Below are 57,671 nucleotides of genomic sequence, written 5' to 3'. Positions count from 1 at the left end.
GCAGGCAATGACCTGCCTGACCGTCTTGTAACGGGTATTGCTCATATGGCCGGAATTGCTCAAATAAAGGTCCAATCTAAGGAAGATCCTTCTAAGCTTCAGTCTGAGGTATTCAAATCTATGGCGGAAGCTGATATATCAGTTGATTTTATTAATATATCACCAAGCGGTGTCAGCTATACAATCGACAGTAAATACACGGATAAAGCCGTTTCTATCTTAAAGGATATTGGTTATGATCCTGAACTTAGGGAAGGCTGTGCGAAGGTATCAACAGTTGGAGCCGGAATTACTGGAGTTCCGGGTGTAACAGCTAAAATTGTGCAGACACTAATAGAACGTGGTGTGCAAATCTTACAATCAGCGGACTCTCATACGACGATTTGGATACTAGTGAAAGACGAAGATTTAATTCAAGCAGTCAATGCCCTCCATGAGATATTTGAGCTGAATGTAGAAAGATGAAAGGGGAAATAGGGCGTGGATTTCGGTAAAGTGTTAACTGCTATGGTTACCCCTTTTGATAGCCATGGCAACTTAGACCTTAATAAAACCTCCGCGTTAGTGGAGTATTTATTCGAACATGGTACAGATGGGTTAGTCATTGCAGGAACAACAGGAGAGTCACCGACTTTAACTACAGAAGAAAAAGTAGCCCTGTGGGAGCATGTTGTGAAAATTGTTAACGGTCGTGTTCCGGTTATTGCCGGAACAGGAAGTAATAATACACAAAGTTCCATTGCGCTATCCAAAAAAGCAGTAGACACGGGTGTAGACGCTGTTATGCTCGTTACCCCTTATTATAATAAACCAAACCAACGTGGACTATATGAACACTTTAAGACCATTGCTGATTCCGTTACGGTTCCTGTTATGCTTTATAATATCCCTGGTCGATCAGCAGTTCGGATCGATGTTGATACGATTGTGGAATTATCTAAAGTGTCTAACATCGTTTCGGTTAAAGAGGCGACGGGTGATTTAGACAGTATGGCTAGAATTATTGAAGAAACGGGGGAAGACTTTAGTTTATATAGCGGCGATGATAACTTAACACTGCCGGTGTATGCTATCGGAGGCGATGGTATTATTTCTGTATCTTCCCATATTGTTGGTAATGAAATGCAAGAAATGCTCCGTTTATATGATGAAGGTAAAGGAAGAGAAGCTGCGGCTTTACATCGTAAACTACTTCCGATTTTAAAAGGGATGTTCATGGCTCCTTCCCCAACGCCGGTAAAAACTGCGCTTCAAATTAAAGGTCTGGACACAGGCGGTGTTCGGTTGCCTTTAGTGCCTTTAACAGCAGAAGAACGAGCGCATATTCATCACTTAGTTGACCAACTGTAAACAGCAAAGCTTTTGCTTTGCTGTTTTTTTGTATGAATCGATTGTTCTTCCTCATACTAAGAGCAAAGTATGAAAGGGGAACGATAGTAATGAAGGAGCATCAAAATAATGATCAAAATGAGCCAAAGAAGGACGATTCTAAAGAACAGTCCTCTATCGTAGACAAAATTCAGCAGCTTGGTCAGTCCAATGTACCAAACGCTGGAGATTCGAATATTCACGTTTTGCCAATTATTGGGCAAGTAGAAGGCCACGTCCAGCTGCCTGCTCAAAATAAAACGACGAAATATGAGCATTTAATTCCTCAGCTGATAGCCATTGAGCAAAATCCTAAAATAGAAGGGCTAGTGGTACTTTTAAATACCGTAGGAGGAGATGTTGAAGCGGGGTTAGCTATTTCTGAAATGATCGCTTCAATTTCCAAACCGTCTGTATCGATTGTGCTAGGAGGCGGCCATTCTATAGGTGTCCCTATTGCTGTCGCTGCGGATTATTCATTTATTGCGGAAACAGCGACGATGACCATCCACCCTATCCGACTAAACGGGTTAGTTATTGGTGTTCCACAAACTTTTGAGTATATGGATAAAATGCAAGATCGAGTTGTTAATTTTGTAACAAGACATTCAAATGTGTCGGAGGAAAAATTTAAAGAGTTAATGTTTGAAAAAGGTAATTTATCACGAGATATAGGAACTAATGTGGTAGGGCAAAAAGCAGTAGACGTTGGTTTAATCGACGCTGTAGGTGGAGTAAAAGAAGCGATGAGTAAGCTGAATGAATTCATTGATCAACAAAAAGGAAATGAAGAGAAGGTGGTTCAATGACGATTCTCTATACGCCGCTTAGCGAATACGATGTTTTTCCGCAAAGTGATGCTGAACAGTCCATTGTTTATGAAACGGTGAATAATAAACAAGTGAAATGTTATGACCATGGCAATGGAAAAAAACAAATTATTCAACTAATGTCTACGGATCCACAAGACTATATGGATCCATCTTTCCAACCAGGACAATGGCTGGGCTACTAACAGCGCCGGGCCTGTGGTATAATAAAAAGAGAAAATGGGGATGTCGTAGCTGAGATTCAGCAGACGACATCCTATTCTTTTCATCATGATCGGAGGTGTCTCCAAATGGCAAGAAAGAAAAAAACAAAATCACGGAAGAAAAAATCATCTTTAAAACAGCATGTGAAATTTGAACTAACAGGTGTGCTTTTCCTGTTTATAGCTGTTTTTGGAAGCGGCGCCTCAATGATAAGTGAAGGAGCTATTCCTGGCGGGTTAGAACGTATATGGCAAGTGATGTTTGGAGTATGGTACTTTGTCGCTTCGCTCTTCTTTTTAATTGTAGGGTTATATTTGATGATAAAAAGAAAATGGCCTGATTTTTTACATAAACGATTAATTGGTATTTACATTATGCTCGCTGCGTTACTGCTTTTTACTCACGTGCAAACTCTTGCATCTGATTTAAACAATAACCAAGGAGGAGTTTTCAGTCTGACTTGGGATCGATTAATAAGTATGATGCGAGGGGACATTCCAACTACAAGTATTGGTGGAGGAATGACAGGCGCATTTTTATTGTTAATCACGTATTATTTATTTTCTGCAACAGGCTCCATTATTTTTTCGTTATTTCTATTTTTAATTGGTGCGATGTTTATTACTGAGCGTTCGATCGGGGAAGTGTTAGCCTACTTCGTTGAAAAATTTAAATCCGCTTATGAAAATACTAAAGAAAAGCAGCAAATGAAGAAAGAAGATAAACGAAAGCGCAGTAAGGAGAAAGAAGATAGAACGATTGAAGAAGTTCCTATTGTAGAGCCGGAGCAAGCGTCTACAACAGACACAGATGAAGACTATGAACCTATTATTCAGGATTTTACAGAGCAGGCTTACCAAAAGCCGCCAGCTAAAGAAGAAAGTTCTGAGAAATCAGGTGAAACAGAAGATTTAGATAAAACAATGACGACAGCTGAAGTAGAAAATCCAGATTACAGGCTTCCAGGATTTGACCTGTTGGATGAACCAACTTCAAGTCCTCAAAGTCAGGGCCGTTCCCATATTCAAGCGACGGTGAAGAAGTTAGAACAAACATTTCATAGTTTCGGAGTAAAAGCAAAAGTAACTAAAGTCCATGTCGGTCCTTCGGTAACAAAATATGAAGTTTATCCCGATGTAGGAGTGAAAGTCAGCAAGATTGTTAATTTAAATGATGACCTTGCTTTAGCATTGGCAGCAAAAGATATTCGGATTGAAGCTCCAATCCCTGGTAAGTCGGCAGTAGGAATAGAAGTACCTAATCAAGAAGTAGCAACGGTATCTTTAAGAGAAGTATTAGAGCAAGGAAAAGCCCACCCAGATGCCAAGCTAAGTTTTGCATTAGGCCGCGACATTTCTGGCGAAGCCGTTATGGCAGAGCTAAATAAAATGCCTCACCTTCTTGTTGCAGGTGCTACAGGAAGCGGTAAAAGTGTATGTATCAATGGGATAATTACAAGCGTATTAATGAGGGCAAAACCACACGAAGTTAAAATGATGATGATTGATCCAAAAAAAGTAGAGCTTAACGTTTATAATGGCATTCCGCATTTGTTAGCACCTGTTGTCACAGATCCTAAAAAAGCCTCTCGAGCTCTTATGAAAGTAGTTTCAGAAATGGAAAGACGTTACGACTTATTTTCTGATTCAGGAACAAGGAATATTGAAGGATATAATGAATATATCAAGAGACACAACCGTGAGCACGAAGACGATCAGCCCTTCCTGCCATACATTATTGTATTGGTCGATGAGTTAGCTGATTTAATGATGGTAGCCTCAAACGATGTAGAGGATGCGATTACTCGCTTAGCTCAAATGGCACGAGCGGCAGGTATTCACTTGATTATTGCTACTCAAAGACCTTCTGTTGATGTCATTACTGGTGTCATTAAAGCGAATATTCCTTCTCGTATTGCTTTTAGTGTCTCCTCTTCGACAGACTCTAGAACTATACTTGATACAGGCGGTGCTGAAAAACTTTTAGGACGAGGGGATATGCTATTTACTCCGGTAGGTTCGAACAAACCAACGCGAGTGCAAGGCGCCTTTTTATCAGATGATGAAGTAGAACGGATCGTTAACTTCTGTGTCGAACAGCAAAAAGCTCAATATCAGGAAGAGATGATTCCAGACGAAGAGAGTGAAACGACAACTGAAGTAGATGATGATTTATATCCGGAAGCTGTGCAAATGGTCATTGAAATGCAAAGTGCTAGCGTTTCTATGATTCAAAGAAGATTTCGGGTAGGCTATACGCGAGCAGCTAGATTAATAGATGCTATGGAAGATAACGGAATAGTTGGGCCTTATGAAGGAAGTAAGCCTAGAACTGTTCTCGTATCAGATACGGTTGAAGAAAGTTGAACTGACGCTGTTTCAGCGTCAGTTTTTTATTTAATTATTAATAATTAAATATTCTGATTTAACAAACATGTGTACTAAATCGATAAAAATGTCCTAATTCTATTTATTTATTTGTAGAAAAGTGTTATATTAATTTCGAATATGATGTGTCGAACGTCAGATGTCAGATCTCTTACCTATAGGCAAATAGATTTGGAGTGAAGGGTTATGTCCATTAGACAAGATACTCGTCACTTGTATTTACAAGTGATCGAACAAATTAAGCGTGATATTGAGAACGGCGTTTATCTTGAAAAAGAGAAACTTCCGTCAGAGTTTCAGTTGTCTAAATCTCTTGGTGTTTCAAGAGCAACTTTACGTGAGGCGCTAAGAATACTAGAGGAAGAAAGTATTGTAACTAGAAGACATGGAGTAGGTACATTTGTAAATCCTAAACCTGTATTTACTTCTGGCATTGAGGAATTAGATAGTGTAACAGGAATGATTACTAAATCAGGTATGGTGCCCGGATCACAGTATTTATCAGCAGAATTAATCGAACCCACCGAAGATGAACGTCAGCGTTTTTCCCCCGTCGAGATACATAATTTAGCCAAAGTTGAACGTGTGAGAACAGCTGATCAGCAACCCGTTGTTTATTGTAAAGACCGGATTCCAGAAGGCCTAATTCCAATTGACCAAGTTCGGGAAGCCGATTCCTTATTTGGAATACTGGAACGTTTTACAGGAAAGACAATCAGTTATGCTGTTACAGATATTGAACCAATAGGTTATCACGAAAGAATTTCCCCCATTTTAAATTGCGAACCCGACCAAGCGTTATTATTACTCAAACAAATGCATTACACGAAAGATGACGAACCAATTCTCTTATCTTCCAATTACTTTAGAGCTGACAAGTTTAGTTTCCATGTTTTAAGAAGAAGGGTGTAATAGACTTACTTAAAAATTGAGGAGGTGAGGCTTGCCGGGGAGACGTGTAAAAAATTTTAGTTGTTTGAATTTTTTTAATACTTAACAAATTTAGGGGGTAATCGTTTTGAAAAACCGTCGTTTTTTATTGATTTTGGCCTTACTGTTATCTATTGGTTTAGTATTAGCGGCCTGTGGTTCTTCTGATGAAGGAGAAGCAGGCGGTGAGGGTGGAGATTCTAACGAGAGCGGTGGCGAAGGGGAAGCCAGCGATGATTTCTCAGTAGCTATGGTTACGGATGTAGGTGGAGTGGATGATAAATCATTTAACCAATCATCTTGGGAAGGTCTTCAAGCTTTTGGCGATGAAAATGGCTTAGAAGAAGGGGAAGGTTATGATTACGCTCAGTCTGATAGTGAGGGTGACTATACCACGAACTTAAGCCGCCTGGTCCGTCAAGATTTTAACTTAATTTATGGAATTGGATACTTACTGCAGCCAGCTCTTGAAGAAGTAGCTGAGCAAAACCCGGACACTAACTTTGGTCTAGTAGATTCCGTTGCTGAAGGTGATAACATAGTCAGCATTACATTTAAAGAACACGAAGGTTCTTTCCTGGCAGGTGTAGCTGCGGCTCTAAAAACAGAAACAGATAAGATTGGATTTGTTGGTGGAGAAGATGGAGACTTAATTAGAAAATTTGAATCAGGATATGTAGCAGGAGCAAAATCTATTAATCCTGATATCGAAATTGATATTCAGTACGCAGAAAGCTTTGCTGCCGCTGATAAAGGTAAGCTGATTGCATCAAACATGTACAACAATGACATAGATGTAATTTACCATGCTTCGGGAGCAACTGGTAACGGTGTATTTGCTCAGGCAAAAGACATTAAGCAAAACAATCCAGATGAAAACGTCTGGGTAATCGGAGTTGACCGTGATCAGCATGAAGAGGGTGAAATTGAAGGCCAAAATGTAACATTAACTTCAATGGTAAAACGTGTAGACATCGCCGTTAATGAAGTGGCCACTCTAACTATGGACGGTGACTTCCCTGGTGGAGAAGTGATGGAATATGGTCTTGAAGATGATGCAATTAGTATTGCGACGACGAACGAAGATGCTATGACTGAAGATATTGTATCAGAAGTTGAAGACTGGAAAGAAAAAATTGCTAATGGTGAGGTAGAAGTTCCTAGTACAGATGAAGAACTAGAAGAATTTGAAAGCTCACTTTAATTAAACTAGGATACATAGGACGTAGTAGTCCTATGTATCTATGAAAATCATCAAATGAAGAGAACTTTTCCGGAGCTCTTCATTTGGTGATTTTTTAGGGCAATACGAGGAGACGAAGGTCGCATATAAAGGGGTGTATGGGAGAAATGGATTACGTAATCGAGATGTTGAATATCCGAAAAGAGTTCCCCGGAATCGTTGCTAATAACAATATTAATTTACAAGTAGAGCAAGGTGAAATTCACGCTTTACTCGGTGAAAATGGAGCAGGTAAATCAACCTTAATGAACGTGTTATTCGGACTTTATCAGCCGGAAAAAGGTGAAATTAAAGTTCGAGGCGAGAAAGTCAATATCTCCGATCCTAACGTTGCCAATCGATTAGGAATTGGAATGGTGCACCAACACTTTATGCTTGTTGATACATTTTCTGTAACTGAGAATATCGTTCTCGGCAGCGAACCTAAGAAAGGCGTCACCGTTGATATAAAGAAAGCAGAAAAAGAAGTGTTGGAGCTATCACAAAGATATGGTTTAAATGTTGATCCAAAAGCAAAGGTTCGTGATATTTCTGTGGGAATGCAGCAGCGTGTAGAGATTTTAAAAACCTTATATAGAGGTGCTGATATATTAATATTTGATGAACCTACAGCTGTACTGACCCCTCAAGAAATAAAAGAGCTTATCGTCATTATGCAGAGTCTTGTTAAAGAAGGGAAATCGATCATACTTATCACTCACAAACTTAAAGAAATTATAGAAGTTTGTGATCGTTGTACTGTTATTCGTAAAGGCGAAGGGATTGGTACTGTAAATGTCAGTCAAACCAACCCTAATGAACTTGCTTCCTTAATGGTAGGGAGAGAAGTCAGTTTTAAAACGGAAAAAATACCAGCTGAACCCAAAGACACTTACTTATCGATAAAGGACCTTTATGTTAAAGATTTTAGGAATGTCCATATGGTAAAAGGGTTAAACCTTGAAGTTAGAGCCGGTGAAATCGTAGGTATAGCCGGCATTGACGGAAATGGTCAGACTGAATTAATAGAAGCCATAACTGGGCTGAGAAAGTCAGAATCAGGGAAAATCTCTTTGCATGATAAAGTTATTAGTAATTTATCGACGCGTAAAGTTACACAAGCTGGTATCTCTCATATTCCTCAAGACCGGCACAAGTACGGTTTGGTACTTGATTTTCCGATTGGAGATAATATGGTTCTTCAGACGTACTATCAAAAACCCTTTTCGAAAACAGGGGTTATGAATTTTAAAAAAATCTATGAAAAAGCAAAATCTCTTATCAAAGAATATGATGTGCGTACACCGAATGAAATGACAAAGGCTCGAGCTCTTTCAGGTGGAAACCAGCAAAAAGCGATTATAGGACGAGAGATAGACCGGTCTCCTGATTTAATCATTGCGGCTCAGCCTACTCGTGGATTAGATGTAGGCGCTATCGAATTTATTCATAAAAAATTAATTGAAGAAAGAGATAAAGGAAGAGCTGTTCTTCTTTTATCATTCGAACTCGACGAAATCTTAAACTTGAGTGATCGTATTGCGGTTATTTTTGACGGGCAGGTAATCGCTGAGGTGAAGCCGGAAGAAACTAATGAACAAGAGCTTGGATTATTAATGGCTGGGAACACGACCGAGAAAGCGGGTGCTGAGTAATGTTTACTAATCGTATGATCAATATATTAATACCTGTCATTTCTGTTTTTCTCGGCCTGTTAGTCGGCGCCATCATTATGGTTGTATTTGGATACAATCCAGTTCTAGGCTATGGAGCTTTATGGGAAGGTGCGTTTGGGGATAGTTACTTCTTTGGTGAAACCGTACGTATGGTTACGCCTTATATATTATCTGGGTTGGCTGTAGCATTTGCTCTGCGTACTGGTTTACTTAACATCGGTGTCGAAGGCCAAGTATTTGTAGGCTGGTTAGCTTCTGTCTGGATTGGAGTAGCTTTTGAATTACCTATGTTTATTCACTTGCCCCTTGCTATTTTAGCGGCCGCTGCTGCCGGCGCTTTCTGGGGGTTCATCCCTGGAATTTTAAAAGCAAAGCTGGGGGTTCATGAAGTTATCGTTACAATTATGATGAACTACATAGCTCTCTATTCTACAAATGCTATTGTGCGTCATGTGATTACAGATGGTGAAGATCAAACAGAAAGAATTGCCGGATCTGCTTCACTCGCTTCAGAGTGGATTGCAGAAATGACGTTTTATTCAAGAATGCATTACGGTATTTTAATTGCTTTTTTAATGGCATTAATTATGTGGTTTATTCTTAATAAAACAACGAGAGGTTTTGAGTTGCGCTCTGTGGGCTATAACCCTCACGCTTCAAATTATGCTGGAATGAGTGTAGGGAAAAACATTGTTCTCGCCATGATGATTTCCGGCGCTTTTGCAGGGTTAGCTGGAGCGATGGAGGGGCTTGGCACATATGGGTATTTGGCAACAAAATCAGGATTTACCAATATAGGCTTTGAAGGAATTGCCGTCGCTCTGTTAGGAGCCAACACAGCATTAGGCGTAGTACTAGCTGCTTTCCTATTTGGTACGTTAAAAATTGGAGCACTGAATATGCCGACCGTAGCTGGAGTTCCAACTGAATTAGTCGAAATTGTTATCGCACTTATTATTTTCTTCGTTGCTTCAAGTTATATGATTCGATGGATTATTCTTCGTTTTAAGAAGGAGGGGAAATAAATGAATTTCATTGATGTTTTACAATCAATCATTCCGCAGGCATTATTCTTTGCGGCCCCTCTTATTTTTACTGCACTCGGCGGGGTAATGAGTGAACGTTCAGGTATCATCAATATTGGTTTAGAAGGGCTTATGGTCATGGGGGCATTTGTCGGCATTGTGTTCAACCTCACGTTCGCGGATACTTTTGGTTCCGCAACACCGTGGTTATCTATCTTAGCTGCTATGGTGGTTTCTGCTATTTTTGCTTTAACTCATGCTGTCGCTTCGATAACCTTTCGAGCGGATCAAGTAGTCAGCGGTGTTGCAATTAACTTCTTAGCTTTAGGCATTGGAGTATTTTTAACGAAGCAATGGTACGATAAAGGGCAGACAGATATGGTATCTCGTCCTTTTTATACGAAAGATGTTTGGATATTAAGTGATATACCAATCTTAGGCGGTCTATTCTTCTCTAATATGTACATCACTTCGTACGTGGCCATTATACTAGCGTTTGTCGTTTGGTTTGTATTATTTAAGACGCCTTTTGGTTTACGCTTACGTTCCGTCGGTGAACATCCAATGGCTGCAGATACAAACGGTATCAACGTGTATGGGATGAGGTACGTTGCCGTTATGCTTTCAGGTGCTTTTGGAGGTCTGGGAGGTGCCGTATTTGCCTTAACTATTGCAATGAATTTCTCTCAGTCAACAATTGTAGGACAAGGCTTTATGGCGCTGGCGGCTGTGATTTTCGGTAAATGGCATCCCCTGGGAGCAATGGGCGCAGCCATTTTCTTTGGGTTTGCTCAAAGCTTAAGCGTAGTAAGTTCCGGCATTCCGCTTTTAGCAGACGTTCCGCAAGTATTCCTTTTAATTGCACCATATGTATTAACTATCCTTGCATTAGCAGGATTTATAGGGAGAGCGGAAGCCCCTAAATCTTTAGGTGAAGCGTATATTAAAGGTAATCGATAATAAAATTTAGTCCGGTGTAAAAGTACCGGGCTTTATTTTTTTACTTTTTTATTTATTTACCGTAGCATAATAATTAGTTTAACAGGGATGAATAAGCGAATAACTGCTTATAATAATAGACAAAAATGGAGGAGGATTCTAATGAAAATATCAAAAGAATCGGTTCACGATAAACAAGGGTACAGATTACATATACTGCCTAGCAAAAAATACAAAACAGTTTCTATTGTGGCTAAGTTAAAAGCTCCCTTACAAAGAGAAGGGATAACGGAGAGAGCCCTGCTGCCCCATGTGCTGCAAAAAGCGACGAGCAGCCACCCTAATGTCAGAGCATTACAATCAGCTCTAGAAAACTTATATGGTACCGGCTTTTCCAGCGACGGAACAAAAAAAGGAGAAAACCACATTCTATCTTTCAGAATGGAAGTTGTGAATGAAGCTTACTTAAACGATCACGAACCTATATTAGAAAAAGCAATGCAAATCTTCAGCGAGGTATTATTTGATCCGAAGGTCGAGCAAGGAGGATTTGATGATACAATTGTGAAGCGAGAGAAGCAAACACTGGAACAAAAGATCAAATCCATTAAAGATGATCGAATGAGCTATGCCAACATGAGGTTGATTGATCACATGTGTGATAATGAACCATACGCTCTTCACGTGCATGGTTACTTAGAAGATTTTGAAAAAATAAATGCGAAATCATTATATGAGTATTACCAAACAATGATTAATCGTGATTTACTGGATCTATACATTATTGGTGATGTAGATAAAGCTGAAATTGAAACATTAGCTGATAAATACTTTTCACGCTCAGCCAGTGCAAATAATGATGCTCACCAGGAATCGCTGGCTAGTGAAAAACGTGAGATTAATGAAGTTATCGAAAGAGAAGATGTAAACCAAGGAAAGCTTCATATTGGTTATCGTACAAACATTAAATTCGGTGATGATGATTACTTTGCCCTGCAGGTATTTAATGGGATTTTTGGAGGTTTTCCTAGTTCTAAATTATTTATGAATGTACGGGAAAAACACAGTTTAGCTTATTACGCAGCCTCAAGGTTTGAAAGCCATAAAGGATTATTGCTCGTATTTAGCGGAGTTGATCCAAAAGATTATGACCAAGCGAAAAATATAATTAATGAACAAATGGAAGCCATGAAGTCAGGGGATTTTACAACAGATCAAGTTAGTGAAGCATCAGAGCAAGTGATAAATCAACTGCAGGAAACGATGGATCATGCAAATGGATTAATTGAAGTGCTGTATCATCAAACGCTGTCCGGGGTTTCCATTCCCGCAAAGGAAATCATCGAACATGTTCGTAAAGTGGAGAAAGAAGATGTAGTTAAAGTGGCTAATAAAATTGAACTTGACACCATCTATTTCTTAACCAGTCAAGAGGGAGGGGAAGAATAATGGAAGAACTCGTATATAAACAGCTAAATGAGTCAGTTTACCAGGAAACAATGGATAATGGATTAAAAGTATTTTTACTTTCTAAACCTGAAATGGCTAAAACGTACGGAATATTTACTACGAATTATGGGTCTATTGATCAAACGTTTACCCCCATTGGTAAAAATGAAAAAGTAACGGTGCCTGAGGGGATTGCCCATTTTCTAGAGCATAAATTGTTTGAAAAAGAAGATCGTGATGTTTTTCAAGACTTCACGAAATTAGGGGCTTCAGCAAATGCTTTTACTTCTTTTACAAAAACAGCTTATTTATTTTCTGCTACGAGTCAAATTGAGAAAAATGTCGAGACCTTATTAGACTTTGTACAAGATCCATATTTCTCTAAAGAATCAGTAGATAAAGAAAAAGGAATTATCGCCCAAGAAATTCGAATGTATGATGATCAGCCAGACTGGAGATCATTCTTTGGGACGATTCAAAGTATGTATGAAAAGCACCCAGTGAAAGTGGACATTGCAGGGACGGTTGATTCCATCCAGGAAATAACAAAGGATGACCTATACACTTGTTATGAAACCTTTTACCATCCGTCCAATATGGTATTGTTTATTGCCGGTAATATTAAGCCTGAAGAAATGATGGAGCAAATCCGTTCGAATCAAACTAAAAAAGATTTTAAAGAAATGCCGGAAATAGAACGCTTTTATCCTGAAGAATCTCCATCTGTTGCGAAATCAGAAGACTCTATTAAAATGCCAGTCACTACGGCTAAAACGATGGTAGGAGTAAAAGAAGACGTCAGTTCTTTAAACGGGAAAGATTTACTGCGCGCAGAATTATTGTCAGGAATGATTTTAGACTTTTATTTCTCAAGAAGTGGTGAATTTTATGAAGAGCTGTATAAAGACGATTTAATTGATGACAGCTTCCAATTTGAGACCGAACTTGATCGTCAATTTGGATTCACCATCTTAGGAGGGGACACAAGAAAACCTGATGAATTAGCTGAACGAGTTAAAAAAATGCTGCATCGCTTACGTGAAAAGAGAATTTCTGATGAAGATTTCACCCGGATGAAGCGTAAAAAAATCGGGCAGTTTATGCGGGCCCTAAATTCACTGGAGTTCATAGCTAATCAGTTTACTCATTATCACACGTTAGGAGTCGACTTGTTTAATGTACTGCCGGTCATTGAGTCGTTAACGACTAAAGATGCTGATCAATATGTTGAACACTGGATAAAAGAAGACCGTATCTCAGTGTTCAAAGTACTCCCTCAAGAATAATGAAAAAGGGCTTAATTATTGGAGGAAGCGGTGAAATCGGTTCCCAGATTGCTAAGTCAATGGCAGATGCGGGGATAAACGTCGGCGTTCAATATCACAAGAATGCAGATGTAGTGCAAGAACTGAAAGCAGACGTCCCTGAAGGTCAATGGGCGGGGTCTTTCTTCGGTGACTTATCTACACAGGAAGGGATTGAACGTTTTTTAGCATCTATTTCTAAAGAGTGGGAGATGCTCGTATTTGCACCTGGAAATCATTCAGCGAAGCTTATACAGGATGTTAGTTTTGAAGAAATGGATCATTATTATCACATTCACGTCAAAGCTCTATGGATGATTTCTCAAGCATTAATTCCTTCTATGGTTAGAGAACAGCAAGGCAGTATTGTGGTTATCTCTTCTGTGTGGGGAGAGGAAGGGGCTAGTACTGAGGCTATTTACAGTTCTGTAAAAGGAGCCCAAATCAGCTATGTTAAAGCCTTAGCTAAAGAGCTTGCCCCTAGTAAAATTCGAGTAAACACTGTTACACCTGGATTTATTTCAACCAAAATGAACGCACAGCTTTCCGAAGAAGAACATCTTAATATTTACAACGAAATTCCGTTAGGACGTCCCGGCACCAGCAGGGAGGTAGCTGAAGGCGTTGTATTTTTACTGAAGCAGCAATCGAGTTACATTACAGGGCACACGTTACGTATAAATGGGGGATGGTTTTAAAAAGAATTCATGCATAATATCAATTCTCCTGCCTCATACTAATGATGAAAAAATCATCTTGAGGAGGTACACGAAATGTCTGTACTTGACAATTTTGAGTCATGGAAAGATTTCTTGGGTGACCGTTTGCATCAAGCGGAAGGACAAGGAATGAACGATCGATCTGTTTCAGAATTAGCTTACGAAATCGGCGGCTATTTAGCTACTGAAGTGGAAGCTAAGAATGACCAAGAGGCTGTTCTACGCGAACTGTGGAATGTGGCAGATGAAAAAGAACAACATGCAATAGCTAACATGATGGTGAAACTTGTACAAAGCGAAGGGACACAATCATAAAAAGTACTTAAAACCGTGCGGGGTTTTCCTGTGCGGTTTTTTTACTAAATCTGTTTGTAGTCTTTCTTATTAGGGTAAAATCATTTATGATATATAAAGGAACATTTCAATCTATTTTTTATACAAACTTCGACATTTTCCAGAGGAGATGGATCATGGAAAAAAAAGAATGGTATTTAGAATATGAGATCCAGTACAATCGGCCGGGCCTCCTTGGGGATATATCATCTTTGTTAGGGATGATGTCCATTAATATCGTAACGATAAATGGGGTGGAGAACTCCCATAGAGGAATGCTCCTGCTTTGTAAAAGCGAAGAACAAATCATGCGATTGCGCTCAATTTTAAATACAATGGATACAATTAAAATTACTAAATTACGGAGACCCAAGTTAAGGGACCGATTAGCTGTTAGGCATGGACGTTACATACATAGTGATATTGACGATAAAAAAACGTTTCGTTTTAACCGTGAAGACCTTGGCGTGCTCGTTGATTTTATGGCTGAGTTATTTATGAAAGAGGGACACAAGCTCATTGGTATTCGTGGAATGCCGCGTGTTGGTAAAACAGAATCGATTGTAGCAGCAAGCGTATGTGCTAATAAGCGCTGGTTGTTCGTATCAAGTACGTTATTAAAGCAAACGGTTCGTAATCAATTAATTGATGAAGAATACAATGAAGACTATTTATACATTATAGACGGAATTGTTTCTGCCAGAAGAGCTAGTGAGAGGCACTGGCAATTAGTAAGGGAAGTTATGCGTCTTCCGGCTACGAAAGTAATTGAGCATCCTGATATTTTTGTACAAGAGACGGAATATAAAATGAGTGATTTTGATTACATCATTGAACTTCGTAATAATGAGGACGAAGAGATCACTTACGAAACTGTAGAAAAAGAGGCAAAAACTAATGATGGATTCTCAATGTTTGATTTTTAAATAATGGAAGGTGTTAGTTATGGAAATAGGCTCACGCCTAAAAGAAGCAAGAGAGGAAAAAGGTTTAACGCTTGAAGAAGTGCAGCGTACGACAAAGATTCAAAAAAGATATCTTCAAGCCATAGAAAAAAATGAGTTTGATGTGCTTCCAGGCAAGTTTTATACGAGAGCCTTTATCAGGGAGTATGCTTCCGCTGTTGGGTTAGATCCTGAACAAGTAATGGAGGAGCATAAAAGCGAACTTCCATCAAATGAAGAAGAACAGGAGATCACTTATAGTCGTGTTCAAAAATCAAAAAGCGAGAATCGTCCAATTATGGGAGGCGGAATGTCGAAAGCATTCCCAACGATTTTAACTGTAGTCTTAATCGTAGGTTTACTCTTTGTCGCCTGGTACTTTATTTTGCAAGTATCAAATCCTAATGATAGTGCAAGTGATGAGAACAGCAGTGAAGATCAAGTAAACGTTTCTAATCCAACAGAGGATGAGGACGAAAGCGATAACCAGGATTCAACTGGTAACGACTCAGATTCCGATGAAGGAGAAGGGAACGAAGAAGGAAGCGGTGAATCAGAGTCTGACGATGGTTCTAATTCACAAGACGATGCTGAAGAGGAAGAAGAGATGGACGTTTCTCTTGAGGAAACAGGTTCAGGAGGATTTCCGGAACATATTTATGAAATTTCTAACGCCGGCGAAAGAGAATTAACAATAGAATTCGATGGGGAAACGTATTTGGAAGTAAGTGCACCTAAAGATGGAGAAAGTCTGGCGGACGCAAGAAATTATAGCGAAGATGATGAAGACCTTAATGTGGACCTTAATGAATTTGATGAAGTCTACATAAAAACAGGATCAGCCCCTGGAATTACTGTAAAAGTAAATGATGAAGAAATCGAATTTCCAGCTGACAACCTAACACAAAAGTTATTAATAAGGTTTGAATAATCTGAGTTAAAAGCGAAGCTGTCCTTGAAGTGAAAGAAGAACAACCACTTCTTTTATGAGGGACAGCTTTATGTTTTATTTTAAGGAGGGTGTATTAGAATGAATTTACCTAACAAAATTACGTTATCAAGAATATTTTTAATCCCAGTTTTTATTATTTTAATGAGTGTTCCCTTTAATTGGGGAGAAATCCAAATGGGCGAACGAGAACTTCCTGTGGCTCATTTAGCAGGAGCGCTCTTATTTATTATAGCTTCCACGACAGACTGGATTGATGGGTATATTGCTAGAAAATATAACCTTGTGACAAACTTAGGAAAGTTCCTTGATCCTTTAGCTGACAAATTACTTGTAAGTGCTGCGCTGATTTTACTCGTGGAAATTGGTTTGGCTCCAGCCTGGATTGTCATCTTAATTATAAGCAGAGAGTTTGCCGTTACTGGACTTCGGTTAGTGGCAGCAGGTGATGGCACTGTTCTTGCTGCCAGTCAAATGGGGAAACTCAAGACTTGGATTCAAATCATTTCCATTTCCCTTCTTCTTTTGCATAACTGGCCCTTTGCGTTTGTCGGCTTTCCATTAGGACTTATTAGTTTATATGCCGCCTTAATCATTACGGTGTATTCTGGCTATGATTATTTCGCTAAAAACTGGCATGTGATGAGAGATTCAAAATGAGAATAGAAATAATTGCTGTCGGAACAGAACTATTATTAGGTCAGATCGCAAATACAAATGCTCAATGGATTTCTAAAGAATTAGCTCACTACGGAGCCAATATTTACCACCACAGTGTTGTAGGTGACAATCTCCCGAGAGTAGTTGAGGCATTTGAACAAAGTAGAAAGCGCTCAGACGTGGTCATCGTTTCAGGAGGGCTGGGTCCTACTGAAGATGATTTAACAAGAGAAGCTGCTTGTGAGGTATTTGAAGATGAATTACTAGAGCACTCCCCAACCATGAACAAGATTATAGATTTCTTCAAGAAAAATAATCGGCAGATGACGATGAATAACCGTAAACAATCTCATGTGTTAAAGACGGCGATGGTGCTGGAAAATAGTGAAGGTATGGCGCCTGGCCAAATTGTTGAAGCGGATGATTCTACGTTTATTTTTCTGCCTGGAGTGCCAGCAGAAATGAAAAGTTTAATGAATGACTTCGTTTTTAAATATTTAACTGAGAAATATCAGTTAGAAACAAAGATTAAGTCAGAAATGCTTCGCTTTATCGGAATAGGAGAATCTACTTTAGAGGAAAAACTTAAAGATTTAATTTCTAAGCAAACGAATCCTACCATTGCTCCTTTAGCAGGAGAAGGAGATGTCGCCATTAGATTAACAGCTTCAGGTAAGAACCCAGAACGTGAAATTGCAGATATGAAAACTTCTATTTTGGAACGGGTGGGTCATTATTACTTTGGCAGTGACAGCATCACTATTGAAGAAGCGGTTCAAGACTTATTAGTACAAAAATCACTAACCGTCGGTTCCGCAGAAAGCTTAACGGGCGGGAAGTTTATTGAACGGATTATTCAATTAACCGGTGCTTCCTCTATATGTCAAGGCGGTTTAGTCGCCTATACCCCTGAAGCCAAACAGCGTGTGATCCGAGTTCCTAAAGAGATTATTACAAGGCATGGAACCATAAGCTCTAAGTGTGCAGAAGAAATGGCGGTTCAAGCTCAAAAACTGCTACATGTCGATATTGCCATTAGCTTTACGGGTGTAGCAGGACCTTCTTCAAGTGAAGGTCATGAACCGGGACTTGTGTACATTGGAATAAAGGTCAAAGATGCTCCTGCTGAAGTTTTTCATTATTACTTTGATGGAAGCCGGGATAAAATTCGCCAGCGAACAGTTAACAAAGGTTTTGAATTATTATTTCATAAATTAAAATGATAATTCATCAATTATATCCGCTTAATAAATTCAATTTTTCATCTATGTAAACTTAAATTTTGTCAACACATGATCAGCAGAAAAAAAGGGAACATTTATTCGCTTTTTAGTTGGCAAAACATTAAAAAGGAGTTATGATAGGGATAGTAATTTTGAAAGGGGAATATTATGAGTGATCGTAAGCAAGCGTTAGATATGGCTTTAAGACAAATTGAAAAACAGTTCGGAAAAGGATCCATTATGAAACTTGGAGAGCAGGCGGAACAGAAGATAAACACTGTTTCAAGTGGGTCTCTCGCTCTTGATGTAGCTTTAGGGGTGGGTGGATATCCTCGTGGAAGAATTGTAGAAATATATGGACCGGAATCTTCTGGTAAAACAACTGTAGCACTGCATGCTATTGCAGAAGCTCAAAGACAGGGTGGACAAGCAGCATTTATTGATGCCGAACATGCTCTGGATCCAGTGTACGCTCGTGCTTTAGGAGTCAACATTGAAGAGCTTTTACTATCCCAGCCTGACACCGGTGAACAGGCATTAGAAATAGCCGAAGCATTAGTACGAAGCGGTGCTGTAGACATGGTAGTAATTGACTCTGTAGCAGCTCTAGTACCAAAGGCTGAAATCGAAGGTGAAATGGGTGACTCCCACGTAGGCTTGCAGGCTCGTTTAATGTCTCAGGCGTTAAGAAAGTTATCAGGTGCTATTAATAAGTCGAAGACAACAGCGATCTTTATTAACCAAATTCGTGAAAAAGTCGGCGTCATGTTCGGTAATCCTGAAACTACCCCTGGTGGACGCGCATTAAAATTCTATTCTTCTGTTAGACTAGAAGTTCGTCGTGCGGAAACTCTTAAACAAGGAAATGAAATGGTTGGTAATAAAACGAGATTAAAAGTTGTTAAAAACAAGGTTGCTCCCCCATTTAAGCAGGCAGAAGTGGATATTATGTACGGTGAAGGAATTTCCCGTGAAGGTGAACTTCTTGATATTGCTTCTGATCTGGATTTAGTGCAAAAGAGCGGTTCATGGTACTCTTATAATAACGATCGGATGGGACAAGGCCGTGAAAATGCCAAGCAGTTCTTAAAAGAAAATGAGGAAGTTTACCAAGAGATTAAGGCCACTGTTCGTGAGCATTATGGTATGGATGATGTTCCTTTACACAACGAAGGTAAAGCAGAGAGCCAGGAATCATTAGACGTATAATTAAAATGATTAATGCAGCGATGTCTATTAGATGTCGCTGTTTTTTGTTGGAATTGAGCAACTTTTTTGAAATTTTGAAACGAAACAGCTTTTAGGTTGGGAGGTTTCCTTGACATTACCATTCTGCAAGCATAAAATGAATGTGTATCATTTTCATATTTATACCTTTTTACCTAAATGAAATGTAACTGAAAATGAATCGTTTGTACACGCCGACAAACGGACCAAGTTTATAGCAAGAGGAGGTGAAACTATGGATATGTTATCCATCATCTTCATTTTGCTTGCCCTTATCGTCGGTTCTGTTGTTGGTTATCTCATTCGGAAATCTATTGCGGAAGCGAAAATATCTAGCGCTGAAGAACTTGCAAAACAAATTGTAGAAGAAGGCCGTCGTAATGCCGAATCTGCAAAAAAAGAAGCGCTATTGGAAGCGAAGGAAGAAAATCAGAAATTCCGTCAAGAAGCTGAAAGCGATATTCGCGAACGCCGCATGGAACTGCAGAAAACCGAAAACCGTCTAACACAGAAAGAAGAGAATCTTGATCGTAAGAGTGGAACACTTGATCAACGTGATTTATCACTCGAAAAGAAAGAGGGGACTCTTGCCGAAAGACAACAACAAATTGAAGAAATGGAAAGCAAAGTGGAAGCTATGCTTCAAGAGCAGCAAACTGAACTTGAACGCATTTCCGGCTTAACTGCTGACCAGGCTAAACAAGTAATTCTTGAACGAGTCGAACAAGAAGTATCTCATGAATCAGCTCTAATGATCAAAGAAGCTGAAAATCGTGCCAAAGAGGAAGCGGATAAGAAAGCCAAGAACATTCTTTCACTTGCCCTTCAACGTTGTGCAGCTGATCACGTCGCAGAGACTACTGTTTCTGTTGTGAACTTGCCTAACGATGAAATGAAAGGTCGTATCATCGGACGTGAAGGACGTAATATCCGTACGTTAGAAACGTTAACCGGTATTGATCTAATAATTGATGATACCCCTGAAGCAGTTATTTTATCTGGCTTTGACCCAATTCGACGAGAGACAGCTCGAATGGCTTTAGAGAAACTAGTTCAGGACGGCCGTATTCACCCTGCTAGAATTGAGGAAATGGTTGATAAATCAAGACGAGAAGTCGATGATTACATTCGGGAAGTTGGGGAGGAAACCACTTTTGAAATTGGTGTCCACAACCTGCATCCAGACCTTGTGAAGATTCTAGGACGATTAAAATATCGTACAAGCTACGGTCAAAACGTCTTAAAGCATTCGACAGAAGTTGCCTATTTATCCGGGTTATTAGCTGCCGAGTTAGGAGAAGATGAAACGCTCGCTCGCAGAGCTGGACTTCTTCACGACATTGGAAAAGCGATTGACCACGAAGTGGAAGGCAGTCACGTAGAAATTGGGAAAGAACTGGCTACGAAGTACAAAGAGAACGAAGTTGTGATAAACGCTATCGCTTCTCACCACGGAGACGAAGAACCTACCTCCATAATTGCTGTACTTGTAGCAGCTGCTGATGCGTTATCTGCTGCTCGTCCAGGAGCGCGAAGCGAGACGTTAGAAAATTACATTAAACGTCTTGAAAAACTTGAAGAAATTTCTGAATCCTATGATGGAGTTGAAAAGTCCTTTGCGATCCAAGCAGGACGTGAAGTTCGAATTATGGTTCGCCCTGATGAAATTGATGACCTTACCGCTACGAGTCTAGCGCGAGATATTCGAAATCGAATCGAAGATGAACTTGATTATCCAGGTCACATTAAAGTTACGGTTATTCGTGAAACACGTTCAGTGGAATATGCGAAATAAGAAATGGAGCGGTCAAATTAAATTGGCCGCTTCATTTTCATTTTAAACGCTACTAATAAAGGAGATCATACTATGAAGATAATGTTTATAGGAGATGTGGTAGGCTCCCCGGGCCGTGACATGGTTGAAGAATATTTACCAAAGCTTAAACAAAAATACCAGCCAACGGTAACCATTATTAATGGAGAAAATGCAGCATCCGGTAAAGGAATTACTGAAAAAATTTACCGCAGGTTCTTAGAATGCGGCGCTCAAGCTGTAACATTAGGAAACCATGCATGGGATAAAAAAGAAATCTTTGATTTTATTGATGATGCAGAGTATATGGTACGTCCTGCTAACTTTCCTGAAGGAACTCCTGGGAAGGGATTAACGTTTATTAAAACACCAAAAACTGAAGTAGCCGTCATAAATTTACAGGGGCGTACTTTTTTAACGCCAAACGATGATCCTTTTCGTAAAGTTGATGAACTTATACAATCAGCTAAAAAGAGAACGTCGATCATATTTTTAGATTTTCATGCAGAAGCGACCAGCGAAAAGCAAGCAATGGGCTGGTACGTGGACGGACGCCTTAGTGTGAATGTGGGCACCCATACCCACGTACAAACATCAGACGAACGAATTCTGCCTGGAGGCACCGCTTATATTACTGATGTTGGGATGACAGGCCCTTACGATGGAATTCTCGGGATGGAACGAGAAGCCGTAATGAAACGATTTCTAACAAATTTACCCGTACGTTTTGAAGTACCAAAATCGGGAAGAACACAATTAAGTGGTGTTCTTGTAGATGTAGATGAGCAAACGGGCAAAGCAAAAAGTGTAAAGCGGATTCAAATTAACGACGATCACCCGTTCTTCAGCTGATTATTTGAATTTTGCGAAAAGTTCCTGCATAATGAAAAGGGAATATTCTACAACTCCAAGAATATAGTGGTTATGGAACAACTATAGTGAATGAAGGAGGAGCTAGTAATGGAAGTATTAAAAGTATCAGCTAAATCCGTACCTAATTCAGTAGCAGGAGCCTTGGCAAACGTAGTAAGAGAACGGGGGACAGCAGAAATTCAAGCCATTGGAGCCGGTGCTTTAAATCAGGCAGTAAAAGCTGTAGCCATTGCCAGAGGATTTGTAGCACCTAGTGGAATAGACCTAATATGTATTCCAGCTTTTACCGATATTATGATTGATGAGGAGGAACGTACAGCCATCAAGCTGATTATCGAGCCTCGTTAATAATAATTTTAAAATTTTAAAAAAGCCGCCGTATTCTTTTCCCTACAAGGATACGGCTTTATTTATGTTCAAATGTATTTTTGGAGTGGACAAACATGGTTGCGTATTTTATTAAACGTGATAATATGTAAAATGAATGCGGTTATAATCATGTTTTTTAAATAAAGAGGTGTTCACTGTGAACGGAAAAATGAAAGCTATAATTAAACATCAGCGAGGACCGGGTGCTGAAATTCAAAAAGTAGACATACCAACTATTCAAAACGATGAGGTGCTGATTAAAGTTAAAGCTACCTCTATTTGTGGTACAGATGTACATATATACAATTGGGACGATTGGTCCGCCAGCAGGGTACATCCTCCTTACGTCTTTGGTCATGAATTCTCTGGTGAAATTGTAGAAGTAGGAGAAAAAGTACTTAATTTCAAAATGGGTGACTACGTCAGTGCAGAAACCCACCTTGTCTGTGGTCACTGCCCTCAATGTTTAACAGGACAGTATCATATTTGTGAACATACTAAAATCATAGGTGTAGATACTCAAGGCTGTTTTGCTGAGTATGTAGCCATCCCAGCCACCAATCTTTGGAGAAATCCAGACCGAATGCCGGCAGATATTGCTTCGATTCAAGAACCTATGGGAAATGCTGTACACACCGTATTAAACGGGGACGTAGCTGGTAAAAGTGTAGCTGTTATAGGGTGTGGACCTATTGGCTTAATGGCGGTTGGTGTAGCGAAGGCGGCAGGAGCTTCTCACGTTTTTGCCTTTGATTTAAACGAGTATCGCTTGAATTTAGCTAAACAAATGGGAGCAACAACTGTTGTAAATTCTGGTACAGAAAATCCAGTAGAGGTAGCTAAACAACTTACAAACGACCATGGAGTCGATGTCGTATGTGAAATGAGCGGTCACCCCGTAGCAATGGATCAAGGATTTAAAATGATCACTAATGGAGGGCGTGTTTCGATATTAAGTCTGCCGACAAGCCCGGTATCCATTGACATTACTAACGACATTGTATTTAAGGGGCTTCAAGTACAAGGCATTACGGGAAGAAAAATGTATGAAACGTGGCAGCAAGTATCGCGTCTGTTAAACTCAGGTCAAGTGGACGTATCACCTTTAATTACTCACCATTTCCCACTTGAAGACTTTGAAAAGGGATTTCAATTAATGAATAAAGGTACATGCGGGAAAGTTGTATTACACCCATAATAAAGGAGGATTTTTATGAAAGGCTTTGAGTATTTACAAGAACAATTAGAAGAAATGAAACAAGAAGGGACGTATCGAGAATTAGTTCCGTTAGAATCCGCGCAAGGTTCGAAAGTTCAAATTAAAGGAAAAGAAGTCATTCAGCTTTCCTCTAATAACTATTTAGGGTTAACTTCTCATCCTAAAATGAAAGAAGCCGCAGATCAAGCGAATAAAGAATTTGGTGTTGGAACCGGATCGGTCCGTACGATTGCAGGAACCTTAAAAATGCATGAAAACTTTGAAGAAAAACTTGCAAAATTTAAACATACAGAAGCTTCTCTCGTATTTCAATCCGGGTTTACAACGAATCAGGGCATTTTATCATCCATTTTAACTGAAAATGATGTGGTTATATCTGATGAATTAAACCATGCTTCTATTATCGATGGTATTCGTTTAACCAAAGCAGGACGTAAAATCTATAAGCATGTGGATATGGAATCGCTAGAGCAAGCTTTAAAAGAAAGTTCAGAGTACCGCACACGTCTAGTCGTAACGGATGGAGTTTTCTCTATGGATGGAAATATAGCTCCATTACCCGAAATTGTGGACCTTGCAGAGAAATATGATGCACTTATTATGGTAGACGATGCGCATGCTAGCGGGGTTCTTGGAGATAACGGACGCGGCACGGTAAATCATTTTAACTTAGACGGCCGTGTTCATATTCAAGTAGGAACATTAAGTAAAGCTATCGGCGTATTAGGTGGATATGCGGCGAGTACAAAGATCCTTAGAGAATATTTAATTCATAAAGGACGCCCCTTCTTATTTAGTACATCTCACCCACCTGCAGTAACGGCAGCAAATGACGCTGCGATCGATGTACTGCTTGATGAACCTGAATTGATTGATAAGTTATGGGATAACACTAAATTCTTTAAAAAAGGATTGAAAGATCTAGGATTTGATACGGGAATCAGCGAAACACCAATTACTCCTGTAATGATCGGTGATGATGCGCTCACACATAAGTTCTCAGATGAATTATTTGAAGAAGGGGTATTTGCCCAAGGAATTGTATTCCCGACCGTACAACGCGGGAAGGGCAGGATTCGCACGATTGTAACTGCGGAGCATTCAAAAGAAGAATTACAGGCAGCCCTCCATGCTTTTGAAAAGGTCGCGAAAAAATTAAATGTTTTATAATTGATAAGTAGAGCCACAATGATGATAAAGTACATTGTGGCTTTTTTTGAGACAATTTTTGCATTGCTCTTAAAAAATAAGGCGAAAGTTGATATAATAATACAGTTACAATGCTCTCATTGAAAGGAGATCGCTATGAACGAACAGCAGCGAAAAGAAATGTCGCTTATTCACCAGGGGGAGCCAGCGGACGTAAAATCCGATCAGGACAACCTGGAGCGGCTAAAAGATAAAAGCAGCGAAGATTTCATGAAATATTTTGAAACAACATATCAGCCTCCTTCTTTAAGAAAGGCACAGAGGCGGCGTAAAGAGGATGTCCAAATTCATTACGACTTCAAAATTCCTGAAGATATGGAAGATGCAGGAAATGGCCGCAAATACATGATCCGTACGTACGGCTGTCAGATGAACGAGCATGACACAGAGGTCATGGCCGGTATATTTGAAGAGATGGGTTATGAGTCTACTACCGATACGAAAGAAGCCGATATCATATTATTAAACACTTGTGCGATCAGGGAAAATGCTGAAAACAAAGTGTTTGGAGAAATTGGTCACTTAAAACCATTAAAGCTGGAAAATCCGGATTTAATTATCGGGATCTGCGGCTGTATGTCTCAGGAAGAATCGGTCGTAAACCGTATTCTAAAAAAACATCCTTTCATCGATTTAATTTTTGGAACTCATAACATCCACCGTTTACCACAACTCGTGAAAGAAGCGATGTTTGGTAAAGAAATGGTGATTGACGTATGGTCTAAAGAAGGGGATATTATTGAGAACCTTCCGAGATCACGCAAAGGAAAAATAAAAGGCTGGGTCAACATTATGTACGGATGTGATAAATTCTGTACTTACTGTATCGTTCCATACACTCGAGGAAAAGAACGCAGTCGATTACCTGAAGACATTATTCAAGAAGTCCGTCATCTGGCAGCTCAAGGCTATAAAGAAGTAACATTGCTCGGTCAGAACGTCAATGCCTATGGAAAAGATCTCGAAATAAATTATGGTTTAGGCGATCTTATGGATGAACTTCGATCGATTGATATTCCGAGGGTGCGTTTTACTACTTCCCACCCAAGAGATTTTGATGAGCGCTTAATAGAAGTACTAGCTAAAGGCGGGAATATGCTTGATCATATTCACTTGCCTGTACAATCCGGTAACTCAGATATTTTAAAAATTATGGGGCGTAAATATTCGCGTGAGGAATATTTAGAGCTTGTAAGAAAGATTCGCACAGCGATGCCAGGCGCGACTTTAACAACAGATATTATCGTAGGCTTCCCTAATGAAACTGAAGAACAGTTCGAAGATACGTTATCATTAGTTGAAGAGGTAGGTTTTGAAGCAGCCTATACGTTTATATACTCTCCAAGGGACGGCACACCTGCTGCTCGAATGCAGGACAACGTTTCAATGGACGTGAAGAAAAACCGCCTGCACCGTTTAAATGAAATTGTTAACCGACAGGCGGCTGAATCAATGAAAAAATATGAAGGCGAAATCGTTGAGGTTCTTGTTGAAGGGGAGAGTAAGAAAAACAAAGATGTTCTTGCTGGATACACGAAACGAAATAAAATGGTGAACTTTAGAGGGCCGCGTTCTTCCATCGGCCATCTTGTTAAGGTACGAATTACAGAAACTAAAACATGGTCTCTTAACGGAGAAATGGTTGAAGAAACGGCAGAGGTGAAATAAATGGCTCAATATACAAGAAAACAAGTGGTTGATGAAGCCCATAGACTAGCTAAAATGATCGCAGACATCGAAGAGATTGACCGGTTTAAGCAAATTGAAGCGAAACTGAACGAAAATCAAAAAGTTCAATCCCATATTAAAAAAATTAAAGCATTGCAAAAGCAAGCTGTAAACTTTCAAGCGTATGGAAAGTCGGAAGCCTTGGAACGAATTGAAAAAGAAATTGATCGTCTTCAAGATGAGCTGGATGCGATTCCGGTCGTTGCGGAATTTAAAGAAACACAGATGGTTATTAACGATATTTTACAAATGATTTCGAGTACCATCTCTCGTGAAGTGACTAACGAAGTTATCCGCTCTACTGGTGGAGATGTGCTCAGCGGAGAGACAGGAACAAAAAAAGAAAACAGCTCTTGCAGCCATTAAATACACGGATCCGTTAGATAAACTTTTATCTAACGGATTTTTTTGTACAATTTTATAGGCTAGTGCATAGAATGAAATACAAACGTCCTTAAGTCATCGAGAATTTTGTTCACCATTTGCCCAATTCCGCATAGGATGAGTGGTAGAATAAGGAGGAGTGTTTCCTATGTCATTTTTCGAACGCGAATACAGAGAAATTATTACGAAGGCGGTTTGTGGAAAAGGAAAAAAATTCGTTGAAGCTACCCACACTATCAGTCCTTCGCATCGGCCGACCAGCATACTTGGTTGTTGGGTAATTAATCATATTTACAATGCCAAGAAAAAGGGGGAGCATGTAGAAGTTTCTGGAAGTTATGACATTAACGTCTGGTATTCGTATAATGATAATACGAAAACAGAAGTTGTCACAGAACGTGTAAACTACTGCGATAGTGTTCCCCTCGTTGTCAAAGATGAAAATTGTATTAATGACCACGTAGAAGTTATCGCAAAAGCCGTTCAGCAGCCCAACTGCCTGGAGTGTAAAATTGCAGCTCAAGGTCAAAAAATTGTAGTGGAAGTAGAAAGAGAGTTTTTAGTGGACGTTATCGGGGAAACGAAACTATGTGTTCGTGTAGATCCGGACGGCTGCGATGATGATTGTGATTTTGACCTTGAGCTATCATCTGATGATTTTTCAGGAATAGAAACTGATTTCTTGCCGAGCAGCAGCAGTAGTAGCAGCCATCATAAAGATTAATATTCATGTCCTTGCTGATTCAGCGGGGCATTTTTTTTTGAATTTTTAAACGTTAAGTTCTTAAGTGACTTGATTCATAGAGGTTGAACCAGTGTGATATAATGTTTCTATCTGATGTCAGAACTCATGGAGGGGGCATCAATTTACGTTCGGTTTTGGAGGATTTAATATGGTTCAATACACACCAATGATGCAGCAATATTTAAAGATAAAGTCACAACAAAAAGATGCTTTTTTATTTTTTAGATTGGGAGATTTTTATGAAATGTTCTTTGATGATGCCCTTAAAGCATCACAAGAACTGGAAATAACATTAACGAGTAGAGATGGAGGGGGAGAAGACCGTATTCCGATGTGCGGTGTTCCTTATCATTCCGCTGAAAATTACATAAAGCAGTTAATTGAAAAAGGTTTCAAAGTTGCGATTTGTGAACAAGTCGAAGATCCTAAGACTGCAAAAGGCGTCGTGAAACGTGAAGTCGTCCAGCTTATTACCCCTGGCACTGTAATGGAAGGAAGTATGCTGGATGAAAAAGAAAATAATTATTTAGCTTCAGTTAGTGAATTCGAAGATGGAACGTACACAGTGAGTTACAATGATTTAACTACTGGAGAAAATAGTGTGGCTGTTTTGTCAGAAGGTTTCGATGCTGTTTTAAGTGAATTATTTAATCGACCTGTAAAGGAAGTAGTCGTAGACGAAACGTTGGATGAAGCGAGGCAGCAAATGTTTATCGATCGCCTTGGGCTCACTATATCTTTTAGTAATGAAACAACCATTCAAGAATCTTTTCAAAGTTTAGTTGATGATATTCAAGATGATAAATGCAGGGAAGGATTCGGTCGCTTACTCAATTATATTGTGCATACTCAAAAGCGTTCACTCGATCATCTGCGTCCTGTTAAAATGATCGAATTGAAAAAATACATGTCCTTAGATATGTATTCCAAACGCAATTTAGAGCTGCTGGAAACGATGAGGAAACAAGGAAAGAAAGGGAGCTTATTAGCCGTTTTGGACCAGTCTATGACAGCTATGGGGTCTCGGACATTAAAGAAATGGCTGGAAAGGCCTTTGCTTTCAATCGATGAAATAACACTTAGACACGAACAAGTGGAAGGACTGCTGGATCAATTCTTTGAAAGAGAAACATTACGTGACCAATTGAAATCAGTGTACGATCTAGAACGGCTAGCGGGCCGGGTAGCCTATGGAAATGTAAACGCCCGGGACTTAATCCAATTAAAGCAATCGCTGATGGCTGTGCCCCAATTGTTAGACACGCTGCACCAATTTAATCATAAAGCCGTGAAGCATCTCTATGAGGCCATTGATCCATTAACTGATTTAAAGAATTTGTTGGAAGATAGTTTATTGGATGACCCACCTATCCATATTAGTGAAGGCGGTATGATTCAGGACGGCTATCACCCCCGGCTTGATGAATATCGGGACGCTTCTAAGAATGGGAAACAGTGGATAGCAGAATTAGAGGCAAAGGAACGGCAAGAAACGGGGATTAAATCGCTGAAGATTGGCTATAATCGTGTGTTTGGTTATTATATTGAGGTCACAAAGGCAAACATTCAACACTTACCTGAAGGTAGATATGAAAGAAAACAAACCTTGACCAATGCAGAACGTTATATTACCCCGGAGCTTAAAGAAAAAGAAACGTTAATACTTGAAGCCCAAGAGAAAAGTGTGGAGTTAGAATATCATTTATTTACCGAACTTAGAGAGAAGGTAAAACAATATGTAGGGAAGCTGCAAATTTTAGCTGAGAAAATTAGTCGAATCGACGTGCTCCAAGGATTCGCTCAGCTTGCTGATCAATACGGCTACCATCGTCCAGCGTTTAATAATCATCGAGTAGTCGACGTAAAACAAGGAAGGCACCCTGTCGTTGAACAAGTGATGGAAGGGGAATCATTTGTTCCTAACGACATTTTTATGGATGAATCTAAAGATGTATTGTTGATTACAGGGCCTAATATGTCAGGTAAAAGTACGTATATGCGTCAGCTGGCTTTAACTTCGATAATGGCTCAGATGGGAAGCTTTGTACCGTGTGAACAAGCTAATCTTCCTGTATTCGACCAAATTTTCACGAGAATAGGAGCCGCTGATGATTTAGTTTCAGGACAGAGTACATTTATGGTAGAAATGCTTGAAGCAAACCACGCGCTTACTCATGCCACTGAAAACAGCTTAATTCTACTTGATGAAATCGGGAGAGGGACAAGTACTTATGATGGAATGGCTTTAGCGCAAGCCATTGTTGAACACATTCATGAAAGTATTCGTGCTAAGACCCTATTTTCTACCCATTATCATGAGCTGACGAGTTTAGAAGAAGAGTTAGACCGGTTAAAGAATATTCACGTGAAAGCTGAAGAGTATGAAGGCAGCGTTATATTCCTCCATCAAATTCAAGAAGGAGCAGCCGATGAAAGTTACGGTATTCATGTAGCCAAGCTAGCTGAATTGCCTGATACACTGATTAATCGAGCAACTACGCTGCTTCATGAATTAGAAAGCACTCGTCGTGAAGAATCTGGTGAAGAACAGCTCAGCTTATTTGTAGAAGAAGAAAAAATAACATCAAAACCGCAGCCTTCAAAAATAGAGTCTCGATTGCAAAATTTAAACCTAATGGAACTCACTCCGATGGATGCGATGAATGAGCTTTATCAAATGCAAAAACATTTAAAAAAGAAATAATTCTTTGAGCAGGGAAGAAGGGAGGATCACATATTGACGGCTATTCAATTAATGCCAGATCACTTAGCGAACAAAATTGCTGCAGGGGAAGTCGTGGAACGACCTTCCTCTGTAGTTAAAGAGTTAGTGGAAAATTGCATTGATGCTAATAGCACGTGGATTGAGATTGAACTTGTCGAAGCGGGCTTACAGCGAATTCGAGTCACGGATAACGGCGACGGCATGGATGAGGAAAATACGAAGCGAGCTTTCTATAGGCACGCTACGAGTAAAATCCAAAGTGAACACGACCTGTTTCACGTGCGGACTCTTGGTTTTAGGGGGGAAGCTTTAGCAAGTATTGCAGCAGTCAGCCGGCTAACTATTCAAACCTCTCAAGGTCATGAAGCGGGAACAAAATTAGAAATAGCAGGTGGAGAGGTGCGAACAGAAGGCAAGTGCGATGCACGTAAAGGCACAGACATTACAGTAGATGAACTGTTCTATAATACACCTGCGAGATTAAAATATATGAAGACGATTCATACTGAACTTGGTCATATCACTGATGTTTTAAATCGGATGGCTTTAGCTCACCCGGAAATTAAATTCACATGTAAGCATAATGACAAGGAATTATTTCGTACAAATGGACGAGGAGATGTTTTACAAGTTGCGGCTCAAATTTATGGTATGAATGTAGCGCGAAAAATGATTCCGATCCAGGCCGAAACGAAAGACTTTCGTATCAATGGTTATATTGCCAAACCTGAAGTGTACCGTGCTTCTAGAAGTTATATTTCAACCATAATTAATGGTCGTTACATTCGTAATATTGTTCTAAATAAAGCCATTTTAGAAGGTTATCATACATTATTACCCACCGGTAAAAGCCCGATTGTTGTATTGAATATAGAAATGGATCCTATTCTGGTTGATGTAAACGTCCACCCGGCAAAACTCGAAGTAAGATTTAGTAAAGAAAAAGAAATTTATGATTTACTGGAGCAAACCATTCGGGAAGCTTTTCGCCGGCAGACGCTTATCCCTGAAGTTGAAAATAAACCGGTGAAGAAAGAAAAGTCTTATCAAAAGCAAGAGAGTTTTCCACTTTATGAACCTGCTCCAGAGCGTATTAAAGAAAATGCGGCAAATACTTTTTTTTCCGCTTCACCCTTACTCAATGAAAAAGAGAAAAAAGCTAATGCATCGACATCAACTGTCTCTGTTGAAAATAAGAAGAATAATGATTTTATCTTAAATCAGGAAGAAGAATCACCACCATGTAAGCCGGAGGATCAAAAACGCGAAGCACCTTCGGACAAGCGTGTACCTGTTATGCATCCAATTGGGCAATTGCACGGCACTTACATCCTCGCGCAAAACGAAGAAGGAATGTACATCGTTGACCAGCACGCAGCGCAAGAACGCATTAAATATGAATTTTTTAAAGAAAAAATTGCGGAAGTTGATCACGAAGTACAAGAACTCTTGGTGCCTATGACATTCAATTTTCAAAGACATGAAGCATTGAAAATTGAAGAATATCAAAGTGAGTTTGAAAAAGTGGGGCTGTTCTTTGAAACATTTGGCGGCAATAGTTATATTGTCCGATCCCACCCGCAATGGTTTCCGAAGGGATTTGAGGAAGAAGTTATTCAAGATATAGTTGATCAATTAATGAGAGAAAACAAAATTGATATAGCCAAGTTAAGAGAAGAAGCAGCGATACTCATGTCGTGTAAGCGATCCATCAAAGCAAACCATTATTTAAATCATAATGACATGTTCCGGCTCCTGGAAGAGCTCCGAAATTCAACTGATCCATTTACGTGTCCTCACGGGAGACCAATTATTGTTTTCTTCTCAGAATATGAAATGGAAAAAATGTTTAAACGTGTGATGTAAGGTAAATAACGAAAAAGCGCGGCTCTAAAATGAGCCGCGCTTTTTTTGTTTACATAATAATATTATGATGGATGATTCTGCTGCAAAAGAAATTTAAAATAATTTTCAATCTGGTTAATCTCTTCCGGTTGAACCTTTAGCCAAGATTGTTTATCGAAAATCACCGAACGATCAAACCCTTTATCTTCAAGAAATTGTTTGATTTCCCTCATCTCATCTTCCATTTCATCACTTAATCCAAGTAAGTAGTCTGCTGTCGTATGAAGGGCGTGGGCAATTTTGGATAAATCCTCTAAGTCAGGGGAGGTATACTGACGCTCCCAATTCGAAACAACTTGCGCGGAGACACCAACTTTATCGGCCAACATCGTTTGCGTTAGACGGCGTTTCTTACGTAAGGAACGAATTCGCTGATTAACCACTTCATACTCCTCCTTTTCTATATATTATCACAAAACTAACGAATGTCGATACATAAACTAACGAATTCTTTTAGTTACACTAACGAATTTCGTTAGTAGTAGTAACGAAATTCGTTAGTATTAGCCGTGAGGTAGCATTGTAGAGCGATTCATGTATAATGGAGTTGGAATGAAAAAGGAGTGAATAATTTGAAGCCGCAAGTGATTAGTATTGTAGGTCCAACAGCGGTTGGAAAATCAGAGTTAGCTGTACAGATTGCCCATCAATTTAATGGTGAAGTGATAAGTGGGGATTCTATGCAAATCTATAAATCGATGGATATAGGAACGGCTAAAGTTACGGAAGAAGAGACAGAAGGTATTCCTCACCACATGATTAATATTAAAGAACCGAATGAATCTTTTTCCGTAGCAGAATTTCAAGAAAGAGTCAGCTTGTTAATTAGTGAAATTACTTCACGGCAGCGTCTTCCTGTAATTGTTGGTGGAACAGGATTATACATACAGGCTGTATTGTATGACTTTAATTTTTCAAGTGAAAAAAGAAATCCTGACATCGTAGAAAAATTAGAACAAGAAGCTGCTGAGCAAGGGATTGAAAGTTTATATAATAGGCTCAAAACCATTGATCCAGCCCAGGCAGCGAAAGTGCACCCGAATAACGAAAGAAGAGTGATAAGAGCTCTTGAGGTCTATGAAACCACTGGACAAACTTTGAGTCATAATCACGACGACCAGAGTCAAAACTCACCCTACATCCCTCATATAATAGGTCTTGAAATGGAAAGAACCGCTTTATATGACCGCATAAATACCAGGGTAGATGAAATGCTTGACCAAGGATTGGAGGAAGAGGTCCGCTCCCTTTATGACCAAGGGTTTGAGAACTGTCAATCAATGAAAGCAATTGGTTATAAGGAATTTATTCCATACTTTAAAGGTGAATATAGTTACGAGCGTGCTGTAGAGCTCTTAAAGCGAAATTCCAGGCGGTATGCAAAAAGGCAGTTTACCTACTTTAAAAATAAGCTCAACGTCCAATGGTATAGTGTAAATCCACTGAAAAAAAATGATAAAAATGAAAAAATTTTGATGGATTTAGCAGGAATGCTCGAAGAAACCTAGAATGGTAATAATATAGATAGAAAAGAGGAGGAAGATGTATGGCACAGTCAGTAAATATTCAAGACAATTACTTAAATCAATTAAGAAAAGAGCGGGTTCAAGTTACCGTTTTTCTACTTAATGGCTTTCAACTAAGGGGTGTTATTAAAGCTTTTGATAATTTCACCGTGATGCTCGAAACAGACGGTAAACAGCAGCTTATCTTCAAGCATGCGATTTCCACGTTTGCCCCTGCGAAAAATATTGCCCTCGATAAAGAGCAATAAATACAAACCGCTGCTACGACCATCGGTTTATCGTATATACTAAAAAACGAGCGCTTGTCCAGCGCTCGTTTTTCTATGGGTGAATGGGCATTTGTCACGAATTTTCTTTTCTAGCGTATGATACATGGAAGCTAGGAGGGATCTGCATGAGTCAACAAGCGAAATTAGGGAGTCAAAATAAAATTAATATTGTACTTAAGCAAGATTATAGAACAAATGAAGCTGCCGGGCAGCCTTCGATACAAAAGGTTAATCCCCCTTATTTTCGTTTTATCGAGAACTACTTTTCATCAATCGTTGGGTTACATGATCTTAAGCATCAAATTAAGGAAATCTATGCTCAAGTATTAATCGAACAGAAACGTAAGGAAAGCGGACTTAAAACCAATCATCAAGTATGGCATATGATCTTTAAAGGGAATCCCGGCACAGGAAAAACAACAGTGGCAAGAAAAGTAGCCCAGTTATTTCAAGAAATGAACGTATTAGAAAGTGGTCATCTAATAGAAGCTGACAGGGGTGAATTAGTCGGTGAGTATATTGGTCATACGGCTCAAAAAACAAAAGATTTAATAACAAAATCTCTCGGAGGCATCTTATTTATAGATGAAGCTTATTCGTTAGCTCGAGGCGGAGAGAAGGATTTTGGTAAAGAAGCAATTGATACGCTTGTTAAATGTATGGAAGATTACCATGACCAGCTTATTATAATATTGGCTGGCTATCCTATTGAAATGGAAGACTTTCTAAATATGAATCCTGGATTAGCTTCGCGATTTCCACTCCAGCTGAATTTTCATGATTATTCCGCTAATGAATTGTCTGCCATTGCTAAAGTTATGCTAAAAGAGAAAGACTACGCACTAACCCATCAAGCTGAAAGAAAGTTATATGATCATTTAGCAGAAGTGAGCTATTATCCTCCTCGAAACTTTGCCAATGCAAGGTATGTGAGAAATCTTATTGAGGATGCGATTCGAAAACATGCTTATCGATTGGCAAATCGGGTAGACTGGAATAAAAAAGATTTAATGATGTTAGAGCCATCTGACTTCCATTTCGATTAGTTGTATTAGATAGAGCATCCAATCTGCTAAAAAAGGTGGTAGAAAACTTGGAAAAAGAAAAAGTAGTATTAGTTGCAAGAAAAGCCCCACGACAAGATGAAGAACGGTTTCATTCTTCGTTAGAAGAATTACAATCCTTAACAGAAACAGCTGGCGGGGAGGTATGTGAAGTCATAGTTCAAAACCGTGAGCACATCCACCCCGCTACTTATTTAGGGGAGGGTAAGCTGGAAGAAATAAAATTCTCGGCGGATGAAACAGAAGCCGAGATTGTTATATTTAATGATGAACTTTCGCCTGGTCAGCTGCGGAACATAAGTGATCGAGTAGAGCGCAGGGTAATTGATCGAAGTCAGCTCATTTTAGATATTTTTGCAAGTCGTGCCCGAACGAAAGAAGGGAAGCTGCAAGTGGAACTCGCTCAGCTGCAGTATTTACTGCCACGCCTTTCCGGGCAGGGAACGGAACTTTCTCGCCTTGGTGGTGGAATCGGAACAAGAGGACCAGGGGAAACAAAACTGGAAACTGATCGACGCCACATCCAGCGTAGAATTGATGATATAAAAAGAAGACTAAAAACGGTTGTAAAACAACGAGAGCAGTATCGTAAACGCCGGGATGAGAATTATGCATTTCAAATTGCCATCGTCGGGTATACAAACGCCGGCAAGTCCACCTTCTTTAACCGGCTCACGTCTAGTGATTCTTTTGAGGAAAACTTGTTATTTGCCACCTTGGATCCGCTCACAAGACAGATTAGTCTTCCGTCAGGTTTTCAAGCATTGCTCTCTGACACTGTAGGTTTTATTCAAGATCTTCCTACCACATTGATTGCTGCGTTTCGGTCCACACTAGAGGAAGTCACGGAAGCGGATTTTATCTTGCATCTTGTTGATGCTTCACACCCAGACCATGTGGAGCAGGAAAAAACGGTAAATCGTCTGCTTGACGATTTAGAAGCCTCTCATTTACCTAAGCTTACGGTTTATAATAAGATGGACCTTATCTCGGACGTGTTTATCCCGTCTGTGCACCCTTCGATCAAAGCAAGTGTAAAAGATCCCATTGACATCAAGCGGATTACGAATAAAATTGAATCCGTACTAACAGAGGAATGGGAGCATTATCACGCTTTTATCGAAGCTTCTTCAGGTAAACAATTACAGCAGCTTAAAAACCACAGTATAGTGACCCGGATTCGATTTATGGAAGACCAGGAAGGGTACGCAGTTGAAGGATATATTCATCCAGAGCACCCTTTAAAGTCAAGTTTATTAAGATAGGAAGATGGAATAATGGAGGAACTCGTTCAAAAAGTTGAAGAAACCATTCAACCACAGCACAAACATGTACAAACTATCGTAGATAATAATCAGGAAAAGGTTTTGCAGGCATTTCAAAATTTAAGAGTATCCGATTCGCACTTTAGTCCGACTACAGGGTATGGTTATGACGACTTTGGGCGAGACACACTTGAAGCGCTCTATGCTGAAATTTTTAAAGCGGAAGACGCAATTGTTCGCCCTCAATTAATTTCAGGTACTCACGCGATTACAACGGCCCTCTTTGGAGTATTACGTCCTGGAGACGAGCTGTTATATATCACAGGTGCTCCTTACGATACATTAGAGGAAGTAATCGGCAAACCAAACCAAAAGGATAGTGGCTCTCTTCGTGATTTTGGGATTACATATAACTCATTGCCTCTAAAAGAAAATGGGGAAGTGGATGAACATGAGGTTCGCAAGGCAATTAATAATAAGACAAAAGTTGTTGCGATTCAACGGTCTAAAGGCTATGCTGATCGACCTTCATTTCCTATCTCTGAGATAGAGCGTATGATTGAGGTCGTTCGTTCGATGAATCGTGAACTTATAGTATTTGTGGACAACTGCTATGGCGAGTTTGTTGAAACGAGAGAACCTGTTGAGGTTGGTGCAGACTTAATGGCCGGTTCTTTAATTAAGAACCCCGGTGGAGGAATAGCAAGGATTGGAGGCTACATCGCCGGGAGGTCTGACTTAATTGAACAATGCAGCTATCGATTGACAGCTCCTGGCTTAGGTAAAGAAACAGGTCCCAGTTTAAATACTCTTCAAGAAATGTATCAAGGAATCTTTTTAGCCCCGCACGTAGTCGGAGAAGCGTTAAAAGGAGCAATATTTACTTCAAAGCTGCTAGAAACAAAAGGTTTCCAAACTTCTCCTGCCTATGATGAATACCGAACAGATTTAATCCAGTCTGTGAACTTTGAGACAGCTGACCAGATGATCGCTTTTTGCCAATCGATTCAATCTGCCTCTCCTATAAATTCTCACGTGACGCCTCATCCCAGTGCTATGCCTGGTTATGAGAGTGATGTTATTATGGCGGCTGGCACATTCATTCAAGGGGCAAGTTTAGAACTCACCGCTGATGGTCCTATTCGACCTCCTTATATGGCATTTGTACAAGGAGGCTTAACCTATTCACATGTAAAAATTGCTGTTGTAAAAGCTTTGAAAAATGCGGAAGCTAGAAAAAAGAACAGATAAGCTTAAGAACCCTGCCATAATTTTTCGAAAATTTCGATGTGAACTTTCGTCACATATGTTGACATATTATGACCTTAACGTATAATGAAGGTAGAATTTCTATTTGGGGGGTGGCACATCGATGAGTGACGAAATTCGTCGTTCTATGCCGTTGTTCCCGATGGGGATTGTACAATCACTAACTGATCTTTCAGCCCGGCAAATCAGGTATTATGAACAACATCAGCTTGTAAATCCAGCTAGATCTGACGGCAACCGCCGGCTTTTCTCGTTTAATGATGTTGATCGTTTACTTGAGATCAAATCCTTAATTGAAAAAGGCGTAAATATGGCTGGAATAAAACAAGTGTTGTCAATTACTCATCAGCCGGAGAATGAACCGTATGATGAAAAAGAAGTCGAAGAGGTTCACAATGAACTTACCGACAAAGAGCTTCGTCGTATGCTGCAACAGGAACTTTTCACCGCAGGGAGACAGGGAAAAATGAGTTTAAGACAGGGAGAAATGTCAAGATTCTTCCACTAATTGTCGTACTAGGAGGAGTAAGATGGGTTTAACTAGAGAAGAAATTTACAAAAAGATTGATGAAGAAAATGTAAAATTTATCCGCCTTCAATTTACGGATATGTTAGGGACAATAAAAAATGTTGAAATCCCTTTCAGCCAATTAGATAAGGCTTTAGACGGCATGATGATGTTTGATGGTTCTTCCATCGAAGGATTTGTTCGTATTGAAGAATCTGATATGTACTTAGTACCTGACCTTGATACGTTCGTTGTATTCCCATGGTCATCTGAAAAAGGGAAGGTAGCACGTTTTATTTGTGATATTTATAATCCAGATAAAACTCCTTTTGAAGGCTGCCCTCGTTATAACTTAAAGCGTAACCTTAAGAAAATGGAAGAGTTAGGTTTCTCTGCGTTTAATATTGGAACAGAACCAGAATTCTTCTTATTTAAACTAGATGAAAACAATGAGCCGACGTTAGAATTGAACGATAAAGGCGGATATTTTGATTTAGCACCAACAGATTTAGGTGAGAACTGCCGTCGTGACATCGTCTTAGAATTAGAAGAAATGGGCTTTGAAATTGAAGCTTCTCACCACGAAGTAGCCCCGGGTCAACATGAGATTGACTTTAAATATTCTGATGCAGTTAAACACTGTGATGACATTCAGACGTTTAAACTTGCTGTTAAAACAATCGCCCGCCAGCACGGTCTTCATGCTACTTTCATGCCGAAGCCGTTGTTTGGTGTAAACGGTTCAGGAATGCACGCTAACATGTCTCTATTTAACGAGGACGGCAATGCTTTCTTTGATGAAGGTGGAAAAGAGCAGCTTTCCGAAGTGGCTTACCAGTTTACAGCGGGTATTATTAAGCACGCAACGAACTTTACAGCTGTTACGAATCCAACAGTTAACTCTTATAAGCGTCTTGTGCCTGGTTACGAAGCTCCTTGTTACGTAGCTTGGTCTGGACAAAACCGCAGTCCATTGGTACGAGTACCTACTTCACGTGGGTTAAGTACACGTATAGAAGTACGTAGCGTGGATCCGGCAGCAAACCCGTATATGGCAATGTCTGTATTGCTTGCTGCAGGTCTTGATGGTGTAGAAAACAAACTGGAAGCTCCATCTCCTGTCGATCGTAACATCTATGTTATGAACAAAAAAGAACGCGAAGCACATGGTGTACAGGATCTTCCTGCTACATTGTATGATGCATTAGAAGAGCTTCAAAAAGATGAAATCATGATGAAAGCTCTAGGTGAGCACTTATTTGAGCACTTTATTGAAGCGAAAGAAATTGAATGGGACATGTTCCGTACGCAAGTACACCCATGGGAAAGAGAACAGTATTTACAAACTTATTAATAATGAAACCTCTTAACGTTTAATGCGTTAAGAGGTTTTTTATGTACAAGCAAGACGTACTTTGGAATAACTTAATCTGCACTCACAAATATATGAAACGTGAAGAAAAATTGAAAGTGATTTTTTGTGGTGGCTTTTAAAAGAATGTTCATATGAGGAAATGGCTCAACAAAATCAACATATTAGTCTTTTCCCTACGCGGGACAACGGAAAGGTTTATGCGCGCTGTGCTAAATTATACATTAACGAAAAGAGTCAATCTTATCACTTAAAACATCGTTTATCAGAGAAAATAAAACTTGTTCTTTAATCTCTATATAATCCGTATTCATTTTAATGCGATGACTGCGGAATAGAAAAGCATCATGTAAATAAAAAATTCGTGGTGTAGCCTGCCAAGTGTGTTCATTAATAAGGCCCCATAGATATTCCTCAAAATCTTTCGTGCAGTTCAATTGTTCACAACATATTTGAATATCTTTCTTTTTCACTTCTATTGCACCTTCGAATAAGTTCTTGCGTACAAGTTCCCACCACATTTCAGATCGTACGAATTCTCGATAATCTTCATTTTTCACAACATTTGTTGTGTTATTTTTTATTAAAGATGTCTCTGGTACGCGATCTTTAATAAACCCCCATAAATCTGATTCATTAATTTTCCATCCTTTTTTTCTAGAGGTCGGTGGGATGCCTTTTAGCGTCCCGTTTCGCAGCCAACGACGTAGGCTTTCTTTGTTCTTTGTTATTTTATATTGTTTCAATTTTTCTAATGCTTGTTCGACATTATATTGTATCATATGCGCTCCTTAATAAAACAATTGTTGTAATAAAATATACAATAATTGTTTTAATTTATCAAAACCTTTAGAAAAATATTTTCTGCCGGCGGTTACAAACTTATTTTGTCGATTTTTTTAAACTGCTTCATTTCTATACGTCGCCATTGTTCTTCTTTATTTGCAGGCTGCTATAAGTATATTAGCATTGGAATGCTGAACAGGTTTTAGTTTCTAGTAATTAAAGAATTTTGTGTATGAAGCTAAATAATTAGGAAGGATTGCAGGATTTAAACGGATATACATGGAAAGTAATTTAGGATGAATTCTTTTTACGGAATGATTGAGATGAGAGTCTATATTTTAATGGAAGGAAAAATTATGAAGGAGGAAATAATAATGAACATCAAAACTGCTGATATATGTGATCGTGTGCCAGAAAAGGTAAGAATTGTTGAACCTTCATTTTTAAGTTTAGGGAAAAAGGAAAGGTTTTTTGGACCTATTTTCACTGTTAAGGTGAAAGACGATAATGTTCTTGTTAAGAAGGCGCTGGAAACAATCCCTTCAGGCAGCGTGCTAGTTGTCGATGGAGCAGCTTCTAAAAATTGTGCATTATTAGGAGGGAACTTAGCAGAAATAGCTGCCAAAAAAGGCTTAGCAGGAATTATCATTAATGGGTATATTAGAGATCGTATAGAACTCCGCGAAGCTGAAACAGGGGTCATCGCGTTAGGAAGCCTCCCTCTAAAAAGCCGAAAAGAAGGAAAAGGAGAAGAAAATATAGCTCTAGAGTTTGGTAATGTTGTTTGGAATCCAAACGATTATGTTTATGTAGATGAAGATGGTATTCTGGTAGCCTCTGAAAATTTACATGATTAATACGACAGCCTGCCAGGATTATTAAAGTGTACTACTTCAGGTTATTCGCAAATATAGGGTATTTTCTGAAATAATGAGCCTTTAGAGCTTCTCCCTAGTACTATATAAGAGAAAGAATAAAAAATCAGCTGACCAAATTGAAGTCAGCTGATTTTTTATGCGCGGGGATTCTATTGCCCCAAGTTAAAAAATTAGTGTACCGTTCGATATAATCCTACTACTCGGCCCAGGATAGACACATCATTTAAAATAATCGGCTCCATCGTGGCGTTTTCCGGCTGTAAGCGAATGTGGTTGCTTTCTTTAAAGAATCTTTTCACAGTAGCTTCTTCGTCATCTGTCATTGCTACCACAATATCACCATTATTAGCTGTCGTCTGCTGCCTGACGATGACCATGTCGCCATCTAGTATTCCTGCTTCTATCATACTTTCCCCTTGTACGACAAGCACGAACGTGTTGTCATCTCCCCCGGCTAAAGAGTCAGGGAGAGGCACATACTCTTCAATGTTTTCTATGGCCGTAATGGGAGATCCTGCCGTTACTTTACCAATAACAGGGGCGTATGCAGCTTCTGTACGAGGTATACTTGAATCTTCCTCTAATTCAATAACTTCGATTGCTCTCGGCTTAGTAGGATCTCTGCGGATAAAACCTTTCTTTTCCAGCCTTGACAGGTGGCCGTGAACAGTAGAACTTGAAGCTAGCCCGACAGATTGGCCTATCTCTCTTACAGATGGTGGATAACCTTTTAATAGTACTTGTTCTTTAATATAGTCTAGTATTTCTTGCTGTCTTTTTGAAAGTTTACTCATATTTAAACACCTCGAACATAGGATTATAGTAGTTTCATTCTATCATGTGCTGTCCAAAAACACAAACAAGCGTTCGAAAAAAATGTTTGACAAGAACGGACGTTCGTATATAATGAAATTAACAAATGAGAACAGATGTTTTCGGGAACGCTTGTTCTTAATGGGGAGAGTGTTTAATATGTTTAACAAACTTTCAAAACTGGACGTCACTTATATTCTATTATTTGCAGCAAGCCTGGCTTTCTTATACTATTCCATGGTAACGAGTGTTTAATGAAATAGGCCAGAGAAGGGGTTACTGTAAATGAAAGCTATTTTATATTGTCGAGTAAGTACGGAAAAAGAAGAGCAAGTAAGTTCATTAGCTAGACAAAAAGCGGAATTAACAGCATTGGCCGAAAATAGATCTATAGAAATTATAGAATGCATTGAGGAACAGGCCAGCGGATATGAAATAGAACGAGATGGTGTGTTTCGGATGCTTGATTTGTTTTCAACTGAGCAAGCTGATGTGCTGTTTATACAAGATGAAACAAGGCTGGGACGTGGTAATACAAAGATAGCTTTGTTTCATCAACTTCAAAAATTAAATGTTAAAATCTATTCATTGACTGAGCAAGGTGAATTCACAATGTCAGAATCTGATTCAATGGTGTTGCAAATCGTAGGTATAGTTGAAGAATATCAGCGAAAGATTCATAATATGAAAATTCGCAGAGGAATGAGAAAAGCAGTAGAAAATGGATATAACCCTCAAAAGAACTTATCCAACCAACACCTAGCACCAGGAAGAGAAAGAGTGGAGTTTCCAATTGAAGAAGTCGTTAGACTGAGAGATAATAAGCTTACTTTTAATGAAATTGCAGCTACCCTTCGGGGATTAGGGTTTGATGTTTCAAAAGCTACTGTACATAGAAGATACAGAGAGTTTGTCTCACTTGAAAAACTAAATGAAGAGCGTTAATATAGTGAAAAGACAAGTGTCGAATCGACTCTTGTCTTTTCTTTAGATCCTCACATTAAAGGAGAATTTTAAATGATTTCTAACGAAAAGTTAAATCGTATAAATGAGCTTTCTCATAAGTCCAAGGAAGAAGGACTTACGGATAAAGAAAAAGAAGAACAACAGGAACTACGTCAAGAATATTTAAAAAACGTTCGAAAGTCTTTTAAAAACCAGCTGAAAGGCATGAAAGTAGTTGATCCCGAAGGTAACGACGTCACTCCTGAGAAGCTGAAGAGAATGCAAGAAAATGAGAAAAAGCATTAATAACCGCACGCACATGATGTGCGGTTTTTTGTTTATTTTTTAAGGGTCGGGGGAAATTAAATGAGTGACTCCTGAAGAAAATCCGTTGTGAAACTTGTCACGTACTTCATTTCATTATACGATAATACATGTTACATACGCGCTAGAAGAAAGGGGAAATTATTTTGGCAAACAGTATTGAACAAACTTCCATTAATACAATACGTACACTAACTATTGATGCAGTTGAAAAAGCAAGCTCGGGCCATCCGGGAATGCCTATGGGGGCTGCGCCTATGGCGTATACGTTATGGACACAATTTATGAATCATAACCCTAATAATTCAGATTGGTTCAATAGAGACCGATTTGTTTTATCAGCCGGTCACGGATCTATGCTTTTATATAGCCTGCTTCACCTTTCCGGCTATAAAGTAACCATTGATGATTTAAAAGAATTCCGTCAGTGGGACTCCAAAACACCTGGTCATCCAGAATATGGACACACAGACGGTGTGGAAGCAACCACAGGACCGCTAGGTCAAGGATTAGCCATGGCAACTGGAATGGCAATGGCAGAAGCGCATTTAAGCGCGAAATATAATAGAGATCAATACAATGTTGTTGATCACTATACATTTGCTATTTGTGGTGATGGGGACCTGATGGAAGGTGTTTCTCAAGAATCAGCTTCGCTTGCCGGTCATTTAGGACTTGGAAAGTTAGTCGTACTATACGATTCTAATGATATCTCACTTGATGGAGATTTGAACCGTTCATTTAGTGAAAGTGTTGAAAAGCGTTATGAAGCTTATGGATGGCAAGTAATCCGTGTAGAAAATGGTACAGATACTGAAGAAATAGCTAATGCTATTGAGAAAGCGAAACAAAACACAGACCAACCTACAATGATTGAAGTTAAAACGGTTATTGGTTATGGGTCACCTAACAAATCAGGAAAATCTGATTCTCACGGCGCGCCATTAGGCGAAGAGGAAGTCACAGCAACGAAAGAATATTACAAGTGGGGGCACGAACCATTTCATGTACCTGACGAAGTGTATGAAGACTTCAGCAACAAAGTGAAAGATAATGGTGCGAAAAAAGAATCGGAATGGAATGACATATTTAATGAATACAAACAGAAATATCCTGAATTAGCTGAAGAATTTGAATTAGCTAAAGAAGGTAAGCTGCCAGAAGGGTGGGAAGAGAATCTTCCAAGCTTTGAACCAGGTGAAGATAACCTGGCTACTCGTGCAGCTTCTGGTGAAGTAATTAATTCTTTATCAAAAGCGATTCCTTACTTCTTCGGCGGAAGTGCTGATTTAGCTGGTTCAAACAAAACAGCTGTTAAAGAGGAAGAAGATTTTTCACGACATAATTATGCAGGCCGAAATATTTGGTTCGGAGTACGCGAATTTGCGATGGCTGCTGCGTTAAACGGCATGGCGCTTCACGGTGGTTTGAAAGTGTATGCTGGAACGTTCTTCGTATTCAGCGATTACTTGCGTCCGGCCCTTCGTTTATCTGCGCTTATGAACTTGCCTGTTAATTATGTATTAACGCATGATTCTGTTGCAGTAGGAGAAGACGGTCCAACTCACGAACCAATTGAACAGCTTTCTTCTTTAAGGGCTGTACCTAATCTGTCAGTTGTTCGACCGGCTGATGGGAACGAAACTAGTGCGGCCTGGAGAATTGCTTTAGAATCAAATACAACACCAAATGCTCTTGTTCTTACGCGACAAGGTCTTCCGACTCTTGATGGGACAAAAGAGAAAGCGTACGAAGGTGTAAAACGAGGCGCATATGTGCTTGTTGATTCTGACAAAGAAACACCTGATGGCATTCTTTTAGCTTCTGGTTCAGAAGTCCAGCTTGCTGTTAAAGCGCAAGAAGAACTGAAAACTAAAGGGTATGATGTTCGCGTTGTCAGCGTTCCTTCCTTTGATCGTTTCCAAGCTCAAAACGACGATTATAAAGAAAGTGTACTGCCTAACAATGTAAGACAACGTCTTGCTGTTGAAATGGGTGCATCCTTTGGCTGGGAGCGCTATGTAGGGCTTGATGGAGTCGTTATCGGTATCGACCGTTTTGGAGCGTCTGCACCAGGTAACACCATTATTGAGAAATTTGGTTTTACCGTAGACAATGTTGTGAAGCATGCTGAAAACCTAATGAGTAATTAAGTAAAAAACTACTGCACACTTTCAAGTGTGCAGTAGTTAGCTTTACATAAAGAAAATTTGACAAAAGTATCTTCGAGCAGCTGACATAATGTGACAAACTAATTCTACCTTGATCGATATAATACTTTCAAGGAGGGATGGTCGCATGCAATTTGCGGTATACGCTGTAAAACGTGAAGTTACTGAAAAATATTATTATAAAGTAGACTTGCTGAAGCGTTTTTTCGAAGAATGCCATAATTTTTCAAATTCCCCTATTTACATGAATCAATTAGATTATATTACGACTCATTTCTCTTTCTATGATTGGTTGAAAAAAATTCATGGAAACCATAGAGATTTGGAAGAGAGATTATTCGATTGTGAAATAAATTATGATATACTAGATGGTAAGAATTGCTGTTGTCTATTTCAGTGTGACAGCCTCTGGCAAGCAGAACGGGTTTTATTTCAACCGCTAAGAATGTGTGATCAAACGTTTTTTATTATTGAAGAAAGCGGAGAACATTACGGATGGATTTCCCCTCTTATAAGTCAGCGTCTGTTATCGTAAAATGCTCTATTGTATTCATCTGATCATTTTACTATACTGTTATGGGAGACAACACGAAGGAGGAAGACGTTGATATGACTTTGGGCATCGTATGGGTAATCATCATTGCTCTTTTAGCTCTAGTTGGTGGCGTAGCTTTAGGCTTCTTCATTGCTAGAAGATACATGATGAACTATTTAAAGAAAAACCCGCCGATTAATGAGCAAATGCTGCGTACATTGATGATGCAAATGGGCCAGAAGCCTTCGCAGAAGAAGATCAATCAGATGATGCGAGCTATGAACAATCAGCAGACCAAATAAAAAAGCTAAAGCCTTCACTTCTATTATATGGGAGTGAAGGCTTTTTTATAATTTAGGAAGCTTTGTTTCATAATATGTTCACACTTCCATTATCGTTTTTTTAGTATCCGTCTGATACAATAAAGGGCGAGTATGTTGATGGGGGACGTGTAACTATGACAGATGTAAATGTATTTCTTGCTTTTGGAGCTGGGTTTCTTTCTTTTATTTCACCTTGTGTCCTCCCTTTGTATCCAGCTTTTCTATCGTACATAACAGGTATGAGTGTCAGTGAACTAAGGGACGAAAATGGTATGCTGACGAGACGCAGTATACTCCATACTGTGTTGTTCTTGCTGGGTTTTTCCACCATATTTTTACTTCTAGGATTTTCCGGCTCTTTCTTTGCTCAACTGTTGATTCAAAATGAAGATTTAATTCGACGCTTAGGCGCTGTATTAATCATCTTCTTCGGGTTTGTTATTATTGGAGTATTTAATTTTCAATTCCTTATGAAGGATCGTAAAATTACTTTTAAAAATCGTCCAGCTGGTTATATTGGTTCTTTTATAATTGGTTTAACATTCTCTTTAGGGTGGACACCTTGCACAGGTCCTATTCTTTCAGCTGTCTTAGTATTAGGGGCAGATCAACCCGATTTATTCTTAGTGATGATGGTAGCTTATTCTTTAGGCTTCTCGTTACCGTTTTTAATTCTGTCGTTTTTCATTGGAAAAATGGGATGGATTAAGCGTTACAGCAGCCGTATTGTGAAGGTCGGCGGTTATATTATGATTTTTATGGGCGTTGCGCTGTATTTTGACTGGATGACGCGGCTTACCTCTTACCTGGCTGGATTATTTGGATTTCAAGGATTCTAAAGCATGGATTTTGTAGAAAAAATGTATTATCATTAGAGAAGTATGGATGTTGATAGAAAGGGTTTTTATATGACTAGAGCGAACGATTTAATTTTACGAACGACGACGTCGTTAATTGCCTTTATTTTACTGGGGTTTTCAGTGTACTTGTTTTTTGCTGGACATAATAAACCCGGTGGAGGATTTATTGGGGGATTAATGGCTGCAGCAGCACTAGTTCTCATGTATATGGCTTATGGATTAAATGCTATTAGAAAAGTTATTCGGGTGAATTACTTGTACATGATTTTTACAGGATTAATTATAGCTGTTGGTACTGGTGTTGGTGCCTTTTTATTTAACGCACCATTCTTAACACAGAACTTCGGCTATTTTCAGCTTCCTATTCTGGGGCGTACTGAACTGGCTACGGCTTTACTATTTGACCTTGGTGTGTACTTAACCGTCATCGGAGTTACCATGACGATCATATTAACGGTAGCGGATGATCGAGAAGAAAGCTAATTACAGTGAACGGATGAAAGAGTGAACGTTATGTTTTGGATAATTTCTAGTTCCATAATGGCTGCAGCTATGGCGGTCGTAATGATTTTTGTGCGCTTACGTGCAGCCAAAAGGCCTGCGAGCGTAAAAAAGATTATTCTGCCTCCGTTTATGATGAGTACGGGGGCACTAATGTTTTTATTTCCAATGTTTCGTGTCGAATGGACACAAGTCCTAGAAGCCGTGTTTATTGGAGCCGTATTTTCTATATTCCTTATTCGATCCTCAAAGTTTGAGGTGCGTGAAGGGAATATTTACTTAAAGCCTTCCAGAGCTTTTGTGTTCATTCTTTTTGGATTATTAATTCTACGAATTGTATTGAAGATTATTATTGGTTCTTCGATATCTTTTGGTGAAACGAGCGGAATGTTTTTCCTTTTGGCTCTTGGAATGATATTAACTTGGCGGATTGCTATGCTCAAACAATTTCTTAGACTTGAAAAAACACTGCCGTCTTAAAAAGATCGTGCTCTTTAATAGAGCACGATTTTTAACTTGTAGAGAAACCTTAAAGAGTGTAGAATTCCTTGCTTTAGAGATGTAAAGGAACGACTTCCTTTCCGCGGGAAAATGGTGTGCCTCCTCGGGCTTTATCAGCCTCCAGGGTCACACCTGATTCCCATTTCCTTCAGGAGTCTCGCCGTTTCCTCAAACCCTTTTTAGAGATAGATCTAAGGCGTTCACATTACGAAGGTTTCAACATTACATTTTGGTCAAAGGAACGGAAAAAGTGCCGACTTCTGCGGGACGAGCAGTCAAGAGAAGCCCTGCAGGTACTAGACGTCACACCAGGAAACATTCATGATTCCAAGCCTTATTTACAACGTTTAGACCGTCAGATCGAGCGATTCGAATTTGATATTGAAGCTGTTGGTTTATATGCGGATACTTGACTAACCCCATTTGTCACGGCCTCGCTCAAAGAGATGTATTTGGAGTTATTGCCCGCTGCCGATTCCAAACGAGGAAAAGGGAAGGGGCTTTCGCTCCTGCCGGCAAGAAAAAAAGCTTGCTGAGAAACTGGGGTTTCTCCACAAGCTGAAGATTGTGCTCTTTAATAGAGTACGATCTTTTTTATTGTTCAAATAATGGTTGGTAGGGAGTAATATCAATCTGTTTTTCTTCAAGTTTCTTAATAAGAAATTTATGATCTCTTTTAGGGGTTGCTAAAATATACCCTTCAATAATAATATCTTCGGTAATCTCTCGACTATTTTTTTCCAGTGCTACTTGTCCGATACGGCCTGCAATTTTTTGCTTTGCCACGTCGCGAAATAATTCAGGGACAGGGGAAACAAGTTCTTCAAGCAATGCTTTTTGCTCGTTCGACCACATATGAATGGTCTGATCTACATAATATTCTTCCCAATCCATTGTTGATTTTCCATCTTCTTTCGGCATTCTCTTTAAAAACTTCCGAAACATAAAAAAGCCGCCAATGCTCATAAGGCCGATCATTAAAACTATCCACCCTATGATAAACAGGGCAAAACCGCCTGACATAAAACATCACCTGTTTCATTTAATAAGTATTATCATTTATTATAAAACCATATGATTCGAAAGACAAGCTACTTTCCAACTGTGTCGAAATCATAAAAAATTTGCGTAAATATTTTACTTATAAATCGTTTTCATATACAATAAAGGATGCATATTTGTGGACTTTTCAGAAAAAGAAAGCAAATGACACATTGGGGAATGGCAATACCGATCAAGGAATATGCCATTTAATTATTGAAGAGGGGGTAAAAGGAATTATGGCTAGCAATGCATTTAATGCTCGCAAACAATTTGATTTGAATGGCCAAACGTACAACTATTACGAACTAAAAGCCTTAGAAGATGCGGGACATGGCAAGATTTCTCGTCTGCCTTTTTCGATCCGTATTCTACTTGAATCTCTGCTTCGTCAACATGATGGTCGTGTTATTAAAGATGAACATGTAGAGAGTTTAGCAAACTGGGGAACTAGTAATTCTAAAGGGGAGGATGTACCATTTAAGCCTTCTCGCGTAATCTTACAGGACTTTACCGGGGTACCTGCTGTAGTAGATTTAGCATCACTGCGTAAAGCGATGGTAGATTTAGGAGGCAGCCCTGATAAAATCAACCCGGAAGTGCCAGTAGATCTTGTTATTGATCACTCTGTACAAGTAGACAAGTATGGTACACCTGATTCACTGAATGTGAATATGGAGCTTGAGTTTGAACGTAACCAAGAACGTTATGAGTTTTTACATTGGGCTCAAAAAGCCTTTGATAATTATCGTGCAGTTCCTCCAGCAACTGGGATTGTTCACCAAGTTAACTTAGAATACATTGCCAATGTTGTTCATGCAATAGAGAATGATGAGGGCACTTATGATACTTACCCGGATACACTGGTTGGAACCGACTCGCATACTACGATGATCAATGGTCTTGGTATCTTAGGATGGGGTGTAGGCGGAATCGAAGCTGAAGCGGGAATGCTTGGACAGCCATCATACTTTCCTGCTCCAGAGGTTATCGGTGTTAAGCTAAACGGTAGCTTCCCTCAAGGGACGACAGCTACGGATTTAGCTCTTAAAGTGACACAAAAATTAAGACAACAAAACGTGGTTGGAAAATTTGTAGAGTTTTTCGGTCCTGGTCTTCAAGAGATGCCGCTGGCCGATCGTGCTACGATTTCCAATATGGCGCCTGAATATGGGGCTACCTGCGGTTTCTTCCCTGTAGATAATGAATCCCTTGAGTACTTGCGTCTAACAGGCCGTAGTGAAGAACAAATCGAAATAGTTGAAAAATACTGTAAAGAAAACAGCCTCTGGTATGATCCTTCACTAGAAGACCCTGAATTTACTAAGCTGGTTGAAATCGATCTCGGAGAACTGGAACCTAACTTATCTGGTCCTAAACGTCCTCAAGATCTCATTCCGCTTTCTCAAATGAAGAAATCATTTGAAAAAGCAATTACAGGTCCTGCTGGAAACCACGGATTCGGGCTTGATAAGAAGGAGTTCGACAAAGAAGTTGAAGTCGAATTTGCTAATGGTAAAAAATCTGTTATGAAAACAGGAGCTCTTGCGATCGCAGCGATCACTTCTTGTACAAACACCTCAAACCCTCACGTTATGTTAGGGGCAGGTCTTGTAGCTAAAAAAGCTGTAGATCTTGGGTTAGACGTTCCTGACTATGTAAAAACGTCTCTAGCTCCTGGTTCGAAAGTTGTAACTAGATATTTGGAAGACTCAGGCTTAATGCAGTATTTAGATAAGCTAGGGTTTAACCTTGTCGGCTATGGCTGTACAACTTGTATTGGTAACTCCGGTCCACTATTGCCTGAAATTGAGCAAGCAATTGCAGACAGTGATCTCACAGCTTCTTCCGTACTTTCAGGTAACCGTAACTTTGAAGGCCGTATTCACCCGCTGGTAAAAGCCAACTACCTTGCGTCACCACCTCTAGTAGTTGCCTACGCATTAGCTGGAACGGTTGATATCGATCTTAAAAATGAACCGCTTGGAACTGATACTGAAGGTAAACCAGTTTACTTTAATGATGTTTGGCCTTCTCAAGAAGAGATTAAAGCGGAAGTAGCACGCGTTGTAACGCCGGAGATCTTCCGCAAAGAGTATGAGAATGTCTTTAATTCTAATGAAAAGTGGAATGAAATTAATACTACAGATGAACCACTTTACGACTGGAATGATGATTCCACGTATATTCAAAATCCACCTTTCTTTGAAGGACTTGCCCCTGATCCTGAGACGGTTAAGCCATTAAACAATTTACGGGTAATCGGTAAGTTTGGTGATTCTGTAACGACTGACCATATTTCTCCAGCCGGTGCCATTCCAAAAGCAATGCCTGCCGGTGAATATTTGATCGAGAAAAATGTTTCACCTCGTAATTTTAATTCTTACGGTTCCCGCCGTGGTAATCATGAAGTAATGATGAGAGGAACATTCGCTAATATCCGTATTCGTAACGAGTTAGCACCTGGTACAGAAGGCGGCTACACAACGTACTGGCCAACTGAAGAAGTAATGCCAATTTATACAGCTGCTATGAAATATAAGCAAGATGAAACTTCATTAGCTGTTATTGCTGGAGACGACTACGGAATGGGCAGCTCACGAGACTGGGCAGCAAAAGGTACGGACCTATTAGGCATTAAGACTGTTATTGCTCAAAGCTTCGAGCGTATTCACCGTTCCAACCTAGTTATGATGGGGGTACTGCCTTTACAGTTTAAAGAAGGCGATACGATCGAGTCTCTAGGCTTAACTGGACGTGAATCTTTAGATGTAGATGTAGATGAGTCCGTAAAACCTCGTGACTTAGTTAAGGTAACGGCTACAGCTGAAGATGGAACGAAGAAAGAATTTGAAGTTATCGCACGATTTGATAGTGAGGTTGAAGTAGATTACTATCGTCATGGCGGTATTCTTCAGATGGTTCTGCGTAATAAACTGAGCTAATTTCAATTGGAAAACCTGCTGTTTTAGAACAGCAGGTTTTTTCTTTTTGTAAAAATCAATTATAATAAGTAGTGGTTGAGTTTTATTTGGAAGTTTTGATTCATATCTTTTATTAACAAAGTAAAAAATAAAGTCTGTGGTTATAAAGGAAGGTTTTTCGATGATTAAACAAATAGGTGCTGCTTTGTTCCTGCTTGTGTTGGTTGGTTTTATCGTTTATAACGAGGTGGGAAAAGAAGAGACCGACAACTCATCAGACGAATTACAAGAATATGATGCATCTGGTGATACAAGTCAGGAAGGAACATCTATCTCCCCGCCAAATGCACCTTCTGGTTTGCAAGTAGGAGATCAAGCCCCTGATTTTGAACTTGAAACTCTTGATGGAAAAAATGTAAAACTTTCAGAGTTAGAAGGACAAAAGGTATTTCTTAATTTCTGGGCAACATGGTGTCCGCCATGTAAAGAAGAAATGCCGGAAATGGAGAAGTTTCACGAGGAATACGGTGATGAAGTGGTTGTATTAGCCGTCAATGCCACAGAGACAGAGAGCAACGAAAGTGATGTGGATAAGTACATTGAAGAAGAAGGATATACGTTCCCCATACTGTTAGATAAAGACTCTAAAGTAAACAATGATTATCAAGCAATGTCAATTCCAACTACGTATTTTATTGGGACGGACGGCCAAGTTCAAGAACCTAGAAAAGTGGGACCAATGAGTTTTGATTTCATGATCGAGATGAAAGATGCTCTGAATTAAGTATATCCACGTAAAATATGGGAATCCTTTTTAGGTAAAGGAGTGGATTCCATTGAGACAGAAACAAAAGATTACCTATCAGGAACGTGTTCAGGAGAACATTAAAATGATTTTGGAAGACCAAAAATTAATGGATCAAATTGAAGATCGTATTGAAGAGCGTCATCATCAGCGGATTAAAAAAATTCCTTCTTAATTATTAGAAGGAATTTTTTTGTATAATTTATGAAAAGCTTCAAAAGATAATTTGAGATGATAAATAAGGAGGAGAGAAAGAATGTCAAAGCAAAAACCAAATCCAGACAATCGAGAAGATAATGTAGAACGATTACAAGAAGCCGTTCAAAATACGATAGAAAATATCGAAGCTTCCCATGAAACAATGAGCATGTCTAATGAAAAAGACAAGGCTCAAATTGAGAGAAAAAATGAGAAACGAGAAGAATCCCTCGAAGCCATGAGACAAGAAATTAGTGATGAAGCTCGCCATCAAGAATAATTAACTGATAAAGCTGCTCTTATCTAAAGAGCAGCTTTTTAACTGTCTCCGAACCGAAACTTAAAATGCAAAGCTGTAGATCTAACATCCAGCTTCAGCATCAGACACTCGCTTTCTAAGTAATAGGCCCTGCTTTAGGAAAGGGCACATGCCTCCGTATGTTTTGCTTAGATGTGTTTCTCTTATCTGCAAGGTATCTTCTGCCCCGGGTTCTGGGCAAGTTCATCTACATCATCGTTCGATTATGATAAAATATAACGATGATGGAAGGACGGGATACATTGAAACCTGAATTGTTAAAAAAATGGACGAATTTAGATGAAGAACCTCCTGTTTCTGAAATTGATGTATTACGTTATTTAAACGTTGAAGAAATAGAGGATAGAGAATTAAAAGCTACATTTTACGTGATACTTGCTTATTATCGAATAAGAAGACACCCTACTCAAGATACGCTGGCTGATCAGTTTATTGATCAAGCTAGAGAATTGGCCCCAGCTCACACGTTGGTTAATGAACTTTTTGCATCCGTGCAAATGATGAGAGGCTATACGTTTCTAAAAGAACGGCCATTTGAACAATGGATATTGCACGAAACAGACCACAATTCAGCCAAAAGCAAAAAGGTTCAATCGATATTATCGGACATAGATCAAATTATTGAGCAATGGAACCAAGATTTAGCGGAAAAGACACTTGTAGATGCTAAAAACTCTCATCTCAAACAGTACCAAGAGATCTATGAGCACCTTCTTGAACTTAGGGAGACCTTGCTTGAAGCATTGGAGTCTATTCAACAGCGGCGTATTTCTATCCCTGTTAAAGAAATTAATGAGGGGATCCGGAAACTGACCGATGATCAAGATGAGCTCTATCAGCGATTACCAAGTTTATTAACTAATAAAAATAAAGAGAATCCACTAGAACAGTTTGATGAGATGATTGGATTACATGATGTTAAGGCTTATATAAAAAAATATTATCAATTTCTAAAATATCAACAGCAGCGTAAGAGCTTAGGTTTTTCCATGGTCGACGAACCGGGTCTTCATATGATTATTACAGGAAACCCAGGTACAGGTAAAACGACAATCGCTCGATTGCTGGCCAGCATTTACTATGATTTAGGTATACTGGAAACGAAAGATGTAGTTGAAGTAAATCGTTCTCACTTGGTCGGATCTTACGTAGGCCAAAGTGAAGAGAACACCATGAATTATGTAAAACAAGCTGTAGGCGGTGTGCTTTTTATAGATGAAGCTTATAGTTTAAAAAGAGAAGGACAGACAGGCAATGACTATGGTCAGGCTGTAATTGATACGCTTGTGTCGGCCATGACTAGTAAAGAATATGGGGGTAAATTTGCCATTATTTTAGCTGGTTATCCAGAAGAAATGCGTCAATTTTTATGGTCAAACCCTGGACTGCGCAGCCGATTTCCAGAACAGAATCATATCCAGCTGCCTGATTATCAAATGAAAGAATTGCTTGATATTGCCGAATCTGTTGCGATCGAAAATGATTTCTTTTTCACTCAACAGGCGTTGCGTGCTTTAGAAACTCAGATAGAGAATGCACGGGTGGACGAGTCGTTTGGTAATGCAAGAACTACACGAAACTTGGTTTTAAAAAATATTTTCCAAAAAGGAGCAGCTGATTCTTTAGCAGATAAACATCATTGGCTTGATCATATGCGGATAGATGAAAAAGACTTAAACTTTAACACGAGAGAGGAGAGTGAGAAGCCATCACCTTTAGACGAACTTCACCAACTAATTGGGTTAAAGAATGTTAAGGACGAAGTCAGAAAGCTATCTTCATTTGTTAAAGCTCAGCAAAAAAGAAAAGAACATGGACGACCGATTGTCCCTATCCAGCTTCATTCTGTCTTTTCAGGTAACCCTGGTACTGGGAAGACTACGGTGGCGGATATTTATGCACGGATTCTAAAGGAATGCGGGTTATTAAAAAGAGGTCATATGGTAGTTGTTTCGAGAAGTGACCTTGTGGCCGGATATGTTGGACAAACAGCGATGAAAACGAAGAAGAAAGTAAGAGAAGCTCTCGGAGGCGTATTATTTATAGATGAAGCTTATTCTCTTCACAGTAAAGGAAGAGATGACTTTGGTAAAGAAGCAATCGAAACTCTAGTGGATGAGATGACGAAGCATAATGAAAACCTGGTGGTTATTTTAGCAGGCTATCAATATGAGATGCAGCAGCTAATAGAAAGTAATCCGGGGTTATCATCGCGATTTAAAAAGTATCTGCATTTTCCAGATTACTCTGAAACAGAGTTATTAGAAATGGTTGTATATTTAACAGAACAGTATGAGTATGAAGTCGATCAACAGGCTAGACAATATCTACTCGAGCAATTTAGACTGCACAACATTCGAGGCAACGGGCGTTTCATTAATAATATCATTAATGAAGCAATACAATTTCAATCCTATCGTTTTTTCGAGGCAAAGGAAGAGACGGAAATGAATTTATTAACTGAAGTTGATTGGCGAAATGCTTGGCAGACTGTCCGGGGGGAGAGCTAAACTATGAAAATAAATGAAACTTCAATTAAGGTGCGTTACCAGGAAACAGATATGATGGGGGTAGTTTATCATGCCAATTACCTCGTCTGGTTTGAAATTGGCAGGACCGCACTTATTGAAGATTTGGGTTTTTTGTATCATGAAATTGAAAAGCAAGGAGTGGTTTCTCCTGTGGTAGACGCAGCCGTTCGCTTTAAACAGCCCGTACGTTATGGCGACGATGTATATATTAAAACTTGGGTTCATGATTATGATGGGTTACGCATTACGTACGGATACGAAGTGAAGCATATGAGCGGAAAGGTAGCTGTAGAAGGCGAGACGAAGCATGTCATTGTTAAGCGAGAAAGCTTTCGCCCTATTTCAATTCGAAAACATTTTCCTGTGTGGCATGAAGCTTATTTACAAGCGATGGAAAAAACGGAGGAATAGTATGGCATTTGGAGTAAAGCGAGAAGAGCTTTTACAATGGAAGCGGAATGTAAAAGAAGGGCGTATTTCTTTTCTCACGCATTATTGGCTGGATGACCGATTTCCAGGTTGTGATACTGTGACAAAAGTAGGGTGCTCTGATATAGACAAGCTTTCTTATTGGGGAAAGCAATATGGACTCCAAAAAGAGTGGATCCATTATGACCCTCTTCATCCACACTTCGATTTGTTTGGTCAGCGTCAGCTTGAAATTTTAAAACAAGAAAAGCAATGGGAACAAATCCAACGTTTCTCGCTTTTGGACAAATAAAAACGCCGCAGCCGCTGCGGCGTTTATTCGTATATAAATTCTGGCTCCTGCCGTTTTTCATCATATTGAACCGTGAGAGAATGACCATCAAAATACCACTCATCATCGGCCTCTATAAAAAAAGTAATTTGGTTAACTTTATCTTTGGCGATCGGTTCAGATGAATCCTCTTCTTTTATCGCAAGTGATAAGCCGGGCTGCAAACCTCCGACGCCTCCGTACCGAACAAAAAAACGTATAGACGTTTCATCATTAAGCTCCAACTCTTCTTTGTACCAATTTGCCGCTTCTTCTGTCACGTTTAAGTTCATAAGCTCATCTCCTACTATAACTGAATCTGTTTCACCTGTATCCTAAAAGCGTTCGAATTAAACCTATAAATCGTTCAGTTTTTCGTTTCTTTCTTCTCTTAGTGGTACAGGATCAAAGCCGCCTTTATGAAAAGGGTGACACTTCAAAATTCTTCTAATGGTCAACCAGCTGCCTTTAATAAAACCGAACCTGCGAAAGGACTCAATCCCATATTCAGAACAGGTTGGCACAAATCGGCAGCTGGGGGGAGTGAGTGGACTTATGAACCGTCTATAAAAAGTAATGATAACAATCATGACATAATTCATACAACCAGCCTTACAATAACTCTTGTTTTTTATCGTAACTTAGTGTGGCCACTGCATCATGCAGATGAATGGATTCTTCATTGCGGCACTTAACTGTAAAGGCTTCAACGAAATCATATTCGTACAGGTCTGCAGCGACGAGACGAACGATATCTTCGACAAACCTTGGATTCTCATAAGCTTGTTCTGTTACCATTTTTTCATCCGGTCGCTTAAGAACAGGATGGATTCTTGCACTGGCAT

General features: G+C 39.4%; 59 protein-coding genes and 1 pseudogene (2 of these 60 only partly in view). 53 read left to right on the top strand and 7 right to left on the bottom strand.

All coding sequences use genetic code 11. The annotated features are described in order from the left end of the window. The 29 genes from dapG to mutL all read left to right on the top strand — a co-directional run. Positions 1–465, top strand: partial view of an aspartate kinase gene (gene dapG / locus ACGTNH_RS11015; RefSeq protein ID WP_394586831.1) — the 3' portion only. Its footprint begins 756 nt before the window's first position; only the last 465 of its 1,221 coding nucleotides appear in the window; its start codon lies off the left edge, out of view; the stop codon is at positions 463–465. Positions 466–480: 15 nt separating this feature from the next. Further along, the gene (gene dapA / locus ACGTNH_RS11010) at positions 481–1,350 is read left to right on the top strand and encodes a 4-hydroxy-tetrahydrodipicolinate synthase (RefSeq protein ID WP_394586830.1); all 870 of its coding nucleotides are present in this window, start codon (positions 481–483) and stop codon (positions 1,348–1,350) included. Positions 1,351–1,439: 89 nt separating this feature from the next. Beyond that, positions 1,440–2,177: a ClpP family protease gene (locus ACGTNH_RS11005; protein ID WP_394586828.1), complete on the top strand. Its 738-nt coding sequence runs from the start codon at positions 1,440–1,442 to the stop codon at positions 2,175–2,177. Beyond that, on the top strand, positions 2,174–2,383 hold the full coding sequence (locus ACGTNH_RS11000) for a YlzJ-like family protein (protein ID WP_394586826.1): 210 nt from the start codon (positions 2,174–2,176) through the stop codon (positions 2,381–2,383). The genes ACGTNH_RS11005 and ACGTNH_RS11000 overlap by 4 nt, the downstream gene beginning before the upstream one ends. A gap of 105 nt (positions 2,384–2,488) precedes the next feature. Further along, positions 2,489–4,768 carry an FtsK/SpoIIIE family DNA translocase gene (locus ACGTNH_RS10995; RefSeq protein WP_394586824.1) on the top strand — a complete coding sequence of 760 codons (2,280 nt, stop codon included), beginning with the start codon at positions 2,489–2,491 and terminating at the stop codon, positions 4,766–4,768. A gap of 207 nt (positions 4,769–4,975) precedes the next feature. Then, positions 4,976–5,701: a GntR family transcriptional regulator gene (locus ACGTNH_RS10990; RefSeq protein ID WP_394586822.1), complete on the top strand. Its 726-nt coding sequence runs from the start codon at positions 4,976–4,978 to the stop codon at positions 5,699–5,701. 106 nt (positions 5,702–5,807) lie between these two features. Then, positions 5,808–6,923, top strand: a complete 1,116-nt coding sequence (locus ACGTNH_RS10985; protein ID WP_394586820.1) for a BMP family lipoprotein — start codon at positions 5,808–5,810, stop codon at positions 6,921–6,923. A gap of 146 nt (positions 6,924–7,069) precedes the next feature. Continuing rightward, positions 7,070–8,596: an ABC transporter ATP-binding protein gene (locus tag ACGTNH_RS10980; RefSeq protein WP_394586819.1), complete on the top strand. Its 1,527-nt coding sequence runs from the start codon at positions 7,070–7,072 to the stop codon at positions 8,594–8,596. Beyond that, positions 8,596–9,642 carry an ABC transporter permease gene (locus tag ACGTNH_RS10975; RefSeq protein WP_394586817.1) on the top strand — a complete coding sequence of 349 codons (1,047 nt, stop codon included), beginning with the start codon at positions 8,596–8,598 and terminating at the stop codon, positions 9,640–9,642. Before ACGTNH_RS10980 ends, ACGTNH_RS10975 begins: the two co-directional genes overlap by 1 nt. Next, positions 9,643–10,602, top strand: coding sequence for an ABC transporter permease (locus ACGTNH_RS10970; protein WP_394586815.1), 960 nt, complete (start codon positions 9,643–9,645; stop codon positions 10,600–10,602). 141 nt (positions 10,603–10,743) lie between these two features. Continuing rightward, positions 10,744–12,030 (top strand): EF-P 5-aminopentanol modification-associated protein YfmF, encoded by a 1,287-nt coding sequence (gene yfmF / locus ACGTNH_RS10965; RefSeq protein WP_394586813.1) that lies wholly within the window; start codon positions 10,744–10,746, stop codon positions 12,028–12,030. After that, positions 12,030–13,316 (top strand): EF-P 5-aminopentanol modification-associated protein YfmH, encoded by a 1,287-nt coding sequence (gene yfmH, locus ACGTNH_RS10960; RefSeq protein WP_394586811.1) that lies wholly within the window; start codon positions 12,030–12,032, stop codon positions 13,314–13,316. The genes yfmF and yfmH overlap by 1 nt, the downstream gene beginning before the upstream one ends. Beyond that, on the top strand, positions 13,316–14,032 hold the full coding sequence (gene ymfI / locus ACGTNH_RS10955) for an elongation factor P 5-aminopentanone reductase (RefSeq protein WP_394586809.1): 717 nt from the start codon (positions 13,316–13,318) through the stop codon (positions 14,030–14,032). The genes yfmH and ymfI overlap by 1 nt, the downstream gene beginning before the upstream one ends. 75 nt (positions 14,033–14,107) lie before the next feature. Continuing rightward, entirely contained in the window at positions 14,108–14,368 is a 261-nt protein-coding gene (locus ACGTNH_RS10950) for a DUF3243 domain-containing protein (RefSeq protein ID WP_394586807.1), read from the top strand. Positions 14,369–14,523: 155 nt separating this feature from the next. Beyond that, positions 14,524–15,312 carry a DUF3388 domain-containing protein gene (locus tag ACGTNH_RS10945; protein WP_394586805.1) on the top strand — a complete coding sequence of 263 codons (789 nt, stop codon included), beginning with the start codon at positions 14,524–14,526 and terminating at the stop codon, positions 15,310–15,312. A 19-nt stretch (positions 15,313–15,331) separates the two neighbouring features. After that, the gene (locus ACGTNH_RS10940) at positions 15,332–16,261 is read left to right on the top strand and encodes a helix-turn-helix domain-containing protein (RefSeq protein WP_394586803.1); all 930 of its coding nucleotides are present in this window, start codon (positions 15,332–15,334) and stop codon (positions 16,259–16,261) included. Positions 16,262–16,360: 99 nt separating this feature from the next. Continuing rightward, positions 16,361–16,939, top strand: a complete 579-nt coding sequence (gene pgsA, locus ACGTNH_RS10935; RefSeq protein WP_394586800.1) for a CDP-diacylglycerol--glycerol-3-phosphate 3-phosphatidyltransferase — start codon at positions 16,361–16,363, stop codon at positions 16,937–16,939. Continuing rightward, on the top strand, positions 16,936–18,162 hold the full coding sequence (locus tag ACGTNH_RS10930; protein WP_394586798.1) for a competence/damage-inducible protein A: 1,227 nt from the start codon (positions 16,936–16,938) through the stop codon (positions 18,160–18,162). The genes pgsA and ACGTNH_RS10930 overlap by 4 nt, the downstream gene beginning before the upstream one ends. Before the next feature lie 168 nt (positions 18,163–18,330). After that, complete coding sequence (recA, locus tag ACGTNH_RS10925; RefSeq protein ID WP_394586796.1) at positions 18,331–19,371, top strand: recombinase RecA; 1,041 nt, start codon at positions 18,331–18,333, stop codon at positions 19,369–19,371. A 253-nt stretch (positions 19,372–19,624) separates the two neighbouring features. Then, positions 19,625–21,184, top strand: coding sequence for a ribonuclease Y (rny, locus tag ACGTNH_RS10920; protein WP_394586794.1), 1,560 nt, complete (start codon positions 19,625–19,627; stop codon positions 21,182–21,184). 72 nt (positions 21,185–21,256) lie between these two features. Next, positions 21,257–22,054, top strand: a complete 798-nt coding sequence (ymdB, locus tag ACGTNH_RS10915) for a 2',3'-cyclic-nucleotide 2'-phosphodiesterase (protein WP_394586792.1) — start codon at positions 21,257–21,259, stop codon at positions 22,052–22,054. Between the two features lie 108 nt (positions 22,055–22,162). Continuing rightward, entirely contained in the window at positions 22,163–22,423 is a 261-nt protein-coding gene (locus ACGTNH_RS10910; RefSeq protein ID WP_188376003.1) for a stage V sporulation protein S, read from the top strand. Positions 22,424–22,601: 178 nt separating this feature from the next. Next, on the top strand, positions 22,602–23,642 hold the full coding sequence (tdh, locus tag ACGTNH_RS10905) for an L-threonine 3-dehydrogenase (RefSeq protein ID WP_394586790.1): 1,041 nt from the start codon (positions 22,602–22,604) through the stop codon (positions 23,640–23,642). Between the two features lie 15 nt (positions 23,643–23,657). Then, positions 23,658–24,833 (top strand): glycine C-acetyltransferase, encoded by a 1,176-nt coding sequence (locus ACGTNH_RS10900; protein ID WP_394586788.1) that lies wholly within the window; start codon positions 23,658–23,660, stop codon positions 24,831–24,833. A 135-nt stretch (positions 24,834–24,968) separates the two neighbouring features. Beyond that, the gene (gene miaB / locus ACGTNH_RS10895) at positions 24,969–26,540 is read left to right on the top strand and encodes a tRNA (N6-isopentenyl adenosine(37)-C2)-methylthiotransferase MiaB (RefSeq protein ID WP_394586786.1); all 1,572 of its coding nucleotides are present in this window, start codon (positions 24,969–24,971) and stop codon (positions 26,538–26,540) included. Continuing rightward, positions 26,541–26,966 (top strand): YlbF/YmcA family competence regulator, encoded by a 426-nt coding sequence (locus ACGTNH_RS10890; RefSeq protein WP_394586784.1) that lies wholly within the window; start codon positions 26,541–26,543, stop codon positions 26,964–26,966. It abuts the gene before it with no gap. Positions 26,967–27,132: 166 nt separating this feature from the next. Beyond that, positions 27,133–27,708, top strand: coding sequence for an outer spore coat protein CotE (locus ACGTNH_RS10885; protein WP_394586782.1), 576 nt, complete (start codon positions 27,133–27,135; stop codon positions 27,706–27,708). Between the two features lie 169 nt (positions 27,709–27,877). Then, positions 27,878–30,433, top strand: a complete 2,556-nt coding sequence (gene mutS / locus ACGTNH_RS10880) for a DNA mismatch repair protein MutS (protein WP_394586780.1) — start codon at positions 27,878–27,880, stop codon at positions 30,431–30,433. Positions 30,434–30,484: 51 nt separating this feature from the next. After that, positions 30,485–32,320 carry a DNA mismatch repair endonuclease MutL gene (mutL, locus tag ACGTNH_RS10875; protein ID WP_394587692.1) on the top strand — a complete coding sequence of 612 codons (1,836 nt, stop codon included), beginning with the start codon at positions 30,485–30,487 and terminating at the stop codon, positions 32,318–32,320. Between the two features lie 62 nt (positions 32,321–32,382). Here mutL and ACGTNH_RS10870 read toward each other — a convergent pair whose 3' ends face one another. After that, the gene (locus ACGTNH_RS10870; protein WP_394586779.1) at positions 32,383–32,742 is read right to left on the bottom strand and encodes a helix-turn-helix domain-containing protein; all 360 of its coding nucleotides are present in this window, start codon (positions 32,740–32,742) and stop codon (positions 32,383–32,385) included. Between the two features lie 189 nt (positions 32,743–32,931). On the opposite strand from ACGTNH_RS10870, the gene miaA reads away from it, so the two are divergent. From miaA to glnA, 7 genes are all read left to right on the top strand, one after another. Next, complete coding sequence (gene miaA, locus ACGTNH_RS10865) at positions 32,932–33,867, top strand: tRNA (adenosine(37)-N6)-dimethylallyltransferase MiaA (RefSeq protein ID WP_394586777.1); 936 nt, start codon at positions 32,932–32,934, stop codon at positions 33,865–33,867. 38 nt (positions 33,868–33,905) lie between these two features. Continuing rightward, entirely contained in the window at positions 33,906–34,133 is a 228-nt protein-coding gene (gene hfq, locus ACGTNH_RS10860; protein ID WP_188375993.1) for an RNA chaperone Hfq, read from the top strand. A gap of 146 nt (positions 34,134–34,279) precedes the next feature. After that, a complete protein-coding gene (locus tag ACGTNH_RS10855) occupies positions 34,280–35,200 on the top strand; it encodes an AAA family ATPase (protein ID WP_394586774.1) in 921 nt (306 codons plus the stop codon). A gap of 47 nt (positions 35,201–35,247) precedes the next feature. Beyond that, positions 35,248–36,483 carry a GTPase HflX gene (gene hflX, locus ACGTNH_RS10850; RefSeq protein ID WP_394586772.1) on the top strand — a complete coding sequence of 412 codons (1,236 nt, stop codon included), beginning with the start codon at positions 35,248–35,250 and terminating at the stop codon, positions 36,481–36,483. 12 nt (positions 36,484–36,495) lie between these two features. Further along, positions 36,496–37,734 carry a methionine gamma-lyase family protein gene (locus tag ACGTNH_RS10845; RefSeq protein ID WP_394586770.1) on the top strand — a complete coding sequence of 413 codons (1,239 nt, stop codon included), beginning with the start codon at positions 36,496–36,498 and terminating at the stop codon, positions 37,732–37,734. A gap of 121 nt (positions 37,735–37,855) precedes the next feature. Beyond that, positions 37,856–38,260 (top strand): MerR family transcriptional regulator, encoded by a 405-nt coding sequence (locus ACGTNH_RS10840; protein ID WP_394586768.1) that lies wholly within the window; start codon positions 37,856–37,858, stop codon positions 38,258–38,260. A gap of 22 nt (positions 38,261–38,282) precedes the next feature. Beyond that, positions 38,283–39,614, top strand: a complete 1,332-nt coding sequence (gene glnA / locus ACGTNH_RS10835; protein WP_394586766.1) for a type I glutamate--ammonia ligase — start codon at positions 38,283–38,285, stop codon at positions 39,612–39,614. A gap of 242 nt (positions 39,615–39,856) precedes the next feature. Here glnA and ACGTNH_RS10830 read toward each other — a convergent pair whose 3' ends face one another. Beyond that, positions 39,857–40,414: a hypothetical protein gene (locus tag ACGTNH_RS10830; RefSeq protein ID WP_394586764.1), complete on the bottom strand. Its 558-nt coding sequence runs from the start codon at positions 40,412–40,414 to the stop codon at positions 39,857–39,859. A 378-nt stretch (positions 40,415–40,792) separates the two neighbouring features. On the opposite strand from ACGTNH_RS10830, the gene rraA reads away from it, so the two are divergent. Next, entirely contained in the window at positions 40,793–41,275 is a 483-nt protein-coding gene (rraA, locus tag ACGTNH_RS10825; protein ID WP_394586763.1) for a ribonuclease E activity regulator RraA, read from the top strand. Positions 41,276–41,466: 191 nt separating this feature from the next. On the opposite strand, the gene lexA is transcribed toward rraA, so the two are convergent. Continuing rightward, entirely contained in the window at positions 41,467–42,090 is a 624-nt protein-coding gene (lexA, locus tag ACGTNH_RS10820) for a transcriptional repressor LexA (protein ID WP_394586761.1), read from the bottom strand. A gap of 304 nt (positions 42,091–42,394) precedes the next feature. Here lexA and ACGTNH_RS10815 point away from each other — a divergent pair, with 304 nt between their 5' ends. The 9 genes and pseudogenes from ACGTNH_RS10815 to ACGTNH_RS10775 form a co-directional block, all read left to right on the top strand. Beyond that, entirely contained in the window at positions 42,395–43,054 is a 660-nt protein-coding gene (locus tag ACGTNH_RS10815) for a YneB family resolvase-like protein (RefSeq protein WP_394586759.1), read from the top strand. 72 nt (positions 43,055–43,126) lie between these two features. After that, a complete protein-coding gene (locus ACGTNH_RS10810) occupies positions 43,127–43,360 on the top strand; it encodes a DUF896 domain-containing protein (protein ID WP_394586757.1) in 234 nt (77 codons plus the stop codon). 164 nt (positions 43,361–43,524) lie between these two features. Continuing rightward, complete coding sequence (gene tkt, locus ACGTNH_RS10805) at positions 43,525–45,531, top strand: transketolase (protein WP_394586755.1); 2,007 nt, start codon at positions 43,525–43,527, stop codon at positions 45,529–45,531. A 145-nt stretch (positions 45,532–45,676) separates the two neighbouring features. Continuing rightward, complete coding sequence (gene sirA / locus ACGTNH_RS10800) at positions 45,677–46,084, top strand: sporulation inhibitor of replication protein SirA (protein WP_394586753.1); 408 nt, start codon at positions 45,677–45,679, stop codon at positions 46,082–46,084. 74 nt (positions 46,085–46,158) lie between these two features. Further along, the gene (locus ACGTNH_RS10795) at positions 46,159–46,386 is read left to right on the top strand and encodes a YneF family protein (protein WP_373868063.1); all 228 of its coding nucleotides are present in this window, start codon (positions 46,159–46,161) and stop codon (positions 46,384–46,386) included. Positions 46,387–46,541: 155 nt separating this feature from the next. Next, complete coding sequence (locus tag ACGTNH_RS10790; RefSeq protein WP_394586750.1) at positions 46,542–47,246, top strand: cytochrome c biogenesis CcdA family protein; 705 nt, start codon at positions 46,542–46,544, stop codon at positions 47,244–47,246. Positions 47,247–47,315: 69 nt separating this feature from the next. Continuing rightward, entirely contained in the window at positions 47,316–47,750 is a 435-nt protein-coding gene (locus ACGTNH_RS10785) for a Na(+)/H(+) antiporter subunit B (RefSeq protein ID WP_394586748.1), read from the top strand. A 30-nt stretch (positions 47,751–47,780) separates the two neighbouring features. Continuing rightward, positions 47,781–48,248, top strand: a complete 468-nt coding sequence (locus ACGTNH_RS10780) for a CcdC family protein (RefSeq protein WP_394586746.1) — start codon at positions 47,781–47,783, stop codon at positions 48,246–48,248. A gap of 323 nt (positions 48,249–48,571) precedes the next feature. Next, positions 48,572–48,759, top strand: a pseudogene (locus ACGTNH_RS10775) (IS5/IS1182 family transposase); the annotation flags it as partial. Between the two features lie 104 nt (positions 48,760–48,863). On the opposite strand, the gene ACGTNH_RS10770 reads toward ACGTNH_RS10775, so the two are convergent. Further along, a complete protein-coding gene (locus tag ACGTNH_RS10770; protein WP_394586744.1) occupies positions 48,864–49,292 on the bottom strand; it encodes a DUF2621 domain-containing protein in 429 nt (142 codons plus the stop codon). Between the two features lie 257 nt (positions 49,293–49,549). Here ACGTNH_RS10770 and acnA point away from each other — a divergent pair, with 257 nt between their 5' ends. The 7 genes from acnA to ACGTNH_RS10735 all read left to right on the top strand — a co-directional run bounded on the left by acnA (position 49,550) and on the right by ACGTNH_RS10735 (position 56,808). Next, the gene (gene acnA, locus ACGTNH_RS10765) at positions 49,550–52,255 is read left to right on the top strand and encodes an aconitate hydratase AcnA (protein ID WP_394587691.1); all 2,706 of its coding nucleotides are present in this window, start codon (positions 49,550–49,552) and stop codon (positions 52,253–52,255) included. A 160-nt stretch (positions 52,256–52,415) separates the two neighbouring features. Further along, entirely contained in the window at positions 52,416–53,018 is a 603-nt protein-coding gene (locus ACGTNH_RS10760; protein WP_394586742.1) for a TlpA family protein disulfide reductase, read from the top strand. A 52-nt stretch (positions 53,019–53,070) separates the two neighbouring features. After that, the gene (locus ACGTNH_RS10755) at positions 53,071–53,214 is read left to right on the top strand and encodes an FbpB family small basic protein (protein WP_394586740.1); all 144 of its coding nucleotides are present in this window, start codon (positions 53,071–53,073) and stop codon (positions 53,212–53,214) included. A gap of 81 nt (positions 53,215–53,295) precedes the next feature. Beyond that, the gene (tlp, locus tag ACGTNH_RS10750; protein ID WP_394586738.1) at positions 53,296–53,517 is read left to right on the top strand and encodes a small acid-soluble spore protein Tlp; all 222 of its coding nucleotides are present in this window, start codon (positions 53,296–53,298) and stop codon (positions 53,515–53,517) included. A 281-nt stretch (positions 53,518–53,798) separates the two neighbouring features. Continuing rightward, positions 53,799–56,066 carry an AAA family ATPase gene (locus tag ACGTNH_RS10745; RefSeq protein ID WP_394586736.1) on the top strand — a complete coding sequence of 756 codons (2,268 nt, stop codon included), beginning with the start codon at positions 53,799–53,801 and terminating at the stop codon, positions 56,064–56,066. A 3-nt stretch (positions 56,067–56,069) separates the two neighbouring features. Beyond that, positions 56,070–56,498 (top strand): acyl-CoA thioesterase, encoded by a 429-nt coding sequence (locus ACGTNH_RS10740; RefSeq protein ID WP_394586734.1) that lies wholly within the window; start codon positions 56,070–56,072, stop codon positions 56,496–56,498. A gap of 1 nt (position 56,499) precedes the next feature. After that, positions 56,500–56,808 carry a hypothetical protein gene (locus tag ACGTNH_RS10735; RefSeq protein ID WP_394586732.1) on the top strand — a complete coding sequence of 103 codons (309 nt, stop codon included), beginning with the start codon at positions 56,500–56,502 and terminating at the stop codon, positions 56,806–56,808. A gap of 23 nt (positions 56,809–56,831) precedes the next feature. On the opposite strand, the gene ACGTNH_RS10730 is transcribed toward ACGTNH_RS10735, so the two are convergent. The 3 genes from ACGTNH_RS10730 to folE2 form a co-directional block, all read right to left on the bottom strand. Beyond that, entirely contained in the window at positions 56,832–57,119 is a 288-nt protein-coding gene (locus tag ACGTNH_RS10730; protein WP_394586730.1) for a HesB/YadR/YfhF family protein, read from the bottom strand. Between the two features lie 63 nt (positions 57,120–57,182). Next, a complete protein-coding gene (yidD, locus tag ACGTNH_RS10725; RefSeq protein ID WP_394586728.1) occupies positions 57,183–57,428 on the bottom strand; it encodes a membrane protein insertion efficiency factor YidD in 246 nt (81 codons plus the stop codon). A 10-nt stretch (positions 57,429–57,438) separates the two neighbouring features. Continuing rightward, on the bottom strand, positions 57,439–57,671 hold the end of the coding sequence (folE2, locus tag ACGTNH_RS10720; RefSeq protein ID WP_394586727.1) for a GTP cyclohydrolase FolE2. The gene runs 700 nt beyond the window's last position; only the last 233 of its 933 coding nucleotides appear in the window; the start codon falls outside the window, past its right edge — the gene reads right to left on this strand; it ends in the stop codon at positions 57,439–57,441.

It is taken from the genome of Halobacillus sp. B23F22_1, from assembly GCF_043497005.1.
Classification (GTDB): domain Bacteria; phylum Bacillota; class Bacilli; order Bacillales; family Halobacillaceae; genus Halobacillus_A.
This window is presented reverse-complemented; position numbering and strand designations above follow the sequence as displayed.

Bases quoted from the DNA above. Each gene is read 5' to 3' on its own strand.
- ACGTNH_RS11005 (WP_394586828.1), top strand. From the start codon at position 1,440: ATGAAGGAGCATCAAAATAATGATCAAAATGAGCCAAAGAAGGACGAT.
- ACGTNH_RS11000 (WP_394586826.1), top strand. From the start codon at position 2,174: ATGACGATTCTCTATACGCCGCTTAGCGAATACGATGTTTTTCCGCAA.
- ACGTNH_RS10995 (WP_394586824.1), top strand. From the start codon at position 2,489: ATGGCAAGAAAGAAAAAAACAAAATCACGGAAGAAAAAATCATCTTTA.
- ACGTNH_RS10990 (WP_394586822.1), top strand. From the start codon at position 4,976: ATGTCCATTAGACAAGATACTCGTCACTTGTATTTACAAGTGATCGAA.
- ACGTNH_RS10980 (WP_394586819.1), top strand. From the start codon at position 7,070: ATGGATTACGTAATCGAGATGTTGAATATCCGAAAAGAGTTCCCCGGA.
- ACGTNH_RS10975 (WP_394586817.1), top strand. From the start codon at position 8,596: ATGTTTACTAATCGTATGATCAATATATTAATACCTGTCATTTCTGTT.
- ACGTNH_RS10970 (WP_394586815.1), top strand. From the start codon at position 9,643: ATGAATTTCATTGATGTTTTACAATCAATCATTCCGCAGGCATTATTC.
- yfmF (WP_394586813.1), top strand. From the start codon at position 10,744: ATGAAAATATCAAAAGAATCGGTTCACGATAAACAAGGGTACAGATTA.
- yfmH (WP_394586811.1), top strand. From the start codon at position 12,030: ATGGAAGAACTCGTATATAAACAGCTAAATGAGTCAGTTTACCAGGAA.
- ymfI (WP_394586809.1), top strand. From the start codon at position 13,316: ATGAAAAAGGGCTTAATTATTGGAGGAAGCGGTGAAATCGGTTCCCAG.
- ACGTNH_RS10950 (WP_394586807.1), top strand. From the start codon at position 14,108: ATGTCTGTACTTGACAATTTTGAGTCATGGAAAGATTTCTTGGGTGAC.
- ACGTNH_RS10945 (WP_394586805.1), top strand. From the start codon at position 14,524: ATGGAAAAAAAAGAATGGTATTTAGAATATGAGATCCAGTACAATCGG.
- ACGTNH_RS10940 (WP_394586803.1), top strand. From the start codon at position 15,332: ATGGAAATAGGCTCACGCCTAAAAGAAGCAAGAGAGGAAAAAGGTTTA.
- pgsA (WP_394586800.1), top strand. From the start codon at position 16,361: ATGAATTTACCTAACAAAATTACGTTATCAAGAATATTTTTAATCCCA.
- ACGTNH_RS10930 (WP_394586798.1), top strand. From the start codon at position 16,936: ATGAGAATAGAAATAATTGCTGTCGGAACAGAACTATTATTAGGTCAG.
- recA (WP_394586796.1), top strand. From the start codon at position 18,331: ATGAGTGATCGTAAGCAAGCGTTAGATATGGCTTTAAGACAAATTGAA.
- rny (WP_394586794.1), top strand. From the start codon at position 19,625: ATGGATATGTTATCCATCATCTTCATTTTGCTTGCCCTTATCGTCGGT.
- ymdB (WP_394586792.1), top strand. From the start codon at position 21,257: ATGAAGATAATGTTTATAGGAGATGTGGTAGGCTCCCCGGGCCGTGAC.
- ACGTNH_RS10910 (WP_188376003.1), top strand. From the start codon at position 22,163: ATGGAAGTATTAAAAGTATCAGCTAAATCCGTACCTAATTCAGTAGCA.
- ACGTNH_RS10900 (WP_394586788.1), top strand. From the start codon at position 23,658: ATGAAAGGCTTTGAGTATTTACAAGAACAATTAGAAGAAATGAAACAA.
- miaB (WP_394586786.1), top strand. From the start codon at position 24,969: ATGAACGAACAGCAGCGAAAAGAAATGTCGCTTATTCACCAGGGGGAG.
- ACGTNH_RS10890 (WP_394586784.1), top strand. From the start codon at position 26,541: ATGGCTCAATATACAAGAAAACAAGTGGTTGATGAAGCCCATAGACTA.
- ACGTNH_RS10885 (WP_394586782.1), top strand. From the start codon at position 27,133: ATGTCATTTTTCGAACGCGAATACAGAGAAATTATTACGAAGGCGGTT.
- mutS (WP_394586780.1), top strand. From the start codon at position 27,878: ATGGTTCAATACACACCAATGATGCAGCAATATTTAAAGATAAAGTCA.
- mutL (WP_394587692.1), top strand. From the start codon at position 30,485: ATGCCAGATCACTTAGCGAACAAAATTGCTGCAGGGGAAGTCGTGGAA.
- hfq (WP_188375993.1), top strand. From the start codon at position 33,906: ATGGCACAGTCAGTAAATATTCAAGACAATTACTTAAATCAATTAAGA.
- ACGTNH_RS10855 (WP_394586774.1), top strand. From the start codon at position 34,280: ATGAGTCAACAAGCGAAATTAGGGAGTCAAAATAAAATTAATATTGTA.
- ACGTNH_RS10845 (WP_394586770.1), top strand. From the start codon at position 36,496: ATGGAGGAACTCGTTCAAAAAGTTGAAGAAACCATTCAACCACAGCAC.
- ACGTNH_RS10840 (WP_394586768.1), top strand. From the start codon at position 37,856: ATGAGTGACGAAATTCGTCGTTCTATGCCGTTGTTCCCGATGGGGATT.
- glnA (WP_394586766.1), top strand. From the start codon at position 38,283: ATGGGTTTAACTAGAGAAGAAATTTACAAAAAGATTGATGAAGAAAAT.
- ACGTNH_RS10830 (WP_394586764.1), bottom strand. From the start codon at position 40,414: ATGATACAATATAATGTCGAACAAGCATTAGAAAAATTGAAACAATAT.
- rraA (WP_394586763.1), top strand. From the start codon at position 40,793: ATGAACATCAAAACTGCTGATATATGTGATCGTGTGCCAGAAAAGGTA.
- lexA (WP_394586761.1), bottom strand. From the start codon at position 42,090: ATGAGTAAACTTTCAAAAAGACAGCAAGAAATACTAGACTATATTAAA.
- ACGTNH_RS10815 (WP_394586759.1), top strand. From the start codon at position 42,395: ATGAAAGCTATTTTATATTGTCGAGTAAGTACGGAAAAAGAAGAGCAA.
- ACGTNH_RS10810 (WP_394586757.1), top strand. From the start codon at position 43,127: ATGATTTCTAACGAAAAGTTAAATCGTATAAATGAGCTTTCTCATAAG.
- sirA (WP_394586753.1), top strand. From the start codon at position 45,677: ATGCAATTTGCGGTATACGCTGTAAAACGTGAAGTTACTGAAAAATAT.
- ACGTNH_RS10795 (WP_373868063.1), top strand. From the start codon at position 46,159: ATGACTTTGGGCATCGTATGGGTAATCATCATTGCTCTTTTAGCTCTA.
- ACGTNH_RS10790 (WP_394586750.1), top strand. From the start codon at position 46,542: ATGACAGATGTAAATGTATTTCTTGCTTTTGGAGCTGGGTTTCTTTCT.
- ACGTNH_RS10785 (WP_394586748.1), top strand. From the start codon at position 47,316: ATGACTAGAGCGAACGATTTAATTTTACGAACGACGACGTCGTTAATT.
- ACGTNH_RS10780 (WP_394586746.1), top strand. From the start codon at position 47,781: ATGTTTTGGATAATTTCTAGTTCCATAATGGCTGCAGCTATGGCGGTC.
- ACGTNH_RS10770 (WP_394586744.1), bottom strand. From the start codon at position 49,292: ATGTCAGGCGGTTTTGCCCTGTTTATCATAGGGTGGATAGTTTTAATG.
- acnA (WP_394587691.1), top strand. From the start codon at position 49,550: ATGGCTAGCAATGCATTTAATGCTCGCAAACAATTTGATTTGAATGGC.
- ACGTNH_RS10760 (WP_394586742.1), top strand. From the start codon at position 52,416: ATGATTAAACAAATAGGTGCTGCTTTGTTCCTGCTTGTGTTGGTTGGT.
- tlp (WP_394586738.1), top strand. From the start codon at position 53,296: ATGTCAAAGCAAAAACCAAATCCAGACAATCGAGAAGATAATGTAGAA.
- ACGTNH_RS10740 (WP_394586734.1), top strand. From the start codon at position 56,070: ATGAAAATAAATGAAACTTCAATTAAGGTGCGTTACCAGGAAACAGAT.
- ACGTNH_RS10735 (WP_394586732.1), top strand. From the start codon at position 56,500: ATGGCATTTGGAGTAAAGCGAGAAGAGCTTTTACAATGGAAGCGGAAT.
- ACGTNH_RS10730 (WP_394586730.1), bottom strand. From the start codon at position 57,119: ATGAACTTAAACGTGACAGAAGAAGCGGCAAATTGGTACAAAGAAGAG.
- yidD (WP_394586728.1), bottom strand. From the start codon at position 57,428: ATGAATTATGTCATGATTGTTATCATTACTTTTTATAGACGGTTCATA.